Source organism: Bacillus cereus group sp. BfR-BA-01349, assembly GCF_022663795.1.
Lineage (GTDB): Bacteria > Bacillota > Bacilli > Bacillales > Bacillaceae_G > Bacillus_A > Bacillus_A cereus.
In genome coordinates this window covers 1-48,781 of record NZ_JAKUGE010000040.1, presented here as the reverse complement: position 1 = coordinate 48,781, position 48,781 = coordinate 1, and the positions used below count along the sequence as shown (strand labels likewise).

The window sequence follows — 48,781 nt, the reverse complement described above, 5'->3', positions numbered from 1 at the left end:
AAACTAAAAGGATTGTCCCCTGTGCAATACAGAGTTCAATCCTTAGTAGCTGCTTAATATATTTGTCTAATTTTTTGGGTTCAGTTCATAAAACGATGGTCCAAAGTGGATACAACCCTAGTTACTTAGTGATAGAAATCATATTATAGCACATTTTACGATATAGTTAAAATAAATGCCAGGAGTACTTTATAAGGTTCTAATGATTTGACGGAAAATTTATTTTTTTGATAAAATATAGATACCTTGAATGTAAGAAAACTGAGTTATAACTGGTAATTGAAAGTAGTAGAGGACTTGAGACACCCTTTACTACTTTTTTTATAGAAATTATACATTATACAAAAAATGAGATATTATTTTATTTGTATTTATAAATGAAAATATTACCCAAATGGAGGGGAGCTTATGAAAATGCAAGATTTCCAAGAAGAATTATATAAGAATTTATCTTCTACTAACAAAAAGGTCACTATATTTTTAAAAAGTGGTGTTAGAATCATGGGTGAAATTGCTGGTGTAGACAGATTTACTGTTCTTATATTAGTCAATGGAAAACAACAGCTAATTTATAAACAAGCAATTTCAACAATAGCGGCATAATAGATAATAAAAACTTTTATTTATTCCAATGGGGACTATAAATGAATATATTAGAAAACGGACTACATTCCTTAAAAAATGCTATTCATAATTTAAAACAATTAGAAACAGCTCCAGAAGGTGACAGAGAATACATTATAAAAGATGTAATAATAGGGATACATCATTCTACAGAAACCCTTTTTAAGTATTTAGTAAAGGAAAAACAAGAACTACTTATTTTTAAAGATTTAAATGATTATTTCACAAAAGAAATGAAATATAGATTGAACAATAATGGTGAGAACACTAAGAGTTACATAGGTAATACAATTACTTATAAAGAAGCGATTGATCGTGCAGCAGTTTTAAATGACTTAAAGATTTCAAATATTGATTATGGTACATTTGATAAACTAAATAAATTGAGAAACTCTATTACTCACCATGAATATGATTTAACTGAAGATCTAATTAAATATTTAATAGCACAAGTATTAACTATTGTTTTTCCAATTTACAATAGCAAATTACCTAACTTTAAAGAATATGTAAAAGAACATAAACTAGATTTAAAAGGCACAAGTCAAGTTAACGATTTACATATTTGGAAATTCATTAGACACTTCACTTTATTAAAAAAAGTATTTATATCTAATCAGTTTATAAAAGAACACAAAGAAGATGATAAAGAGTTTAATAAATTTTTAAACGGGAAAAAGAAAGAAAGAGACAGTGAATCTTTAATTAAATTTCATGAATGTCCATGTTGCAAAGAGGAATTCTTTAAAAAAGAATATGTATACTTTGAAGCTGCCGAAGAAGTAATGTATTATGGCCACTGTTTGTTATGTAATATATCACTAAATAAAGATGATGCTAATTATATTGAAATGACCTATGGTAGCTATGATTCATTTCTTAAATTATTCAAAAAAGATATAGCCATTTTAAAAGATTTATTATATATGGAAGATCTTGCATCGCGAATTTCTTCTGAAGATGCATCTGTAATAAATGCATTTTGGGATGATGAAGAAATAAATGCGTTTTTATTAGAATATTTAGAGGCTATTTTTGACAAGGCTTTATTCGACGTATTAGTAGATGACTGTTATTCGATAAATTATGATTCCTCAGAGTTAGATGATGCAGTAGCATGGAATAAAGAGCTTGAAGTTAGCGAAGTAATAGACCACATAGATGAATTTGATGTTTCTCAAATAAAACAAATGGTAACTAATTGTACGGTGCTACAAATTAAACCTGAAATCAGTAATACTGCCTTTAATAATGCAATTGAACAAGAATTTGTAATGAATACATGTGTAGGACATCATTACCCTCACACAAACGAAGATGTAACCGTTGATGTGAAAATTACTTTCGAACTAGATCCATCAATATTTATTGATATTATCTTGGATAATCAATTTTCTTAAGGGAATCATTACCTTTGATTTCTTAAGTTAGTTTATCTATAATATAAATGCGTATATTGATGACATTGGTAGTTTATTACTGCATAATTCATTAATTTAAAGCTACAAAGAGATTTTATCTCTTTGTAGCTTTTTAGTTGTTTGAATCCTCTAAAAACTTCATATAAAAAACATCCTAACTCCACACATTGCACAAGTTAAAATTATATAATTAATCCATAGTTAAACAAACAAGACATTCCTATATACTAATATTAGGAATATACATTATAAAATGTTATTAAATTTTAAATTGAATGTGAGGTTTTTTTATGAACAACTTTAATACTGATAACGTGCAAGGATTGGTTTCAGAAGAAAACGTAGAGTTATTAAAAGTAATGGCACATCCTGTACGTCTACAAATTGTAAGTGAATTAGCTAAAAGTAAAACACTAAATGTAACTCAATTAACAGACATTTTGGATATTCCACAATCAACAGTATCGCAACACCTATCTAAAACGAGAGGGAAAGCTCTTAAAGCTGAAAGAAAAGGGTTAGAGATGTACTATCATATTGAAAACTCCAAAGCTGATAAAATCATACAAATTCTTGGCCATGCTAATTAAATCCAAAAAATAGATGAATGTATATCCGAACATGGAATACAATTCATCTATTTTCCCTTTATAAAAACGTAAAAATAATATAATATAATATTTATTATTTTTACGTTTATTCAAAGTATTAAAGGTTATAGAGCGTACTTTATAGAATTTATATCTGTAAATAGAAAAGGTTGTTTAGTATCCGTAGAAAAAATTTGTGAATTAATTAATAGAATAGATCTCCTGGGCAAATATTTTATTAATTAAAGTCATGCTACAAGAATAATTGTACAATGTACTACGAAAGAAGGAACAAATAATGATTAGCTGGTTGAATAACATTATCAAGCCTACATTGGAAGAACAGCTTTTTACACTTGAAAGTAAAAATGAAATGTTAATTTCCGATATCAGTAAAGGTAGAATGCAATTTAGTAATAATGAAAGAGTAATTGAATTTAGCAACTTATTAACAGAAAAACTTGTAAATACTTATAAGCATAAAGGATATTTAAATACTTATGAAACAGAAGTCTTGAAAAAAGTATTAAAAGACGGTGTTTATAGTATGAGCTTTTTATTGTTGTCACAATTAAATGATGAACAAGACTTGAATTTAATATCTAAACAATTAGAGTCACAAGGTTTTCAATTTATAGATACAGTTGGTTATATTAATATCAAAAGAATAATCCCTTGTATTCAATTTATTCAAAAATAGATTTATATAAAACGAAGATAAAATATACTTCTTAATGTAAGTACTGTTTAAGTTAATTTAATGATATTTTGAAATATTATAACAGAAGAGGAGGGGACAAAATAAACTTAAACTATCAACTTCATCTTCGCGTTAAATACTTATTTAACGAACAGTTGGTATTATTATATTGTTATGTTATGATTTTAGTATAGAATATAAATAGTAAGGAGTAATGTCGTGATGAGAGTCTTTTTTGAATTTTTCTTGCTTATGTGCTGTTTTGCATCTGTTTTTCTTCTAGCACTAGAGATCCGACGATATATACACATAAAAAAGGATACTTTTCTATGCAATATACAAGAAATGTCTCGTGGTAAAATTAATATTATGATTCGGTCATGTGTGACTGGCTGTTTTATCGTAGCATTCTTAATATTGAAGCTAAATATAGCATGATTTATCGTACTAATGTGTAGATAGAAATAATATTAACTAATTTAAATGGAGGTATAGAAATGAAGCGTATGCATACAAAAATAACACGTTTTATAAGTTTAAGCACTAGTATATTAATGTTTTCTTTTTTACTATGGATTCCCCTTGCTATTATTAGCCTTGTATTTAGTCTAGAAACCTTACAAGTTATAGTGAGTATAGGTCATATTTTACATATGCTACTCCTGTGGATTTTTCTTGCTCTAAATAGTCGCTTTGTTTATAATATTCCATTTAGAAGAACTAGTTATGTTTTCGCAATGCCTAGAGTAAATGAATTAATACGTTCCAAACAGGGTTTCTATGCCCATCCCCCGAAAAAAGGGAATAAGACAGAAAATACCAATTCGCAAGCGATAGATGTAACAAAAAGGTAGAAATTTTATATTGTTACAAATTATTTTTGATACAGTATTTTGTTACAGCTAAATAGACTAAATAAAGGAAAATACTTCTTAAAACCAACGTTATAACAAAAACGAACATTTATGTTACAAATCGAATAACTAAGGTTGAACCATAAAGTTGTCTACAAATGATATGGAATATTTTGTCTTAATACCCCTTTTCGGGGACGGGCAAAGTTATCCCAACATAAAAATAGAACAACTGTTCGTTAAAAGTGTATTTAACGTGAAGATTGTCGATTATAATAGAATTATGTATAGTAAAGGTATCAATATAAAATTGATACCTTTCTTGTTGTCCAATACATATTTATGAAGCATTTTAATAGTATATATTATCACTTAATTAAAAGATTTGAGGTGTACACCATGAGTAATAGAGAAAAAGAACGTTTTAAAGCTCTTGTAGAAAAGCATAAAAATAATATGCCCTGGTATGTCATTGAGTACCTAGAAATGAAGACTGCTCTCTCCCCTGCTACTCTATATGCATATATAACTGAATTTGAAAAATTCTTTAAATGGATTATTCTTAAGCGATTAGCTGTCGTAAATGGTAACGTGGTTACTAATATAACTGATATACCTATTGAGACATTACAGACATTACCCTTAAATGATGTAAATCGCTTTCACATGTACTTACAAGGTGAAGGAATTGAAACTAGAGCTATTAATAGAACCTTTTCTGCCTTAAAATCGCTCTTTAAATATTTAGCGCAGAATTCAGAAGATGAGCATGGAAAAAGCTATCTCTCACGTAACGTTATGGAGAAAATCGAACTACATAAAGAAAAAGTTGATGCTGCAGCAAGAGCTGATGAAGTGGCAAATATTATCTTTAACGATAATGAGGATGTAGCATTCTTACGATTTTTGATAAATGATTATGCAACAATCTTAAAAGAGACATCTACACGTAAATACAATTATTTTTTACGTGACAAAGAACGTGATATAGCATTAATAAGCCTTATTTTAGGCACTGGGCTTCGAGTATCTGAATTAGCTAGTCTTACCCTCTCAAGTATAAACTTTCGACAGGGAACCATTAAGGTGACTCGTAAAGGTAATAAAAAATCTTCAATTCTCGCAACGAAATCGTGTTTAGACGACGTACAGGAATACATGAAAGTACGTTTAGAGAAATATATGTGTCCGCCTGAAGAGGATATTCTATTTGTAACTAGGTACCAAGGAAAATACACACAGCTTTCAGTACGCGCTATACAGAACTTAGTAGAGAAGTATTCAAGTGCCTTCGATGAAAAACGTAGCCCACATAAGCTACGTCATACGTATGCTACAAATCATTATAAGGAAAACAAGGACTTAGTATTGCTACGAGATCAACTCGGTCACACTTCTGTTGAGGTTACTAGTATCTATACAAATATAAATAATGAAAAGAAACGAGAAGCGATTGATCGTTTAGAAAAAAGACAATTCGAATAGAATTCATTGGAATTATTCTTCATTTATTGGTGAAATATAAAATTTGATAATATTATTAATATAAATAGTAGAACCCCATCCATTATGAATCATATTTCTTCAAAATGAATGGGGTTTTATGAATGTTCTAATGTAATCACTTCAAAGTGTATTAATAAAAAAATCATCCACAATCTTATTAATAAATTGTTCTTTTTTTGATATATGCATTTTATCACAAAAGTCATCTAAAATTATTCGTGCAACACTTTCATCAAACTTCTTATATTTAGTGCAAAAATTAGAAATCATGTTTCTATCTGGATATCCTGCTTTATAAGAAGCTGGGATAAGAGGATCATTATTCTTATTTTGAGCTAAAACTTGTTCATCAATAATTTCACTATTACTTAATTCCGCGATTACAGCGCCTTTTATATTTGCTCTCATCTCTTGTAATAGTACCTTTGCATTATCTTTGTGCAAAGGGCCTTTAATCTTAACAGAATTGCAGAACGTTGCAATGGTAGAATTCAATGCCTGTTTTAGTCCATATTCTTTGTGGTTAAAATGGATTAACTCATGCCCAGCAAAAAACTTAAATACATGAGGGTATAACTGTGCATCCCTAATTAAAACTGTTGGAAATACTAAACCTTTGCTTGTTGCTTGTCCAGTATATTGTTTAGAAAATGGTTTGGAATCTCTTTCATATACGACTATATCCTTAATTCCTAATTTTGCAGAAAACTTGTCTACTACATTATATATTCTTGGATTATCTTCTCTTCTTAATAATATTTTACTCATATTCTTGCTCCTAAACTTATAATATATACTTTCACTATTGCTCCACTAACCATATGACCAGCTGCAATTTCTGTATAACCCAGAATAATCTCTTAGCGCTCATAATTTTTCAATCACTATCATTTTCCCTGGAGTATGAGGTACTTCATGCTTAATAATCCCCTCTTTTAAATACTCCTTTTTCTTGTCATGTTGTTCTTTTACATGCTTCTTAACAGGGTGCAATCCCCAGGGGTGTTCCCAATATTGGAATTTACCGATTTTAAAATTTTCCCATTGAAACTGAGCATCTTGCAGCCGGTTATTCCCTTGACATAATCGCTCCAAAGAGTATTTCTTGATCTTCCCTTTTAGACTATCTACTACAATATATTTACTAGTTTTATTATCATAACCAACTATAGAAACCCAATGAGAAATTATATGATTCTTTGTAAGACGTTTATATGTACATAAACTAAAAAGTACAAAACACTTATTCTGTTGTAACTTCATAATTAACTCTTTAGAATTTAGATGTTTTATGTTCTTTATACTTACATCATATTTTATATCTTCACATCCAGTTGCTTGATTGAATATCTCCCAATTATTATCTAGAAACAATCTATACAAATTTAAATCGAAAAATTCTCCTAAAAATGTATTACCATTAATAGCAATACCTCTTTTTGTTATTACATTTTCCCTTAATAAATTACAAACTACATCATCAGTCTGTTTCTTAGTAACACTCTTAATCTTATTTAAGTTGTATAAACCATTTAACATGGCATAAATTCCACAAGTAGGTCCCGTTTACTTAATACTAATTGTCATTCTTTTTCTCCTTCATAACGTTTTAATTATATATTGATAATACAATTTTAAGGTTAATTTAGAACCTATTCTATCTCATATTAAGTGTGAATCATAATAAACTCTTGAATCTAATTTACGACACATACTACTTAATCAAACGAACATAAAAATGTACAATATTAAATTAAGGCTGTTGTCATATATATTTTTGTGTTTTAGAAAAAATGTACAAAAACAGCCTTAATTTAATAATAATAGTTAACTCATTATACGTTATTTGAAAAATAACTGCTTAAAAATTTAAGTACAATCAAATCATGCAATTAACCAAAAACTTGTTCTTTGATTACCACTCTTTTTTAGTACCTGGTGTATTTCTTTCGCTTCAACAAGCTAAATAACAATCAATAATTTCATCTATACCAAATATACAACGATTTCGAAAAGCATCGGTTGTAATTACTTCTCTTTTATATTGATCTATTTTTATTACTGTCACCATTTCGTTATGTATATAACCATTTCGGTAATATAGTATATGTACTTCTTCTTCCATAAATAAAGACTTTTCTAATACTTGGCCAATCTGCTCTAATTGCTGCTGATCCAAGATTGGTTTCTTTATTTTGCTTTGTTCCTTGAAAATTTCATTAATGCCCTGAAACTGCTCCGGCAAACTAGCAAAGGCTTGCCACTTGACCATTTTTCTTCCTTTTGGTATTTGGGAATTCATCACGCTTTATGCCCCCCTAATAACATATTTCTGTCCCTAGCTGTACTTACATCACAATAAGAAATTCCCCTTAATATGCTGTTCTTACCAAATTTCGATCTAATTTCATCCATAACATATGCAAGTTTCATTTCTTTTTCCCTTGTTTCAACATTATCAAATAGAGAAAGTTGCTCCTCCCCACCATTCATTAAATTAGTAAAAGATATAGAGATACTTCGAATGGGTTCCCCCGTATATAATCTATGTAAAAATCGCATGCAAACCGCGTAAATATCCATTGTCAAGCAAGTTGGGCGTGGTAGTGTACAGGTCTTTTTAATTCCTCCACTATAATCTCGGCTATAGCCAACTGAGAAATGTATTGTTTGCGTTAATTTTCTTTCTCTTCTTAATCGATAACATACCTCTTCTATATGCTCTAACAATACTACCTGTACTTCTTCAATCGAGTAATCCCGCATGAGTATTTGGCTTTTACCAATAGAAGTTGTAGCAGGAACATATTTCTCAGAAATACGACTAAAATCAATCCCGTTGCTATGCAAATGAAGTTCTTCTCCAATAATGCCAAAGCTTTGTTTTAAGTACTTAAGTGGGTATTGCGCTAAATCACCTATTGAATGGATTCCTTTACGGTTTAGTTTCGCTTCTGTTTTGTCAGAGATCCCCCAAAATTTACTTAGTGGTCGTATTGGCCATAATTTTATGGGTACATCTTCGTACTTCCAGTATGCTATGCAATCTTTCGTTTTCTTTGCTTCCACATCTAAAGCCACCTTACTCATTAAAGGGTTAGGCCCAATTCCTACCGTGCATTCAATTCGTGTCTTTTCATATATCTCACGTTTGAATTTCAAGGCGAACTCATACGGATCGTTAGCAAATAAATGAATACTGTCCGTAATATCCATAAAAAACTCATCGATGGAATATTGGTGAAAATCCTCAATAGGAACGTACTGTAAAGCTAATCTCGTGATGAAATTGGAGCATTTTATGTAAGTACTCATAATTGGATTTACCACAAGTATGTCTTTTCTACGAGGGATCTCGTAGGCTCTTGCCATCTTCTTTACACCTAATGCTTTTAATGGTGGCGTTGCAGCAAGAACAATTGAACCATTTCTATTAACATCACCAACTACAGCTAACTTTGTGTGAAGTGGATCCAATCCCATTTTGATGCAACTCACTGATGCATAAAAGCTACGAAGATCTACACATAAAATAATACGATTCGGCAAAATAGAATAGTCATACATCTTGAATCCTCCTATAAAGAACATTTGTTCTGCTCTTATTATACACGAACCTACGTTCTTTATGTTTGTATTTTTATAAAAAATAGGACTTTTTTATGCTAAGATTTATTTCAATAACACATCATTTATTTGGATATAACAAAGAATTGAATTTTATTCTATACTTGCACCATTTAATCCCTTTGGATATGCTTATTCAGAGAGAATATTTACTAAGTTCAATCGTAGTACATATAAAATGCTTGAATCCCCCCTCTAAGGTCAACTTTATATACATAAAAGTGGTAATGTCGATTTAAATAATCTAAAGAACGAAAAGAAGGGTGATAGTATGTTTTGTTGTATAAATTGTTTTGATAATAAACATATACGTGAGTACATAGAAAGCTATGGAGATCATGGAAACTGTAATTACTGCAAGAGTCGCAATTTATCTGTTATGGACATAGAAGAAATGGGCGAATTTATTCGTGCTTCTCTTTCAAAAGCCTATGTTAATGCTACAACAGATTTCATTCCATTCCATTTACACGAAGAAAATGCTGAATCAATCACTGAGTTACTACGCTATTCAATGTGTATTTTTTCTTCAAAAATAGACAGCAACGATATGTGTGAAAAACTCATTAAGGATGTATTTAAAGCTAGCGCCCCTTCATATCGAGCTATTACACAAGGAGAAGTTGATATATTTGAAAGTGGTGATGCCCAAGTTGTTCTTAGAGATAGTTTTTATGCCCCAGATAACAATGGGTTTTATATCACATGGGCTGAATTTAAAGAAACAGTTAAACATGGAAATCGCTTTTTTGATATGAATAGAAATGATTCTAGAGAAAGTATGTTGTCAGTATTCGATGATTTTTTCGAAAAAATGGAGATAGAGCTTAAATCAGGGACTTTAATTTGGAGGGCGCGTCCTAATTCAGATGGACCATTTGAAGATATTTATGAACAAACCTTAGAGTGTGGTCCTCCACCAGCTGACTATGCAAAATCTTTTCGTATGAATCCCGATGGAATCTCATATTTTTATGGGGCTGAAGATAAAGACACTTGTATTAAAGAAATAAGGGCCTTAGAAACAGACAATGTAGTATTTGGGCAATTTCAAACTAAACGTAATCTAAAACTCATTGATTTGAGTACTGTTCCAAACGTGACATCTCACTCAATATTCTCTGAGGATTATAATCACGATATGAATTGGGCAAGAGATTTCTTAGAATTATTTTGTGAGGAAATTTCTAATCCAGTTGATAAAGAAACTGCTCCAATTGAATATATACCAACGCAAATTTTATCAGAATACATCAGATTAAAGGGTTATGATGGTGTTTGCTATAATAGTAGTCTTACAAAAAAACAGAACTACACATTATTCTGCGGAAGAGCAAGTGAGCGTACCTCATATTCTTTCTATTATGGCACGGAACCTTTAGTACCTAATTTTAAGGATTGGTTAGAGTTAGTTAACTACGAGTACGTGAGGGCTAAATCTGGAGAACAATCTTAAACATAACATTTTTAACTAGAAAAGAGATAATAAGGGATTCCCCCTTTATTATCTCTTTTTCAATCTATTGGTTGTAGACCAATTTAATTTCCATATTTTTGTAATTTATTACTAAAACTCCCCCTCTGACTTTTCATCACCTAATCGATTGTAAAATAGTGTAAGTATTATATCCCCAAAAAAGAAAAATGAAAAGAAAGCCAAAACCCCATAAAATAACTTTTGTTCTGGGTAAAGATAAATGTCATATATAACTACACCAATAAACAATAACATAAGCAATCTAGGAAATATTTCCTTCATTAGCATTTCAAATCGTCCTTTCATATTAAAATACATAATAGTGTACTTCCAAGATAGTTCGTTAATCTAAAAACTGATTTTGTACGTCATTAATATCCACCACAATCTGGTCCTACATCAACAGTCTGGCCACAGTCTGGACTGGTAATTATAGATAAGTTACTTACCTGATCTGTAGCAGAAATAACAGCAACACCTAACGCTATATCTAAAGCAACGTCTGTACCGCTTTTAGTATTAGTAGAATTAGTGGAATCATTATTAAATTGTATAGAATTCTCCTTCTTAGTCTTAACTGAATCAGTGAAATGTTTTGAACTAGAATTAATAGAAACGGTCCTATTTTGGTTGAAAATTCGATTCATTATTTCTCTATCTTCTTTACTATAATTAACCTTGCATCGATTAATAACATATACAAGATTTTCATTTTTATTTACTTTTACATTTTTAGCATTAGATGAACTATGTTTAAATGGTTTCTTTTTACTATTAAGCCTCTTAATATGTTTGATTTTTATAAGTATCGAAGGAAAAATCATCAGTATAACAGACACTAAAAGTATTAAAAAAATTATCTTGTATATATTCACTTTTTAGATCCTCCTTTTTCTTAATCCCACCCACTTTTTCTCTTATCCTGTTCTAATGATAGATGATCTTTGTATTCATAAGCCTTAATTTCATCACCTACGTCTATCTTTTTAAAGAAATTGTTTTTTACGTCTACTACTTGCGTTTGATCAGTTGCATATAACGTTAGCAGATATTTAGCTGGAGAACCTGGAACACCCATAGCAGGAATTCCTGCATCACCTTCTATAAATTTTTTATCAATAACCTTTGCGTTTACTAGCTTACCCTTTTCTAATGTCTCTTCTTCCATTTGAAATTCAGCTATTGATGATTTTATTCCTGGGAATATAGATAATCCTATTACAATTGATATTAAAATAATTGCAAAAGACATTACGAAATGTATATTGGTTTTTTCATTAGATTTACTCATTATACATATCCCTTCTTATTTTATATAAATGAAAATAGATATTTAATCTTTGAAATACAGATTACATAAAAGCAATTACATCTGTATTATTTGATAGATCACGAAGTTGTTCTAAATTATCTATTTCTCTATAAGTTAATCCTCCATTTGCAATTAATTCATCTTCCGTTGAACTATAGTAATCTGCTAAACGACACGTTACTTCCCACTCATGTTCAACAAAAACAACCCCAGTTATCCTATTTTTTATAGTGTATACATAAATCTTCATATTGTTTAATCTCCTTTGTTACGTATTATGCGTCTTATATTTAATAGCTACATAATAAAGTTTCTATAATTTATACTAAAACAACATCATTATTCCTACATACCGTATTCAATATCATCTAGAGAAAAATACATTGTAATTTTGTATTAAAAATTTAACATGTAATACTCAAATAGAAGCCAAGCTAATACACCCGAACCAATTAATACTAAAAATTTTATAAAGCTTTCATTAAATTTCATTCTCACACCTAAATTTCTATAAAATTCAAATTCCATTAAAATATCTGTTGAAATATCAATGCTTCTTTATTTAAAGTTCCATTAATAATCTCTTTCATTTTATACATTGTTTCTTCGGGCGCATTACGTTCTGAAAATGAAAAATAACCGCTTTGGAAATTAAAGTAGTTTAAGTTATATAAATAAGAGTTATCACCTGTCATAACAGCCTTATATTCCTTATTTCTATAACTAACAAGATTTATATTAACCTTATTCTTTTGTAAATGTTTTACAATGAAGTTTTTAGATCTAATTTCAAAAGCTGGTCTATATTTTTCAACTAAATTTTGGATTCTCATTTGAAATTCTTTATTAAAATAATGAATTTCAATATGAATCTCATATGGTTTTTCCATTGTTCTATTGGCTTTCATATCAATATTTAACTTATAAAAATCATGCATCTTCTCACCTGCTTATGTAATAAAATTCAAATAATAATACTATATTCAAGAAATCTAATAAATTCTTTTATTACGAATTCCCCTTTTATTGAGTTGTAAGTAATCCTCCTTCTGTATTTAATAAAGGTTTTATTACAACTCCACCATCAAATCCTCCATTTCGAACTACCTTTAAATATTGAACTTTTGTTTCTTCATCAGTGATAATAAAAGTATGTTTATCTATTTTTTGTATGGAAAAACGATTATCTTTTACTTCATCACCTACATATGGTTTACCATTCGCTTGGTATAAAGGTACAATGTCTAGTCCTCCATCAAATCCTGCATTTCGAACTACTTTTAAATATTGTACTTTTGTTTGTTTATCAATTAAGACAAGTGTATATTTATCAAGCTTTATTGCCTGAAATCTTGAATTTAAATTATCGTTTTCTTTTTGTAATTCTGATTTAGTATCAACAGAATTTTGTACTGTTAATTCTTTATTAGATGTGTTAAAACTAGAGCATCCTCCTACCATAAAAAATGTTATAACACATGACAATTTCATAAAAAATTTTCTATTTCTCATTAAACAATCTCCTCTAGGACAATATTTATAGTAACGCTTATGTACAAGTAACAAATGAAACAACAGCAGATATAAAAATATGTCAAACCATTTTCACATCTACTTCTGCTTAAATTTCAAATTGCATTAAACTGGTTTCGTTTCACTTTTCAATCGTTATTCTACTGTATCAAGAAATTCTTAATCTAAACTGCTTACAAACTGGATGAAATTTTTATATCTTTCTTTTGTAAGACGATGCTCTGCTATTTCGACCTTAAAATATAGCAATTCTTGTTGGATCTTATATATATTCTCCATTTCCTTACTTGTAGCAGCAATGAACTCTTTACACTTAAATAACCACTTACTTTTTTCGCTTCTTAAATCCCCAATCAAGACCAAGTATTTCCTATCCAAAGCATCATATAAATTATCAATACCTTTTAACATTAAATTTCTTCTGTCCTTTGAAAACTTTTCATATTCAAGGGGCTTATTCATGCCTTCACCTTCTTTTTTTATAATTGTCATTTCTCTTTTTTCCACTCATCTCACCTCTTGAAAAGTATTAAAAAGTATTATTTTATTAAATTATGTTTCTTTAACCAAAACCAAGTTTCCATACCTTTTATATCTTTTTCATATACTGGCATTACATATATTTCTTCATTTATTAACAATTGCAACTCTACATATTGTTTTTCTGCATTCCATCCATAAGATGCTATCGGAACCATTTTCTTTTCCATTAATCATCACCTACATTCGTACTAAAACTAAGGAAGCATGAACCTACAACAATTAATAACATGGTTACTATTTCTTTTGTCACAGGAATAATATCTGTATAAATCAACACGGCGAATAAATACGCTATTAGAGCATTTACTATGAAGAATGCACTCCCGAATTTCTTCATTTCCTCTTTTCCCCCTTTTAAAAACGCTATTTTCCTTCATTTCTATAGCCAACCCATTATCCACATTTAATGATTGGAGGAGAAGTTAGCTTTTGCTGGCTGCTCTTTGTTTTTCTTTCTGTCTCTTTAGGAAATCCTTTGCTTTTTTAATTGCTTCAGCTCTTGTATGCCCTTCAGCAATTCCTTTCAATGCTGTATCATCCTTAATGCAGGTCATCTTCTTTGCGTCATCTTCCATAATGACTTCTACCTTTGAATAATAGGCACTATGCAATTTATCCCCTTCAATTAAAAAGCTCATAAACTCTGTTCCAACCTTGCCTGTAAAATCTTTAACTTTTCTCATATCCATACCCATCCCTCCTTGAATATAACCGATAACTTGTCATATACTATCTATGCATCTAGATTTTCATTTTTGATCTGAGCAGTTAGTTTTTACTAGCTGCTCTTTTGAATATCTGCTTTTTCCTTACAATTCTCGCAATACACCATATCTCTAATAACAATCGCGCTTTCTTCATATTGTGGTGTTCCACAACTGCATTCCCACCACCAGCCATTCTCTAAATAAACTTGTTTTGGAATTGAGTTTTCATGTTTATATTGATCAGCCCATTTAGCTCTTCTGACTTCTACATCAATAAAATCAATACCGAACTCACACTTCCCAAAATTTCTAGCTTGTCCTGCTGTTTCAGCAAAGAATATTCGTGAATACTCACCATCACTTACCTGATATGCTCTCATATCCATCCTCTTTTCGATTAAACTGTTGCTATTTCTTTACGATAATCAGCCACTACGTTTCCTTTTTTATCGTAATAAACTGTTTCGTAATATGGATGACAATTATATGAAGTCCAAGGATCACTATAATAAGCTACCTGTAAATTTAATCCTGATGTACTTCCAACAATGATTCCAACTTGACCACATACTTCAATTTTCATGCCTTGATAAGCGAATTTGATTTTTCTCAACTCGCACATACGTTCAAACTGCTTTTTATCACCTAACATACATGTAATATCGGCTCTTCTTACCTTTCTACATCTCACATATTTCAAAAATGTTTTAAAATCCGTTTCCCAAATCCCATCTTGTAAGTACTTATAAAATTGGTACTTCGCTTTACCTGGAGTTTCTGCTAATTCTGTATGCTTAAATTCTTCATCACAGTATAACCACAATTTGTAACTATTCACTTCTTAACCACCTTATATTTAAATATCTTTTTATAATAAGTAGTTTATTACATACATAAACTACTTATTATAAAAAATTTAAAACACCTAACATAATTAGACTCGTAATCATTCCAGGTAATGCAAATTTCAAGGGGTCAGATAATTCTATTTCAAGAGCCAGAAAAAGCACATTTACAAGCACTATCATCAATATAAATAAAAGTCCAGCACCCAAAAAAATAAATGGAAATACCTCAAAAGGTTTCATGAAACCACCTCCTTTATCTTTTCAACGAAATAATGCATTTTATAAAATCACTTTAACTTTTTTTGATATACTCCAACATTTAATAATATGTTGGAGTATATCGTTAACTTACAAAATAATCTTAACACTTATTAAAATTTGGAGCTTTTTGATTTCACATCACTTGTAATTTAGACATCTATTCAACTAATACAGATTATTTTGTAATGACGTTTCTACCATAAATGAAAAATCTTTATTGTATTAAGTATGCTAGTTATATCGGTATCAATGTATTCTTTAAACTATTTTATTGATTGAAATTAGCTGGTCCTTCTAATGATTTGAATTCATTAGCATCTATAGGTAATTCTTTACCCGTTTTTAGGTCTATACAGAAAGGTACATTAAATAGATTAAATTTAACAACACTATCATCCTCAGTTAATTTTACTTTGCTTCGTAATACAAATGCAGAATTAATGTGTTGATATAAGTTCTTTTCGTAAACACTGTCATCATCAAACTTAATCATCTCAAATTGATATGGAGAATATACTTTCAACTGATCCACTTTTTGTTTTTCTTGCGTAGATTCATCAAAGTTTAATACTAAGTCACTCTTGTTAATTGCGTACCCTTTTACAACCATTCCTTTTATATTGTCATAAACAATAGAATCCAAGTGAATAGTTGTAGCAGCTGTCTCTTTATTAAAATCTGGTTTTATGTCGATGTTTAAATGATTCTGTTCTGGGATTGTTATAAGATTTTTTTCATCTTTACCAATTAAATTTACTGGGGCATAATCATTTAATTGTTTAACTTGATCTTTATCTAATTGTATATCTCCACTTATTACCTTATTTAATGAATCTGAACTAATATAATCTATACGGGATAGACTTTTTTCCTCTTTTGCATCTCCACTAAATATAACAACGACATCATCTTTATATTTTCTAACTTCAGTTTGGTCAGCAAACAATTTGACCCCATTATCACTTATTCCATAAAGTAAATTTAAATTGTTACCTGTTTGAGAATCTCCAATTGAAGCGAATGTGTGTATAAATTGTTCCGGTTGGGACCCTTTATACTTTATTGCCACATTAAACCTTTTTTGTTGGGGATCGATAATTTCTCCTATTAATTCTACTTTCCCATGTGAAGGAGTATATAGCAGGGCATGTTGCTTAATTAATTTGATTTCCGGTTCCAGCATTTCTTTTTCAAATTCATATTTAAATTTGGTAATATAGTACTTCGAATTTAATTCCTCTATTACGTATGTACTCTTACGTTTACCAATTGTCTCGTTATCGTTTTTAATTTTTTCGGAACCTACCACTTTAAACTTAGTCTCTCCTATTTTACTAATAGAATACGAATTAGGAGCCGTAATAGTTTCATCTGGATATTCCTTTTTAGCTGGGTGAATTTCATTAATTTCAACCTTAGAAACAGCCTGAGCCTTTGGAATTTCATTATTATTTAAAAACGTAAAGAAATCAGTCATAAATTTTGTCATTAGTTCCTTTTCGCTTTTTGTAATCTGTGGAGGTCCTCCTTTAGATCTCAAATCTTCTTTTTCAGAAGATAAATTTTCCAGATAAAGTACCAACGCTATTGCTAATACAATTAAGATACCAAACAATCCATACTTAAATTTCTTATTCTTAAATATACCCTTCTTTAATAGTTTCATAATTCACCACCAAAACTCATAAAATAATTTCTTAAATTTGTCCATAATATCTATTAGAAATTTGTAAGTAAGAATATATTATGATTTTTTTGTAAATCCCTTATATAATCTTTCAATTGCAGTTTTGCAATAAATAAATCATCAGAAGCATGAGCAAATTCAATTTCAACATTTGTACCCTCTTGACTGGGAAGGTACCATTTAATAGGTATTATTCTCTCATTAAGTAACTCAACCCATATATATACTTTCAATACTAAATAACGATCTAGATTAAATTTATATAAACCTAAATTTAGTTGTTTTAGTTGTATAGAAGTTGGATCTTCTAATTTAACATTCAATACCCCTCCTCCTTTTTACTTGGAAACTTGTTTGTAAGGAGAGGCAATATGCTTGTAATAACCTTTGTATTCCAATAGGTATTCACCTTTACTCTCCTTTGATTGAATACATGAATTCAAATAAGATTATCTAAATCTAAATTAATAATTCTCCTTTCATGTAAACCTCCTATATCTGTTTTTTTAATTCTTCGATTTACAATAGGGTTAATGATAATTACTTACCTATCCCATTGAAATCCTACCATGCATTATAATCATTTTAACCTTAGATTCTAATAGGAATTTTTGAAGTAATTGGCGTACCGCCAACATTTTAACGAAAATATACGCTAAGCAATTTAATGCATTACAAGAGAAAGATGGTAAATGGATGTTATATAATACATAAGTATTTGATAGATCGTTAGTGTATATTTTATAAAACGGGGAGGCTTGAAATACATGGACAGCGTATTGCCTATTGGAACGAAACGTGGATGTCTTACCATAATCGGTGGTTTTGAAGTATATCTAGAAGAAGTTGCTAAAAAGAAAATTGCAGACCTAGAACAAAAAAAGCAAAGGTTTATAAATGGGGAAAAAATTAGTGGGAATAATTTTGATTCTGTAGATGTTTATGATAAAACGATACAAAATTGGAAGTCTTACAAGAAATACCAATATCAGTGTAGATGCGGAAAAATAAGATATTTAGATGCAGCTACTTTATTAAGAATAAAAAGATGGCTGGATTGTGGAGAAAAGTGTGGATTAAAACAAGACCGTGAGAGAAAAAGGATAGCTAAAAGGATAGCCTCATATCCTAGAAAAAAAGATGAAAGTTATGATATTGATTATTCTAATACTACGCATGAATCATTAGAAGTATTAGAATGTATTGATGAAAATTATGAGGGGAAAATTCTTGTGCAAGATAAACGGAAAAATGGAGCTGGTACAGTTAAAGTATTTAAGTTATATAAATGTCGTTGTTATCTGTGCGGTAAAGAACATAAATTTAAGTCATCAGATTTTGAGATAAAGATAAGGAAATATGGACCTAGAGCGAAAGATGGATATTATTGTGATGCTTATTGTGACTGTCATAACATTTCATCATTTCAATGGCGAACTATAAAAATACTGAAAGAAAATAATGTTGCATATAGAGTTGAAGTTGAGTTTCAAGACTTATATGGTGTAGGGCAAAAGAACTTGTTGCGTTATGATTTTGCTGTTCTCGATTTAGATAATAGCATTAAATGTCTTATTGAGTGTCAAGGTGAACAGCATTATAAGCCTGTAGATGAGTTCGGTGGAGTTTCACAATATGAGTATCAAGTAGAGAATGACAAATTAAAACGTGTTTATGCTGAGTCACAAAATATACCTTTATTTGAAATTAAATATACTTGTAATACATACGAAAAGGAAATGAAATTCCTTAAAAATGCTGGAATTATCTAATTACATACATGCGCCTGTTTCAATAGCATAAGCAAAAAGCATCTGATTAGGATGCTTTTTTATTTTATAAAGAAAAAACCCTGGATAGGGCTATATAATTTTCTTCATACCACATTGACGACATTCTCTCAAAAAGATGAAATCTTTAACGGAACTTTTGAATGATGTATTGCCACAATTATCACAACGACCACTAATCTTATCGGGAAACTCTTTGTATGTGTATATTTTACTTAGATCGTATTCTTGTTTAGGTTCTTTACTTTCCATTTGTTTCACCTACATTTCAATCTGAATTAATACAACTTAATCATAATAACATGAAGTATTCAGATAGTGGATGCTTTTCATTTTGGAGGAGATGAAGTGAAAAACTTCGCAAGATTGTAAATAAGTGAGTAAGATACCTATACAACGTTTAAAATGCCGTTGTGAGGGATTCTTTTATACTTACGGTATACAATAATTAGCAAATATAAAAAGGGAGTATTATACGGATATAACACTCCCTTTAACATTAATTACAATTTAAAATTAAAATAGTATTTAGAGAATATATTTAATACAAATACTCTATGCTAGTTCATTCTTTCTTCTTTTTTAAATAAAAATATTTCACTGGGGTATTTAGGTATATGTACAACATGATCTTGTTCTTTTCTAAATTTCATTAATTCATTAAATTTCCCTTGTTCAGAATCACGATGTAACCCAATTAATAAAACAGGTTCTTTTGATTGATTTTTTCTCATAAAACTCCTCCTTCCACTAATATTTTTAAACTAAAATTCTATGTAACGTTCCTATTAAGCTATTTTATCACTCTTTATTTTTTATTGCTCTTCTATATCGGTTTACTGCATGAACACTGGTTAATCTAAATTCTTTCTTTATTTCTTCTGGAGTTTTTCCTTGTTTTAAGCTTTCGATAATAGCAGTATTTCTTAAACGTTGGGCAGATATTGCAGGTATTCCTGCATATCGTGCTTCTTTCTTTACTAGCTTTTGTATTGCCTTATCAGTTAATCTTTTAGGTTCATCATTTTCATAACTCCAACTGTAAGTCATTCGAATATTGTCAAAAGAAACAAATACAGGTTTAGAGGCATCCCGAAATGGCCTTAATACACTTGGAATAGACATATAGTATCGATATAAACGATCCATATCTTCCCGTGAAATATGAATCGTTTGATTTGCTAATGAAATATAACACTTATGGAAGTTAATTTGATTCATATTTAACTCTGTAATTTCACTTAAAGAAAAACCATATTTACCCATTAATACTATTATGGTTATATTCCTGTCCAATAATATTTTTTTTATTTTATACTCTTTCTCGCCACTATAATTAGAAGAGGTTTCAATAGAATTAATTAATTTCAAAAAATCGTCTTTTGAAATAAACTCTATCGTTTGATGCTGCATTTGATCATAAATTATTATTTCAAGCTTGGTACCATAGAGAAAATTATAAAAATTATTTAAAACCGACTGAATGCGTTTAACAGAAGAGATTTTCATTTTTGAAGTAAGTTCATTTAAGTAACGAGTATACGTTTCTTGAGAGAGTGGCTGTTTTACGGACTCAAAATACAGTATTAATTCCTTTATATATCTATCTACTGTTCCTTTCTTATATCCTTTGTTTAATAAGTATTCATTATAATCCTTTAATCTAACTTTTTGATAGTTCATACAATCTCACCTACTTTCACATTACAATAATCATTTATGAAATATTTTAACCTGAATTCTTTAATAAAAAAAGAGACTCCATATAATATGAAGTCCATAGCTATTTAATTTAGTTTACTAGTAATCTAAATTAAATTTATTACAAATGATAATCGTTTTTTAGCTTCTGCCATTACAATTGCCCTTTTATTATTTTCACTTTCCTCCCAACCAATACTAGTATAAAAGAATGCATCCTCATTAAAGATTTCCTTAAATTCAGTACTTATTGCTAATTTGAATTTTTGATTTAACATATCCCATGATTTGCATTCATTTAATAGGGAATATGAACTATACAATAACTCATGAAAAGAAATTTCGTTTTTCTTATTTGAACAAGTTTTTTCATTTATTATATACAAACTCAAGATGGATAAGAAACTTTCACAATACTCAGTCCAAAAGGGTTGTACTGATGTAGTTGCTGTTGATAATTTAATTATTTTCTTAGCGAATTCATTTCGATAAGACTTTAAAATTACTGCTTCTTCCATAGAACGTCCTCCTCTTATTATCTATTGTCTAAAATAAAAAGCGTATTCCCCTACAATACTTCCCTTATATCTTTGGTCATTAAATATTCTATTAATTCCCTTTTAGTAAACATTAAACTATTTTGTGTTTCTTGATTAATTAATGAGTATGGTGTAAGAAGTTGGTCATTATTCTTAAATTTCACTTCAAATTCTTCTTTTCCATTTCCATTTGCTACAGCTAAATACACTGTATTTTTACGCGTATGTACTTTCTCTAACAACTGGATTATTTTATCAGCTAACTCATTATTAAAGTCCTTAATTAAAAATCTTTGTGCAGCTCCTTCAAAAACCCTCAAGCAAATTTCAGCACTCGCATTACGAAATGCTCCTTTTTTTAGGACCTTTTTTACTTCCGTATTTAATCCTTCTTTTTGGATCCTATCTAAAGTAGTTTTTAGATCAATTGATAATGTAGTATTATCTGGAATTTTAAGACTAAATTCCTCATTTGGTAAACCTTTATTTGCAACAAATTTCTCCACAAATGTTTGTTTCATAATACCCAAACTCCATTTCTTAATATTTTTATTCTGTGCTGTATAAAATGCATTCTTATTGATAATAATTTACGAGCGAACAACTTACGTGAAACGATTACAACATCTCTACAACATCACTATTTTCCATTGCAATATTAAATTCTTCTTCACACTGTTTTTCAGTCCAATAATTAATTTTTTCTTTAGGGAATCCCATAACATGCAAACCTTTTCTACATTCACTCATTTTCGGAATCCATTTCATTACTTCCGCCTCATTACCATTTAGTTCTTTAGTAATTTCATTCGTGAATAAGTGATTTGTCTTTTCCCATTTCAAACCTTCTACAGTATGTTCTACAGCTATTCCTTCTTCATTTACCCATCTATCCCCAATTACGCTTTTACTTACCATTTCTTTGGTGCTGATTAGGGCAGGATTGACACCATACGCGATTGATTCAAAAGTGAGGATGTCATGTAGTTCCAAATACTCTTTGTATTCCTCTTTTAATATTTTTATAAACTGTTCTTTTGAAACCTTTGTTTCACATTTTGGATTTTGAACCGGATGTAATCCACCAAAATTCAAATATCCTCCTTTACTTTCATCATAATACTGAAATTCAGTTATCCAAGCTTCATCAAAATAATCATTCTTGATAATAGCAATAAGAATTTCTTCGGTTTCCTTATGATAATAGAGGGATAAGCATCTAGAGATTTCCCCTTCATAAAAAGTTTCCCACTCTTTCTTTTTATCGTTATTCTCCACCATAAATATATGATTTGTGTTTACAACAAAACTCAAGTTACCATTACAGAATTCAAAATCAACTGTATATTTTTCCATTATTCTCAATCCTCTTCTTATTCTATAAGAGCCAAATCTAACATTGTATTTTCATAAAAGGTTCTTCACCATAAAAAGTCTTTATTAAGACATCTTGAATAAGAAAAGAACCTTTCGGAATTGCAATGAACTATTTTTTAAACATAACTTTACCATCGATAACGCATAGTGCTTTTCTAAAAGTTTTGTCCTTAAACACGAACCCATCAATCATACTAGTTTCACCATTATTAACTAGTTCTTCAATATGAGTAGATGTCAAATTTACACCGCATATGTTTTTAGAGATTTTAAATTCACATCCGTTTTTATAACCACTACAACCTATAAATTTTTGATGCTCTACTAAGTTATTCTTACACAATGGACATTTGAATCCAGTATCTTTACTTGGTGGCTTATTATCATTTCCGACTTGATTAAACCCCCAATCTATACATTTTTTCTCAGAATCATAATATAAAAATGTATCGAACGTTTTTTCACCTTTACTTGATTTAAAGCCTTTAATTATATCTGTCTTTTTATCTTTTAATAATTTTTTAACTTGAGCAGAAGATATTTTTTTCTTAGCAATAACTTTTTGGACAGAAAAGCTACATTGTTTTTCTGAATAACCCCTACAGCCATAAAATTTTTCGTGTTCTACAATATCTGAACCACAATTAGGACACTCACCAATTTTCTTCATTTCTTCTATTTGAGCAATCTCAGCGTCAAAATTCCATGTTTTTGACCTTAACCCTATAGACTCACATAGTTTTTTTGCCAATTCTTTAGACTGTTTTATAAAATGATTATAATCATAATCACCCTCTGCAATAGCCTTTAAAGCTTGTTCCCATCTTGCTGTCATAATAGGAGAAGCAATTATAGACTCTCTTCCTAATGCTTCAATAAGCATCGTAGCCTTTGGTGTAGGATAAACCACATTATTTTTACAAATAATGTATCCCTTAGCGAATATGTTTTCTATGATTGACGAGCGAGCGGCCTCTGTTCCTTATCTAATAAAAAATGTACAATAATGCATTGTACATTTTTTATCCACGTCTTTTCCCTAATTTTACTTGCTCACTCCCATTTTCTATTTCTCAACTCTCTTCCTATTGTACATTAATAATTCTTTTGTTATGCTTTTCTTATATTTTTATACATTCTTTTTTACACAATAAAATTAGACAGGAGGGATAGATTTTGACTTCTCAAAAGCATAAATCAAGACAAGAAAATATTATTCCGATTCATTCAAACAATATATCTTCTATATCCTTTGTCATGCATCCTATTTGGATTTCTTTTGAACATCCTACTACACAACATGTTTTCCGTAAACAACATGCCACGATTGCTTTAAAGAACACTCGTACGAGTCATCCGATTATTCATCCAATCACCGCTTTTATTTTTGATAATTGGAAACACAAATCCTATAATACAATGAAAGTACACGCACAAAATCTTGTTGTATTTCTCAATTTTTTACTTGGTAACAGAAAAAAATATCGCTTGCATTCCTTTAAAGATTTACACGTAAATTGTGGTTCTGATTTTTTAAATCAACTTGCTCTACAAAAAAAATCAAGAGCTACGCTCTTAAGTTATCAACGAACAGTCACCCATTTTTTTATCTATCTGTCTAAGCAAGGGATGGCAGTCATTCCTAATGCCAGTATCGTAAATCATCCCTTTGAAAATAAAAAGCATACTTTTTCCTCTCCTTTATTTTCAAATGTAATTCTACCTACTAAGAAAAAAACAATGGAACATAACATACCACACACATATATTTTGCGTTTTTTAGAACTCGCTTTTCATGTCGCGAACCCCATTGCACTAGGGGTGTATATGCAAATATTTGGTGGACTTCGCATTGGAGAGGTAGTGAATCTTACCTATGCGGATATCAAAACGATTGGACCATTCGGTCAAGATGGAATACTTCTTCATGTACAACATCGTTTAAACCGCACTGATATCAAAGATCGTGCGGGAACGAACTATGTAAAAAAAGAACGTGAACAATTGGTATTAGGATTCCGAAATTGGCTACAAGAATTATACAAATCCCATCAAACAACCTATAAATCACATTCGACAAATGGTGCGGTATTCCTAAATAAACACGGCAAACCGATGACTGGCAATAGTTATCGATATTATTTTCAAAAAACAAAAGATGCTTTTTTATCCTATCTACAACAATCAGAACATGCACATGACCAGCTCGCTGCAATCTCTTTACAACATACATCTTGGTCTTCTCATATTGGCAGAGGTATTTTCACAAATTTAATTGCTGAAAACGCCAAACACCCACAAGATATTATGTTATTAAGAGGCGATGATCATCTTACATCTTCTCTTACCTATATGGCACAAACAAATCGAATGAAACAGAATTTAGAAACATACTTGAATAAATTATTCGTAGATTCTGATTTAACATTTTAAATGCGGCGTCTACCATCACAAAAGGAGTAACTAAACATGAAAATCTATTCAGATATTCTCTTGAAGAATTATATAACCGTAACAGAGGCTGCAAATCGATTATCTAAACATCCCACATTTATTCGAAAAGAAATCCACAAAGGAACATTTTTTTCGAATTCTATTTTACATCAAGGAATTTATTATATTCCCCTGTCAGACATTATCATATATGAACAGACCATTGCGATTCCAAATGAAGTCTTTACTGTACAAGAAGCAGCAGATTATTTATCAAAATCCACTACCACAATTCGAAAGTTCATTCACGGAACGAAGTTTCCGAATGCTTATTTTCATCATTACCATAAAAAATTCTTGATCCCAAAACAAGACATTCTCCTATATCAAGCTTCCGAACAAGCATATGCTGAACTAATTTCTATTCAGGAATGCGCTTCACTTTTAGCCAGTAAGGAGACTGAGGTTCTTTCTATCATTCAAAAGAACCGGATTCCATACATCAAAACGGCTAAAAAAGATGAGGGGCACATCCCAAAAGAACATTTAGAATGGTTAAAAGAATGCTATTACCTCTCAGTACATTGCATATGCAAGCAAGAAGCAGCAGAATCATTAGATATTGACATACAAGAATTAGATACCTTGATCAAGGATGGAACGATAAGCATCGTTGATGCTGTGGAATTCACTACGATGAAAGAAGACATATACGTATATCGAAAGCAAGTAGAAGAAGTAAAGAACGGATTACAGTCAGATAAATCTGTTCGTGCTATCTCTCATTATCATACAGAAGTGAAAGAGTTACCGTTAAACGGAAACATCCCTACAACACTTCAGCTATTTCACACGTTTGCATATCAAAAAATCAACATGATAAATGGCAGTGATAAAAGATTTCGCAAATACACTTTTCAGCTAGTACATACCTTACGTTTTCTTATTACACATTTGCAAACAGAGTTACCTAAGCTAGACGATATAGAAATTGAAAAACTACTAGAATCCCCTCATCTTCTAGGGACCTACCAATCACTTTTGGTTCAATTTATAAATTATTGTCAAACACACACAAACTGCACCTTTCAAAATGTATATAAAATTGAATACAAATCCAAAAGAACAACAAATGAAATATATGATTATCCAACATTTCTACAGTTTTATCGCTACACCAAACAATGCGAGTTACACATTTCATATGCACTGCACAATCAAACTTATGCACAAACTTGGCTTTTTGTCATGATGCATATGATAAATGGTTGGAGAAAACACACAATCCTAACACAATTACCCAATCCATGTTTCAAACATTTTACTGATGTACCCATTCAATCTTTCACAGATTTCCAAACCTTACGTTTCACACAAACGCAAGCGCAACACTTTATTAATGATTATCATACCTTATGCGGTAGCATCCCTATTTCTAAAAATAGTTCACTTGGACAATTTTTATGCAATCAAGATGTAGTCATCCCAGTAGCAACCGCTCTTACCATATGTGAATTGCATAGACAGAAGAAAAAAGAACAAACTTTATTTGGATCACTGTATTCCTACGAAAATAAAAGCGCACGTTTCCCGCAATTTTTTCAGTTTCAAAACGAATTACCGCCCTTTAAAAGTTTAAAAATGAATCGAAGTTTATTAACGCATTTCTTTTATTGTGTAACAGACGCCGATATACACCCAGAAATCCCTATCTCTTTAACCGCTACCCTACGAAGTCATACGAACCCGAATTCAATCGAGGCATATGTTCAGGCAACCAATACAGATGGCTCATTAGATGGAGTATCTCTCAACCTATTTAATCGCGGACATTTTGGATGGTTATATAATTTTATGATTCAACTCTCCTTTCCACAAACATCTAACCATCACAATATTGACGAACGCACCATGTTGATTCAAATATACCAAGAACACTTCACTCCGATTCAACTAGAAGATGTGGCGTGTTTTTTGCAACGACAACAACAAGAAAAACAATCTATTGTACAACGCGTACTACAGATGCCACAAGAGGATATACAAAAAATCATATATAAAATTTTGAAGGGAGAAATGCCTGGGAAAAGTACACGCACACAGTGTCTTGTGTTCCCGAACTGTAAACATCCTAATTTCCAATCTTGTGCAGCTTGTCAATATGTCATTCCAAAATCTTATTTTTTAATTTCATTGGTGGAAGAAGTTATCCAACTCTCTCGTTCGATTATACAAACACAATTTGATGCCATACGGCATCGTGACACCTTACATATATTAAAAATCTTATCCTTATTGGATCAGGCTATGGAAGAGTTAGGAGAAGAATATACTTCTAGTTTTTTTTCGAATAAACAACTTTCAACATGGTTATCGAAACTACAACCATATTTACAACTCACGAAACCAAACATATAGATTCGTTTCCTTATATTTTGTATGTTTCAAGTACCACGAATCCATCCATACATCTGTAATGCCTTTTATCCAAACATCTTTTCTTACATTTATAAAAAGGAGAAAACACATTGAATTTTCATAGTAAAAAAGCATTTTCATCAACAAGTCAATCCGTTCATGCAGTTTCATTTCAAGTAGGGACATTTCAAGATTCAGAAGAATCACGAAATATTTATCAAACTTTATTTCAAAAACACAAATCTTTAAGCTCAGTAATCCACTCATCTTTTGACGATATGATTTGGACATTACAAAACATATTCGGGTATTGTCGATCATTGTCTTTTGATATAGGGATGTATCCTAAACTAAATCTTGCATTGAAATGCTTTGCCATCTCTTTGCTCGAGCAACATTTTTCGATTCATCATATCCAAACGGTTATTAACTCTATTAAAGAGGTTATTCATGTTAGCAGAGGCTTTCAGCTCCCTACTCTTCCAGAGTTAGAAGAATATATCGCAAAACATCAGTATAAAAAAAGGAATTGTTTAGCTACTTATACGATTCAATTTTTTTCATTTATCCAAATTGATGATGCAGATAGATTTATCGATGTTTGTACACCCTTTCTCAATCATATCCAACACAGTCGAGCACTTCCAAACTATCAACATGTGTTGTACTTTAATGAAAAGATAGATGAATTTCTAGCGATTGGGAGTCCGTTTGAAATCCAAAAGTATTACCCACTTGTTTTGTGGTGGAAAATTACTACGATTATCCCGCTACGCCCACAAGAATTTTTACAATTAAAGAGAGATTGTATCGTGCGATACCAAAACCAAGACATATATATTCGGGTGCCACGCACCAAAATAAAAGCAAACAGTAATCGAGAATTAGATATTACAGATACCTTGCAAACAAACGAAAGCATTGCTAATTATATACAAAAATTTCTTTCTTTCATTTCAAAACAGGATACATCGCCATATTTAATTAGTTATTCCTATTATTGTGCGTATCAAAAGCAAAATGGCAACAAATCCAAAACAGCTCTTGAGCATATGAGAACACGACAATTTCATTCTTTATTAGATCAATTTTATAGAGAAATATTGCGAAAAAAATTTCTCTATACAGGTGAGGATAAATTGAATCCAGGTGATACGCGGCATTTTGCGTTTTGTAACATGATGTTACAAGGATTTAACATGCTATCTATCGCTCGAATCGGTGGACATACAAGGTTAGATAAACAAAAAGGTTACTGGGGACACTTACAATATTTCACGGAATCATGGGTATATAATTTAACTGAAAAAAACAGACGCTTACAACCATTAGAAGACTCCATATCAGATGCAAATTTCACAAAAGAAAACAGAAAGATTCTGTCATCTTATAAGCTACATCAAGAAAAAGAGTTTCTGGACGCTCGTCCAGTAGAATTTGGATATTGCCTAGATCCATAATTTCCTGAACGTTGTGGAAGTGACTGTCGTTTTTGTTCTTTTTATCAGTTTCATCCACAAAAAGAGGAATTACAAGCCGCTCTAACATGGCTTCATGATATATCACATCTGTTCCAAAGAAAAATACGAGAACAAGTGTCTTTGTTAACATATCTGTCTAACCAAATGAAATATGATATTCCTAATCACAATTACTCACTCCTAGATCAAGAAGAACTGTCTTCTTGTGCCAGTGAATTGAATTGTTTATTATGGCAACAATCCATGATAAATTCTAAAATCCCCAAAAAAGTGGAGTGTGATACACATGACGAAAAAAAGAGGTAGACCTCAAACCGTTACGGATGAAGAACTAAAGAAAGTGCTTGTTACTTACGCAGCGGAGCATCCTGGTATAATAAACTACTCTCAACTCGAAGCGCATACCGGGATAAAAAGACATGTATGGTCTAGAAGAATGAAAAAAAACATACAAAAATTAAATAGTCCTTTACACGCTGAGCACCTCCATACCTCTGCTTTGCCCTTACCAAATATTGAATCGATTATTGAGCGCTATGAAAACCATCCACAAAAACTGATACAGGCTCTTGATCAATTCAACCAAACGTTGCACAAACTATATGAAAAGAATGTAAAATTAAATGAAAGGAACAACAAATTAAAAAAAGAAATAACGCAGAAAAATGAAGACATAAAAGCACTTTCGAACACGATTAGCGAATATGAAGATATTATTGCTGGTAGTAGTTATCATGAAAACAGAAAAAAACATAATCTGAAAGAAAATTTGATTTCTATATCTCATCAAGATGAATCACGTAGCTTAGATTTTAAAAAATTATTTCCTAACCTTTTCAAATAGCTTTCTTTTCACATTTTTTCTTGTTTTATTCCATAAGCAATAAAGCAATAGCGCTTCCTTATGAAATGAAACACATTTCATTTATGTACGTACTGTATTATTAAAAATATCTTATTTGTAATAATATAAAGCCCTACATCAAAAAAAACTAACACCCTTTGCAGGAATATTATAATTTTTGGTGAATATATATATCTATAGTCAGCGTATTTTATCTATACCTGATTTTCAATTTCTCGTGATGAGTAGCATTCTCATTCCTAAAGGAGTGATTGTAATGAATAATAATCTTATTACAAGCGAAGCATTTAGAACGGTTTTACAAGAAGAGTTAGCAAAATTCCTTCAAGAACTACTAAGTAGATTATCTCAACCACCTACTACACCACACGTGCAAGGTGAATTAGCAAACTTCACTTTCGAACAAGCAAGAATGGAATCGACTGGAAACATAATAGAAAACGGAAAAATACTACTTCGAGCTACAGGTAAAGACATGATTGTAAATCATGATAGTCACTCTGGTAATCATGCTTTAGAAATTCCTGTTAGAGATAGTTCCGGTGGCCACAATGATGCAGCTCGATTCACCCAATTTAATGCTCAAAAAGACCAACAACTTATTATTAGCCTGTGGGCAAAAGGTTCTGGAAAACTTCTTTTGGCCTTTAAAGATATTAATGGCAGTTCCATTGGTGGACCTACAGAATGGCGCGATCTCACATCATCATACAAAAATTATCGACATCATCTGAAGGTTCCGGGAGATTATTCAGGAGCAAACGTGATTAAAGCTTTCTTCCAAGTAAATAATCGCGATGCTTCGACAGCAGCATATGTTGACGATGTTCAAGTGAAAATGGTAGAAAATGGATTACGCGGACAATATTATAACGGAACAAATTTCAATACATTAGTCCATACACAAGTAGACCCAGTTATTGATATCAGACGTGAAACAGGACAACGTCCAGCGCCAAGTGTTAATACCAGTAACTATAGCGTCAGATGGAAGGGATATTATCTAGCAGAAGAAAATACGGTTTCATTCAAAGTGACAACGGATGATGGTGTACGCCTTTGGGTGTATCCTGCTGATTCAGCAAATAAACCTGCCCCAATCATAAATGAATGGAGAAACCAAAGTAAGGTATCCTATACAAGCAATCCTCAATATTTAGAAAAAGGAAAGCTGTATAAAATAGAATATGAATCTTATAATGGACCAGGTGTCTGGGTAGCTAAGTTAGAATCCTCGCTTGATGGAGGAATTACATACAAAGTCATTCCATCAGAAAGCCTGTTCCATGATTCCAATGCATGCAATGTCACAGCTAACTCTTAATTGTGACTCCTTCCATCATTTTAAAAAATACACGGAACAAATATAAATATATCAAACAAGGAACCGATGTCATCTGTACATGGTTCCTTGTTTTTTTACTACTATTATTTTGTTGTTACATGTATAATCTCTTTTTGATCTTCGATACTTTTCAATCAAAAATCAACTAGAGTAGTTGTTCTTTCATAAAAAACGAAGTTTCTATTACAGTTATTTCCCCTGCATACAATATATACATACTGCTTGAAGGATTTATATTTAATACGCTACTAAAAAAAATAATAAGTGTCAATCACCTTTTTAAACATCAAATCTACAGAATATCTATTACGCTAGTATTTCTAATACTATTCTAGTTTTTCATTCCCATTAAATATATTTAATGTATAGTTCGATACAACAGTACTTACTATCTCACTTGTCACTATTTATTCCACAGGTTTAAATTCAAACTTCGTAATTCCTGAGCTCTCATCTTTATGTTGCAATGACACCCAAAATGCCCCTCTATCCACAGAGTATGGAACCCTCCATATATAATCTTCATTCCTGGAAAGTGTATGAATACGTATTTCAGATGAATTATTCCCTGCTACTTGCAAAATAAATTTTGAGTATGGAGATTTTCTTTTATCTACTGTCGATACACCATTTGCTGTTGGGTATGGTGATGCAAATGAATTATATTCACTTGTCGTAGAACGAATATAATCACCATCATACTTTAAAATGTTTTTTGTTTTCCGATAACTCCCATCGGAATCTTTCTTCCATTCTTCAAATTGGATCGTTTCTCCAACTGCTATTACTTGATTTGATGTGGGATTTTCCGTTGACAATTTATACACATATTCACATGGTTGGTTTCGGATTACACGATCCGTTAATTTTATATAACCATCCGAATTTACAGTAATATTTGCTTTTGGTTCAATGCCTAACGGTCTGATGCAATACGCCTTGCCAGCTTTTAAGACCTTTCCATCCGTATCATTTAACTGTTGAACACTACTCGCATAGCTTGGGGTACCAACAGTTATAATAGATATACCCGCCACACACATCATCATTGCTTTTTTGCTAAATTTCATTACTCTCCTCCTATGTAAATTCTTTTTCTATTGTGGGATTTATCCACCACGCATATTTATAATAGACTTCATTTTAATATAAAAACAGTCTGTTTTTATAGATATTCTTTTGATACAATAAAAAAGCATTCACCAAGATAATCTACTTGATAAATTATTTAACTACTAAAACAGAACCGTTTTTATATACGGGAGAAATACCGAACGTATATTCCTTATTTTTTCTTACGTTTAATACTCCTTTTTATCGAATAAGCTTGTGTTTTAATAGGATAGGATTCGCTTTCATACCGTTTCATATCTGTTTGACAGTCTGTATCCTTTTCTTGCACATGTATCCACTGCGATTTTTTTATAAATATATTCATTCATCAAAAACTATTATAATATGAAAATTTTCACATGTTAAATGTACCACCATGCAAACTTGAAAAAATAGAGGCTGTTTCTCTATTTTTCTTCTATTCTCTTTATTTCTTCTAAAATATCATTGATTATAAGAACGTTTGCTATACTATTCGCTATTCTCTCCCTTCAGGTTATGAATACAGTTAAATTAACACTTGATGAAGTGTGTAATATATAATTCATTATAAACGCATCCGGTATTTGATGTTACATAACTGTCGAATATTATCACCAAAAAGTTTTTGTTAATCTGATACATACGTCTACTTTAGAATCATGCGATGATGATGTAAGAGATGGTTTCAACCCAACAGTAAACCAAAATCAAAATTGAACCGTATAAAAGGCTGAATGCGACAATACAAAAGGTTTTGCGACGCCCATAGTATTCAACACAGTGAGTGAGGCCCTAACATATCATTTTATTTATCTCATTTGAAGAATACCAATTTTATGTACGAAAAAGACACCACAACTATCTCTACACTACTACTATAAAAAATAGTAGTACGAACCAAAGCCTTGGCCTGTACTACTAATCTTAGTATATTGTAAACTATCCTATCGAATGACCTCCATCGTTGTGTACGGTTATTGAATCATGTCCCCATTTGGTTTTCGAAATAATTCCCACTCAATTCGGAGATCCATATACGTAACAAAATCATCGTATACATCTAATAAATCTACCGCTTGCACAAATTGTTGGATCAATTCCATATGTGCCTCTTTCATTAAGCGTAATTCTTCTTCAACATCAGATTTATTTTCAGTTTTCCTATGCATGCCTATCCCTCCTTTTTTAATAAATGAACATGTTTTCCAATCCATTCGTAAATCCTCTCAAACTAAAGTAAACCCGTTCAATCATGTTTCACTTTTTCTACCTTCGAAATCCCCTTTTATATAACATGATGGATAATAACGCTACTAAACTGATGATATGCAAAGAATCGAACCTTGTAGGGTGGGTTGTTTTTCACAAATACAATAGATTCCTATACACACGATTCTTGTTTAAAACGTATATATAAATCTGTTTCTCTACTAAAAAAACATAAATAAAGTTATGTTCTCTATGGATTTTCTACCTTAAAGTAGATGATGATATTGCTTTGCATTTCACATCAAATATTTCTAGATAAATGTGTATCTAGGGATTTTTTGATGTTTTGTTTGGTAATATGAGATGTGTGATAAAAGTAGATCACTCTTGTACATTTAGTAAATTTATGTACTACTTTTGTTTCTTTAGGTATAGATGTATTCATTTTATGAATTGAGCATATTTTCTGATATAAGTTCATTTTTCCCACTTGTATAAGTATACAAACACTCGGTTCTCTCCGCAATGATGCACTGTATACATACAATACAAAAATAAGATATGTACACCTATTTTAACTTTATGTACGAATCAGTCTGCTCAGACTAGCCATCTCATATATACAATTCTCTAATTGCTCACATGATACCTCCAAATATCTTATAAAAACTCATTCATCTGGTATAGCCTATGTAAAGAAAAAATCGTGCATAAAATAATATAACTATGAGAACAAATAAAAATGGGTGTTTTGTTTTAATACAAGTGGCTTTTTATAAAGTTACACCACACAACCCACAGGATTGCAAACCCTTCATCATACGTCATGTATTTGGAAAAGAATCGAAAATATTCATGCTATATAAACAAAAACGCAGTTCATAACTGAACTGCGTTTTTCAACATATAATAAATCACAACTAGTACTTAGAATTGTGTAGAATCTATCTGTAATCAACTCAAGGTCTTACCTATCTAGACATTGAATACCATAAGCACCTTAGTGTTCAATTGAATAAACTAATTTCTTCTTAATTTGTTTCCTATTTTTCACAAAATTTATATGATACAATAGAAAATCTTCAAATGTCAAATCAGACGAATGCAACATTTTCTTGAAAGCACTTCCGGACATTAAACCAGGAATTGAATTTCCCTCTAAAAAATAAATATTGCCTAAAGGGTCTACGATAAAATCAAATCTACACATAAATGATAATTCAAATCCTACAAATAATTTTTCTGTTATGTTTGTAAGCTTCGTAAATAAATCCTCTTTATCAGAAACAACTCTAATATCGATATGTCCTTTTTGGTGTTTCTCTGTATGGCCTAAAAAATTTCTTTTTGTTTTTGCTTCAATAATTGGTAATGTCACGAGGTCATCGTTCATGAGTATACACCCTACTGTATACTCGATACCTTTAATAAACTCCTGAATAATTACCTGTGTATCGTATTTTAATATTTCTTCTATTACTTCTTTTAATTTTTCCAAGCTAATTTCTTTATAACTATCAGTAAAATGGGAAGCCCCCATTTTATTTGGTTTGATTACACATTCTTTTCCGTCTAATTCCAAAATAATTTGTTCCAGTAACTTGTCATCATCGGATTCACTCACTTTCCATGTTTTAGGAATGAATAATTCAGGATGACAAATAGACTGTGCTAAAATAGACTGTGCCCATTTGTTCATAGTTAAAGAAGAGGCGAATACTGATTCATAGCTACCACGTAAATCTAATATATCCGCAAGACCTTGCCAACTCCCATCTTCACCTTCATTACCATGCAATAGATTTAACTGATAGGTAGGATCTTTATATAGCATCTCAATAAATGTTGAAACATTCAATTTTTCTCCTTGTAATAACTCCTCCTCTGTCATAGGAAACGGGAATGTATCATGCAAGAAAAACTCTCCGTCTCTAGAAATATAGAATACTTTCGTTAGTACTATTTTCGTGTATGGGGTGTTTTGTTGCTCTTTCAGTATGCCTTGATAAGATAATAGGGACGCATCATGTTCGGTTGAACGGCCGCCCATTAAAATACAATAGTTTTCCATGGTCATCATCCTTTTTTACACATAATATAATTCATAGCATCATCTTGCTTCCATAAAGTCACATCAAAGTACCCTTTGAACAAATTCAAAGCATCTTCTTCCGTTAGTCCAAATGTATCCGCTTTAAATGGTTGCTTATCTAACCAAGATTGTGGCTTTGGTTTAAATATTCTAGAAAATAATACACCGTCATCCTTAAGGACTCTATGTATTTGGATAATAGCATCTCCTAATAATTCTGTAGGCATACAATGTAAACAACCAATATCAAGTACAAATTCAAAAAAACAATCTTCAAATGGAATATCTGTTGCGCTACCTACTATAAAATTTTCAGGTTTATTGACTAGTTCTTTACATTTTGTTATCGCTGTAGTAGATATATCAATACCATAAACATCTGTATAGGACTTTTCTAAAAGAATCGCATTTTTCCCTACACCACATCCCAAATCTAATATTTTCGTTTCTTTATTCAATGTAAATTTCTTAAATTCATCTAATACATCAAATTCACGTGGCACAAAATTCCAAGGGACAGTATATAAATCTTGATATACCTCCTTACTGGAAACTTTTTCACTACCTTTTTTAAAAACAAATTGTTCTGGATAACATATTAAATACGCGGGTAAGGTTATAAACCCATCAAGTAGCAGTAACTTCTCCAGTTCACTATTTAAGTAATCTCTACTAATTACCACCGGTACCTGATGATTTCCTAATCGATAACAAATTCTAGATATCAGCTTTATTATTTCATTTTGTTCTTCATTTTTTAAAGACATTATGTCTTTATCCACTGTAAAGTTGAATCTATGATATTTTATTTCAATCATGACTTTACCGATTGTATTGTTTGTCTGCGTAACCCTAAACTCACACGGATAAAGAACCTCATTATTTATTTCCCTATTAATATTTGCATGTATTTCGAAGTTAGGGCCAACAGTAAAATAGTTAAGCGTTTTCATTTTTGGATCTCCATTCCTTGAATAGTGTATAGAGTTCTGGTTGCGATTTTAAAAACAATTCATCATGAGGCGTTATATACCTTATAGCTATTAAAGGAATCGGTGATTTTGCCACATAAAAATCTTCATTTCGAATACTTCTATCCACATTTTCTTCAAAAAACTCTCCACAAGTCACTCCATTTTGAATAAAATAGGGTTTGACTTCACTTCTGACTTTTTTTAAAAGCTCTGCGTTATTCTTATTTAAATATGGAAAAGCAACGATGAATGATTTATATATTGCTGATTCATCAGGGAAAGTAGGTGTTATTTCCAAAAATTCATTCATGCAATGAATCATATACTCTACAAGTTGACTGATATCCTCCATATTTTCTTTTGGAAATGTAAGGTAGATAGATTCTATATCAAGCGCTTTAGGAACAAATGGGCAGATAGCTCCCTTTCTCTTTATATGAGGCGTTGGTTTTGCAATTGTATTTTCAATCCAATCTAATAATTCCTTCATCCAGGAATGCGTTTCTTCTATGCCTAAGCCTAGATTGAGTTCTGCCTTAAAATGATTCAAAGGTAAAATTTCATGGGTCATGAGCAAGTCATCTCCTGTTCTTCATGTAAATAGAAAGCCATACAACTTTCTATTAAACATTCGAGCGAGTCAATAATAGGAATTTCAATGTGCTCTATAGTTGGTATTTGCCATAAGTCTGTGCACCCTAACACAATACAATCTACTTTCTTTTCTAATTTTTTACATATGTTGATTAGCATTTCTTCTTTGTATTGACCATTTAATATTTGAGTTATTACATTATTTATTTCTAATTGGTCTTCAACTGAAGGGTAAATTAACTCTAGATTACATTGTTCCGCATATTTTTCATAGACTTTTAAATATCTAGTACTATTAGAGCAAATTATGCCTATACGTTGAAATCCTCTTTTTAATACCTCTTTGATGGTTTCCTCTACAATGTGTATAAACTCACTTTATGCTCTGTTGTGATGGGCTCAATCACTGAATGGAGTGTATTACATGGTAATACGATTGTATTCGAGCCACTTCTTATTAACCTTTGTACACATTCTTTTAAAAGCTCTTCCATTTGTTCTTTTATTACTGGGGTTACAATGCTTTTAATAAAAGATTCCTCTATTTCCTTATTTATGGGTAGATTATCTATCACTAAACTTGGATAGTGCCCCTTCGTCCGTTAAAAGAAACGTTTTACTAATTCCTTATAAAGCTGAGCAGTTGTTTCAGGACCAACTCCTCCAATAACACCAAGCGGCATATCTTTTTGTTTTATAAATGGTTTGGTTCGCATGATTTACTCCTTTCTACTAGAAGTCATTTATTATGGCGGAGAACAAATCATCATTTATATTTCCTCCGGATATGATACAAATACAGTTTCCCGCACGTTTCTTACTTTCTTCCATAGCTGCGGCAAAACTCGCTGCACCAGCACCTTCACTTTTCATACCATTCTCTTCCCACAGTATCTTTATAGCTCTTTTAATGGAATGTTCACTAACGGTCATGATTTCCGGCTTATATTTATTGCATATCTCAAAGGGGATTCTTCCGACTTCCCTGACCAACAAACCTTCGGCAAATCCTGAACATTCATTAATCCGGATCCTTTCCCCGCTATCTAAGGAAAGCTTCATAGCAGGTGCTGAATCAAGTTCTACACCAATAATGTTCTTTTCGCTTTTCCAATGTTCAAGACAGGCACTAATGAGTCCGCCTCCCCCAATCGGCACATAAACTGTATCAAACTGGATGTTGGAACAATCGATTTCACGGCATAAAGTTTTATGCCCTTCTATTATGTCTATATCATCAAAACTAGATATAAAAATTAAATTGTTGTTCAGGGCATATTTTTTTGCTTCTATTTCACACCGTGTATAGTCCCCATCAATAAATATGATTTCTACATGTATATTTTCTATTATTCCTTCAATTTTTTTAAGAGGGGTCAATTTAGGTAAAAAGATTATTGCTTTTAAACCTAATACAGATGCAGCTAATGTCAAGCCTTTTGCATGGTTACCTGTAGAAGCTGTTACAACTTTTGTACCTGTGGGATATTTGGATAATTTATTTACATTCCCACGAAATTTAAATGCGCCAGATGTTTGTTGCGTTTCATTCTTCACATAAATTTTCCCACAATAACTTGTATGTTTGCAATATTTCATTTCTTCTAAAGGCGTCTCTATTACATAATCAGTCGTACTATTCATGTCATTCACCTACTTACCTTCATTAAAGATGCTAATCAGCTTCATTTTCAGTAAAGATGCGATACCGAAAATCCAAACGATATTGTAGATTACAAGATGTTACAATATAGGAATATGCATTTGGAAACGATTTCATTTTATGCGTTTATCAATCTTTTCACACTATACACCTACTTATTTAAACAGATTGCGACTCACTATACAGAAAGGAAAATTAGCCTAAAAACATGACAATCCCCTCTGTTCTAACCAGCTTTATTTAAAATTGGATTATAAAAAAAGCTACAATTCACCTCCTTCCTTTTCTATATATGAGATAAGAGATGCATCCCATGATATCCAATACTACATGTAACCTCCAAAAAAATAGACGGTTGTAGTACAGTAAAATTAGATGTTTTATCTCTTGATAACCTAACACTATCACATTTTGTACACAAAATGAATACTTTTATATTGTGATTGTATTATTTTTTTAGATACACAATTTCAAATAATAATTTTTTCCATTTATAATAGTGTGTAATGAATCCACTGAACATTCAAAACTGTTCATATCTGTATCAACTATTGATTTTGCCCATTGAATAAGTTCTTGTATTCTATCAATACTCATATCTTCACCTTGCACATAACTTCTTGGTAGCGAAAGAAACTTGCTATTCACATAACTCAACTTTTGAACATGGGGTGTGATTTCTATAATACTCGAATTCAGTACCACATTATCTTGATATAATCAAGTTCTTGCAAAGCAAATGCCATCATTTATAATTGTTTATCTACTTTTTTGTTAATCAGTGACGTTTGACTATATACTTTATTTACCACAGAGCAAATTGCAGGTAAATATGTATTTAGAATACCTTCAATTTGTACAAGCCCTGTATTAATGGACTTTGAGAGTTCCGATTGATCATTTGCTAAACTTCGAAGCTGTAGTAGTATGTCTTCAAAGAACCCTTGATTTTGCAAACATGCTATCCATAAACCCATATACACCGTTAAAGTCATCAATAAAGTCTGGAAGAGCTTTTAGTCTAGGTATCAGTTTTGTAGTAACCATACCAAATCATCCTCTCAATATAGGTTAAGAATTATACGTAAAAATGGAGATTTTTGTAAAACCCTAATGTTTTACTTACAAAAGTATATTCTTTTTTGTAACTACCATATTGTTTTATCAACAATTAACCACAAACCTAGAATATTTAAAATTAAAACAAATGACACAACATTTAGGGGAAGTCGTTGATTTTAGTATTAATAATCAATTGTCATTCGTGGAAGCACTGGTCAAGCTGACAAACTATGAAATTGATGTAAGAGAACAAAATATGATTCACTCTATGGTAAAAATGGGTGCATTCCCTCATAGAAAGGAGATTGATGCATTTGATTTTGAATTCCAGCCAAGTATTAATAAACAACAAATCTTAGATTTTATTTCTCTACGTTTCCTAGAACAACAAGAAAACATAGTATTTTTAGGACCTAGTGGTGTTGGGAAAACCCATTTAGCGACATCGGTAGGTATAGCAGCAGCTAAAAAACGAACAAGCACTTATTTTATTAAGTGTCATGATTTACTTCAAAATTTGAAGCGTGCAAAGCTTGAGAATCGTCTAGAATCAAGATTAAAACACTACACAAAGTATAAATTGCTTATCATCGATGAAATTGGGTATTTACCAATTGATCCGGAGGATGCAAAATTATTTTTCCAACTCATTGATATGCGTTATGAAAAACGTAGTACGATTTTAACTACGAATGTAAATTTCAAATCATGGGATGAAATCTTTTAGGACCCTAAAATAGCTAATGCCATACTAGATCGTGTATTACATCACGCTACCGTTGTTAGCATTGTAGGACAATCATATCGAATTAAAGATCATTTCAATAAAGAAAACGATTAAATTTGTACATGCTTAAACAAGTGAAAATGTACATAATCATCTTGACATTTACACTTTTTCCGCTCATTTTTTCTTCTCTCCTTACTTTGATGTATGATTTTTATCATAAAAGAGATAGCGGAACTTTGGGAAGTAAAAAAAGAACAACATTCTTTTTTACAATCTGACATTTCACAATGAAGTTGATATAAAAATAAACACGATGTGCTTTCTTCACCTTATTTCCTCCAGCTATTGTAAGTCTAATCCTACACTAGAAAGAATTATAATTCCAAAATGCTAACAACAAATATATTCCTGTCTGAAAATATACATTTTGTATACAAAATTCACACAAACTCCACATACAGATTATATACTTGTAAAAATAGAATAATATTCTACTATTACAAGTATATAATGAAAAGGGGTATAACGACATGTTACAAGACAAGAACAAACTATTTTTCACAGGTATCTCCGCACTTACAATTATGGCTAGTGGACTCACTATATTTAGTCCAACCGCATCAGCCCATACGCAAAAAGGGAGCCCCGCTCTTCACGCATTACAAGGAACAGAATTTTCAGACGGAAATGGACAAGTCATTTCTCCAGGTACTTTTGCAACAATTAGTCCTTATTGGCTCATCAATGATTCGAATGACCAATTACTCAATTTTTACAATCAAGTAAAACAAAGACTACTAGACAAAACGAACACCGAACAAAATATGTTGAAATTAGATGAATATCTAAATGATTTATGGTTTGTCGGAGCTATCAGTGAATTGTACGCCACTCCTAATGACTACAATAAACGTGTAGAAGCCTCTCAACTTGTTAGATGGTATAAAAATAATAACGTCGCACGTCCCACTTTCGAAATTTTAGAAAGTAAACTTGAAAACGTAGAACCGATTTTAGATATCACCGAGCCGATTGGTTATTTCGCCACCGAATCAGATTATACAAATAACTCCCCTCATAAAGGAGAATATTTGATACCTGGTTGGTCAAATACGACCTCGACCACCTATAATACAACTACGACAAAAGGTTTTAGTATAGGGGCGAACAGTGGAATTGAAATTCCATTACCATTTATAGATAAACTAGGTTTGACCGGAAGCTATAACTTTTCAAAAGTAGAAAATGTATCAAAAACGGAGAGTACAACCTTAACCATACCAGTTCAAACCATACAGGTTTCGCCATTTTCACATTCAAAAACTAGTTTCTATTTTCAAAAGCACCAGTATCGAGCTAAGTTTGATGTAACTGCTACATTTAAAGCAGAAGTTGGGAGAGATGCTGAATACACGAACAAACGAAGTGCTTTCTATTTGCTAGCAAAATATAATGCGTATCTTCCAAAAGGGATTGTAGTTGAGCATGGTGGGAAATTAACCCTTGAAGGTAAAGGGGAAATCAGTGTTCCAAACCATATAAATGGATTTAAGTTGGTAAAAGAGACAAAAGAAACCCCTCTTTCAGGTGGAGAAGGAAAAATAACAAAAGAGTTATATACAAAAGAGCCACATACACACAAGTTAATGCCTGATGTCTCTCAACCTTAAATAGTCCACTCCTATCTTACAAAACATAAGTAGTGATTTGATTACAAAAAGAGAAAAAAATCCAATGATAGAGTTGTATTTTTTTCTCTTTGTCTTTACCTCCGTGTTCTTTCTTACCTGTTTACATAGGATCCATTTGTAGTTATAAATCTTAAGTTTCTTTTTATGATATGTGTACCTTAAAACAATGTATTTCATTTTATCATGTTCCTCTCTTTTGTCTCTCTTCCTCAGATTTCAATCATAAATATCAAATCTCTTGATTACCACAATTACATGTAAACATCGCTACTGGTGGTAATATCCATATTATCTGATTCAATTTTTCACACAGCATATCTTTAATTTTATAAAAAATAATAGTAAAGATATGCTATCTCATTATCCATTACTGTTTCCTTATTTGAATCTCCTTGCATACTATTTTAAATTTTGATTCATACTATAACATAAGCTCAATAATTGTTTGTTTTCTTTAAACGAATTCTGTATTTACTTTATCCCCTTTTTCCGAACAAAGCAGTTAGCACTTGCTAACTGCTTTGTTATAATACTCTTTAGGATGAATATAACCCCCGTTTACTCATTTGATTCCGTAAACTGGCTGCTGGTACTTCAAGGTATGTAGCTATTTTCGGCCAACTCCATCCTTTTTTTCTTAACCCCTCAGCTCGCTGACAACAGTCATCCCATTTTTTTCGGCTACGCTCTTGTATTTCAGATTGCGTTATGCCAGCCCATACACCTCTTTTTTTCATTTGATCACGCAAAGTGGTAGTATGGCACCCCATTTTTTTTGCGATACTTGTGATTCCTATACCTTGATTATATAAAGTTGCTGCTTCCTGGCATATAGTATCCCATTTTTCCGGTGTATTGGCTGGGTACTTCTTTTCACATATTTCTTTTGCCAAACTAGACAATTCTCGTCCTGCTTCACAATGTTGAGCGCACTCTATAAGCGCTTTTTTTTGATAATCACATTCTTGACAATATTGGTCTTGTAAATCTAAAATGCGTATTCTTTTTTCCTTTACTTTCATAATATATACTCCTTGCTTTTCTTTTTCTCCATTATAACAATTCAAAACTTGGGTTTATACCTCTAGGTGCACGTGAATTTGTTTTTTCTGTATATTATAAATAATCACTACATGTTTGTATTTACTCATGCGAAAACATAATATATTCCACAATTTAAAGAACTATTGGATTAACTCTCTATGAATAACCACCATTTTCTTTGCACATACTGTCTACAGGTCTACCCATATCAAATTTACTACCAATTTATAAACAGTGGTATACTCCTGAAAGGCCTAATTGCTAGTTGCTTAATTTTTTGTATGTATCTTGAATATTTGATCATACTAATAATGTGCCAACTCGATTTATATTTGCTATCGTTTTATCCTCTCTCTTGAATCCCTTGAATTAGGGATTCTTTTTTTATCTTTTCACCCGTTTGTCACCTTTTAGTTCCTCACCAAAGCATTTTGCTGGTTTAATTTCTAAAAATTCATTTCAAAATACAAGTAAATCACACTTGGATGAAATAAGAGTGTTTTACTTGTATTTTATTCGCGTTATATACGGTTAATACTGCGGAATGTCACACTATAACACATATTCTCTACTTAAATTAAATAAGTAAATTACATAGCAAAAGAAGAGATTCTTCTTTTGAGTAATCTCTTCTTTTACTATAAGTTATAATTATCACACAGAAAATTCTTAAACCTTTGTTAGGGGGCAAAGATTTAAAAAGAAGTTTAACATAATCTTACTTTACACTACTAGGAGATAAATGAAATTGATAATATTTTTTTCTTAACAATCCCTCTATTCTGAATATTAAGTTTAATGTTTTTCATCTATTATTATATAAATTCCGTTTCACATTTTAACACTTGTTCAGTTCCTAGTCTTTGAAGTACTTTTTCAGTAAATTTAGAAGGGTCTTCTAAAAAAGAAAGAACGGAAGTTTTTATTTCTTTTTGTGATGCGTTGAAACGATTCACAATGACACTTTCTTTTAACTATTCCTAAATACGTTCCAACAAATTGAAATTTGAAGAATACGATGGTTAAAATAGGAGTGTTAGCCGTTGGCTATTTTACTTTCAATAGCTTTGTATGATGAATACGGGCATTGTCTATGCGCCTCATTATGATTTGATATTAAGCAGTATAACCATTTTTACCATAGTTAAAACATCTAACGTAACTTATATAGAAGGTGTAGCGCGGCAAGTAAGATTCCAAATAAAAAATATAGCTATACATCAAGAACAGCATTTCTCCTCCCCTCTCTTCAGAAACTCTAAATAACCCCTGCCAAACACATCAAAGTAATAAAACTAAATATCTTTATATAATAATATACACTTACACCTATGATATGTCTAGGTGTAAGAAATCACTTTCGATTACCCTGAATTTTCTGAACTAAAACATCATATAAAATCCACTTACCTCTAAAGAATCTACATATATACTCCAGATTAATACTTTAATATGGCAGCAAGGAGGTTAGAGAACATGAATTTTATCAAACGATCATTTTTAAGTTTACAATCAAGAAAGGGAAAATCACTTATACTACTTGCTGTTTTTCTAGTTGTCATTAATTGGGTATTAGCTGGATTTACGATTCAAAGTGCGTCCAGTAAAGCAACAGATTTAGCTAGACAACAATTAGGAGCTAATATCAACTTACAAATTGATATTAATAAGTATTTGGAAGAGCAAAGTAGAAATCAAAATGCTAATGGAGTAAGAATGGTACCTAGTATCGAAAAAAACGAGGCTGATAAATTAAAAAAATCTAAGTACTTAGACCGCTATAATTATCTGAAAAGCGCTAGTGCTGAGCTAAAAGATCTTTATCATGTTGAAGCACCTGGAGGCGCTCAATCATTTGGACCCAATCATAATTTGAATTTTACTTTACAAGGTGTTAGAGACTTTTCTGCATTAGAATCTGCCCAAAATAAAAAATTAAAGCTTGTTGAAGGAGCTGAAATAACGCCAAAAACAGTAGGAAAAAAAGTGGCTATGATTGAAAAAAGACTAGCTGAAAAAAACAATTTAAAAGTGGGCGATAAACTACAAATAGGTGAAGTAATGGATGAGGAACTTAACACGACCGAGCTAGAAATTATAGGTATATACGAGTCTAAAGAAGTGGCTCCCTCTTTTGGAGGACAATCTTTTGCTTTATTAGAGCCTGCTAATCAAATATATGTACCGTATTCTGTTATGAATTCAATGGAAAAGGCAATCTATTCATTAAAGGACCCTAAGGATATTGATGCATTTAAAGAGGAAGCAAAAAAATTAGGGTTACCAGCGTACTATGAATTAGATGCGCAAGATAATGTTTATAAACAAATGATTGGTCCAATCGAAAATATTGCATCTTTTTCGAAAACGATTGTAATTATGGTGTCTATTGCAGGTGCAACGATTTTAGGATTAATCATTATGCTCTCTATTAAGGAACGTAGAAAAGAAATGGGAATTTTGTTATCTATAGGCGAGAAAAAGTGGAAGTTAATGGGTCAATTACTAGTTGAGGTAGTATGTATTGCTGTATTAGCATTTGGTTTATCTTTCGCAACAGGTGAGAAAATGTCCCAAAAAATTGGTGATAATCTATTATCTAGCGAAATAGCAAAGAATGCTGATAAACCGGAAGATCCGATAGCAAAATTCAGTGGTAATCCTACTGCAGAAGTTGATCCAATTGATCATATCGATGTAAGTATTTCAACTAAAGATTTAGGTAAGGTAGGAGGGATTGGATTAGGAATCACTATACTGGCAACGATTCTTCCCGTACTATCCATTCTTCGTTTACATCCAAAACAGATTTTATTAAAAGACGAATAAGGAGACTTAATATGGAGACAATTTTAAAATTTAAAAACTTACATTATTATTATGAAAGTAATGGAAAAAAAGTAACGATATTAGATAATGTTAACTTTTCTTTTCAAAAAGGGCATTTCTACACAATTTTAGGTCCATCCGGTTCAGGTAAAACAACAACGCTTAGTTTAGCCAGTGGATTAGATGTTCCCAAAAGTGGACATGTCTTATATAAAGGCACGGATACACGTAAAATTGGCCTCGATTCTTACCGAAATCAATTTGTATCCATTATCTTTCAATCTTATAATCTCATTACTTATATGACCGCCCTTCAAAATGTTATAACAGCAATGGAAATAACAGGAGTCGTTGTACAAGATAAAAAGTCACGAGCATTGGATCTACTTCAAAAAGTTGGATTGACGGAACTAGAAGCAACAAGAAATGTATTACAGCTTAGCGGTGGTCAACAACAACGTGTCGCAATCGCTCGTGCATTATCTTGTAATGTAGATTTGTTAATTGCAGATGAACCGACTGGAAACTTAGATCAAGAAACGTCCATGGAAATTATTGAATTGTTTAAAGAGTTAGCACATAAAGAAAAGAAATGTATTATTGTTGTCACTCATTCACAAGACGTAGCCAAGCATTCAGACAAAGTTATTTATCTACAAAAACAGAATTTAGTTATGCTTGATGTTTCTTGAACAATTCATATGTTTACTTTAGAGAAAATATAACACGGGATAACTTAAAAGTAACTGTAAATTCAATTTATACACTTTTAATACAGAAGAGATGCTACAACTAAAATAGAATGACAGATACATGGATGAATGTCTGTGTTGGTAGTAGCCTATTTATAATTGGTATGATAATAGGCTACGTAACACATGTTATGATTCAAAAAGACATCAGTGAATTTAACCAAGATCAAGTAGATACTTTCCAAGATGAGATAACATCGAATCAAAGCCCCCCATTTATTGAAGGTGGCAATTCAGAACACGGTACTACTAAAGAATATAATGAAAACGAGGTGAGATTTACCCCCCAGTAAAGAGTTAATAACATATCACTTCTTTAAATAAGTCAACAACCGGTTCCTTACCATACAAGAAACCTGTTAATTTCTATACAAAATATGTATAAAAATAAAAACCTTTTATTCCTACCGTTTTAATTCTTAGCTATGAACCTCCCTAGTGCGTCTCTACCAGAATGCCCCTTCGATCTTTTAGTTTCTGCATTATATTTACTAAGACCTACTGACCAGCCGATTCCGAATTCTTCTTCCGCTTTCGAAAAATGATTATAGTTTAATGAATCAAGTTATTGAACAAAACGGAGAGAAAAAATGAGAGTTGGATATGTTCGCGTATCTACAATTGATCAAAATTTAGACTTACACATTGATACGATAAGATATTTCAAGATAAAATAAGTGAAGTTAAAGATAAAAGACCAAGTTTAGAGGAAGCGCTTCAATATGTAAGACCTGGTGATTCTTTAGTAGTTTGGCGCATGGATCGCCTAGGTCGTCCCATGCGTCATCTTATTCAGATTATTCATGAATTGAATGAAGGAGGGATTAGTTTTTATAGTATTCATGAAAATATTACAATTAAACGGATGGTAAATGGTAGAGCAAGTTTACATGTACTGGCCAAACGCGTTCTCTATAGATTGTGAATTTATTATGTCAAAAAAACAAAGCAAATAGATACTATTCTAAGTCGTAAGTACTCCCCAAAAGTTCGTAAGAACCACTTTTATTCTGCACTAAACAAATGGAACCGTTACAGCTTCTCTTATCCTTTACATCTAGAATGCAAAAAATACATCCGCAGGATTTCAAATGCTTCGTCATACTTCACATATGATAAACGGAATCGAGATTATTCATGCCCTATATAAACAAAGGCGGAATCTTCAAATGAAGAGATTACGCCTTTTCAACATACAATGAACTGCCCACCTAAACTTTGTTCCTTTACCACCCCACCTGTCTATGCTTTTTTCACTCCTTACACCAGAACTATTGTTTATTCGATAGATAATGGAATGATTACTAAAAATTTCACGCCTTGTTTGGTATTATTTATAGAATATGTGATAAAAAGCGATTCGAATATGTGTTTTACAATATATAGCCCTCACCGACTGGGGGGCGG

General features: G+C 31.3%; 51 protein-coding genes and 3 pseudogenes. 19 read left to right on the top strand and 35 right to left on the bottom strand.

Translation table 11 applies throughout. The annotated features are described in order from the left end of the window. The first annotated feature begins 414 nt into the window (after positions 1 to 414). The 6 genes from hfq (at position 415) to xerS (ending at position 5,674) form a co-directional block, all read left to right on the top strand. Positions 415 to 603 carry an RNA chaperone Hfq gene (gene hfq / locus MR169_RS20200; protein WP_033702388.1) on the top strand — a complete coding sequence of 63 codons (189 nt, stop codon included), beginning with the start codon at positions 415 to 417 and terminating at the stop codon, positions 601 to 603. Positions 604 to 644: 41 nt separating this feature from the next. Then, positions 645 to 2,024: a hypothetical protein gene (locus MR169_RS20195; RefSeq protein WP_242319929.1), complete on the top strand. Its 1,380-nt coding sequence runs from the start codon at positions 645 to 647 to the stop codon at positions 2,022 to 2,024. Positions 2,025 to 2,335: 311 nt separating this feature from the next. Beyond that, positions 2,336 to 2,635 (top strand): ArsR/SmtB family transcription factor, encoded by a 300-nt coding sequence (locus MR169_RS20190; RefSeq protein WP_242319928.1) that lies wholly within the window; start codon positions 2,336 to 2,338, stop codon positions 2,633 to 2,635. Positions 2,636 to 2,933: 298 nt separating this feature from the next. Further along, positions 2,934 to 3,335 (top strand): hypothetical protein, encoded by a 402-nt coding sequence (locus MR169_RS20185; RefSeq protein WP_242319927.1) that lies wholly within the window; start codon positions 2,934 to 2,936, stop codon positions 3,333 to 3,335. 497 nt (positions 3,336 to 3,832) lie between these two features. Then, a complete protein-coding gene (locus MR169_RS20180; RefSeq protein ID WP_242319926.1) occupies positions 3,833 to 4,189 on the top strand; it encodes a hypothetical protein in 357 nt (118 codons plus the stop codon). Between the two features lie 399 nt (positions 4,190 to 4,588). After that, positions 4,589 to 5,674, top strand: coding sequence for a tyrosine recombinase XerS (gene xerS, locus MR169_RS20175; RefSeq protein WP_000071016.1), 1,086 nt, complete (start codon positions 4,589 to 4,591; stop codon positions 5,672 to 5,674). A gap of 141 nt (positions 5,675 to 5,815) precedes the next feature. On the opposite strand, the gene MR169_RS20170 is transcribed toward xerS, so the two are convergent. From MR169_RS20170 to MR169_RS20155, 4 genes are all read right to left on the bottom strand, one after another. Then, the gene (locus tag MR169_RS20170) at positions 5,816 to 6,463 is read right to left on the bottom strand and encodes a hypothetical protein (RefSeq protein WP_242319925.1); all 648 of its coding nucleotides are present in this window, start codon (positions 6,461 to 6,463) and stop codon (positions 5,816 to 5,818) included. Between the two features lie 99 nt (positions 6,464 to 6,562). After that, on the bottom strand, positions 6,563 to 7,234 hold the full coding sequence (locus MR169_RS20165) for a hypothetical protein (RefSeq protein WP_242319924.1): 672 nt from the start codon (positions 7,232 to 7,234) through the stop codon (positions 6,563 to 6,565). 415 nt (positions 7,235 to 7,649) lie between these two features. Beyond that, positions 7,650 to 7,997, bottom strand: a complete 348-nt coding sequence (locus MR169_RS20160) for a YolD-like family protein (protein WP_255846513.1) — start codon at positions 7,995 to 7,997, stop codon at positions 7,650 to 7,652. Further along, positions 7,997 to 9,262, bottom strand: coding sequence for a Y-family DNA polymerase (locus MR169_RS20155; RefSeq protein ID WP_242319922.1), 1,266 nt, complete (start codon positions 9,260 to 9,262; stop codon positions 7,997 to 7,999). The genes MR169_RS20160 and MR169_RS20155 overlap by 1 nt, the downstream gene beginning before the upstream one ends. A 331-nt stretch (positions 9,263 to 9,593) precedes the next feature. Here MR169_RS20155 and MR169_RS20150 point away from each other — a divergent pair, with 331 nt between their 5' ends. After that, entirely contained in the window at positions 9,594 to 10,778 is a 1,185-nt protein-coding gene (locus MR169_RS20150) for an RES family NAD+ phosphorylase (protein WP_255846508.1), read from the top strand. A gap of 392 nt (positions 10,779 to 11,170) precedes the next feature. Here the strand turns inward: MR169_RS20150 and MR169_RS20145 are convergent, their stop codons facing one another. The 14 genes from MR169_RS20145 to MR169_RS20080 form a co-directional block, all read right to left on the bottom strand. After that, positions 11,171 to 11,674, bottom strand: coding sequence for a hypothetical protein (locus MR169_RS20145; RefSeq protein WP_098523962.1), 504 nt, complete (start codon positions 11,672 to 11,674; stop codon positions 11,171 to 11,173). 20 nt (positions 11,675 to 11,694) lie between these two features. Then, positions 11,695 to 12,090, bottom strand: coding sequence for a hypothetical protein (locus tag MR169_RS20140; RefSeq protein ID WP_242319920.1), 396 nt, complete (start codon positions 12,088 to 12,090; stop codon positions 11,695 to 11,697). A gap of 61 nt (positions 12,091 to 12,151) precedes the next feature. After that, positions 12,152 to 12,361: a hypothetical protein gene (locus MR169_RS20135; protein WP_242319919.1), complete on the bottom strand. Its 210-nt coding sequence runs from the start codon at positions 12,359 to 12,361 to the stop codon at positions 12,152 to 12,154. Positions 12,362 to 12,638: 277 nt separating this feature from the next. Further along, positions 12,639 to 13,049 (bottom strand): hypothetical protein, encoded by a 411-nt coding sequence (locus MR169_RS20130; RefSeq protein ID WP_242319918.1) that lies wholly within the window; start codon positions 13,047 to 13,049, stop codon positions 12,639 to 12,641. A gap of 85 nt (positions 13,050 to 13,134) precedes the next feature. Further along, positions 13,135 to 13,623, bottom strand: coding sequence for a hypothetical protein (locus tag MR169_RS20125; RefSeq protein ID WP_242319917.1), 489 nt, complete (start codon positions 13,621 to 13,623; stop codon positions 13,135 to 13,137). Positions 13,624 to 13,803: 180 nt separating this feature from the next. Beyond that, positions 13,804 to 14,151 carry a hypothetical protein gene (locus MR169_RS20120; RefSeq protein WP_242300780.1) on the bottom strand — a complete coding sequence of 116 codons (348 nt, stop codon included), beginning with the start codon at positions 14,149 to 14,151 and terminating at the stop codon, positions 13,804 to 13,806. 32 nt (positions 14,152 to 14,183) lie between these two features. Then, positions 14,184 to 14,354, bottom strand: coding sequence for a hypothetical protein (locus MR169_RS20115; protein WP_000412497.1), 171 nt, complete (start codon positions 14,352 to 14,354; stop codon positions 14,184 to 14,186). Then, positions 14,354 to 14,524: a hypothetical protein gene (locus MR169_RS20110; protein ID WP_000713400.1), complete on the bottom strand. Its 171-nt coding sequence runs from the start codon at positions 14,522 to 14,524 to the stop codon at positions 14,354 to 14,356. Before MR169_RS20110 ends, MR169_RS20115 begins: the two co-directional genes overlap by 1 nt. Before the next feature lie 85 nt (positions 14,525 to 14,609). Beyond that, the gene (locus MR169_RS20105; RefSeq protein WP_242319916.1) at positions 14,610 to 14,876 is read right to left on the bottom strand and encodes a hypothetical protein; all 267 of its coding nucleotides are present in this window, start codon (positions 14,874 to 14,876) and stop codon (positions 14,610 to 14,612) included. Between the two features lie 89 nt (positions 14,877 to 14,965). Beyond that, positions 14,966 to 15,274: a hypothetical protein gene (locus MR169_RS20100; RefSeq protein WP_242319915.1), complete on the bottom strand. Its 309-nt coding sequence runs from the start codon at positions 15,272 to 15,274 to the stop codon at positions 14,966 to 14,968. Positions 15,275 to 15,291: 17 nt separating this feature from the next. Continuing rightward, positions 15,292 to 15,732 carry a hypothetical protein gene (locus tag MR169_RS20095; RefSeq protein WP_242319914.1) on the bottom strand — a complete coding sequence of 147 codons (441 nt, stop codon included), beginning with the start codon at positions 15,730 to 15,732 and terminating at the stop codon, positions 15,292 to 15,294. A gap of 67 nt (positions 15,733 to 15,799) precedes the next feature. Then, positions 15,800 to 15,982 carry a hypothetical protein gene (locus MR169_RS20090; protein WP_000801983.1) on the bottom strand — a complete coding sequence of 61 codons (183 nt, stop codon included), beginning with the start codon at positions 15,980 to 15,982 and terminating at the stop codon, positions 15,800 to 15,802. A gap of 289 nt (positions 15,983 to 16,271) precedes the next feature. Further along, on the bottom strand, positions 16,272 to 17,669 hold the full coding sequence (locus tag MR169_RS20085) for a hypothetical protein (RefSeq protein WP_242300778.1): 1,398 nt from the start codon (positions 17,667 to 17,669) through the stop codon (positions 16,272 to 16,274). Between the two features lie 53 nt (positions 17,670 to 17,722). After that, positions 17,723 to 18,013, bottom strand: coding sequence for a hypothetical protein (locus MR169_RS20080; RefSeq protein ID WP_001101292.1), 291 nt, complete (start codon positions 18,011 to 18,013; stop codon positions 17,723 to 17,725). A gap of 444 nt (positions 18,014 to 18,457) precedes the next feature. On the opposite strand from MR169_RS20080, the gene MR169_RS20075 reads away from it, so the two are divergent. Beyond that, positions 18,458 to 19,462: a hypothetical protein gene (locus MR169_RS20075; RefSeq protein ID WP_242319913.1), complete on the top strand. Its 1,005-nt coding sequence runs from the start codon at positions 18,458 to 18,460 to the stop codon at positions 19,460 to 19,462. A gap of 90 nt (positions 19,463 to 19,552) precedes the next feature. On the opposite strand, the gene MR169_RS20070 is transcribed toward MR169_RS20075, so the two are convergent. The 8 genes and pseudogenes from MR169_RS20070 to MR169_RS28235 form a co-directional block, all read right to left on the bottom strand. Beyond that, entirely contained in the window at positions 19,553 to 19,732 is a 180-nt protein-coding gene (locus tag MR169_RS20070; protein ID WP_000444005.1) for a DUF8096 family protein, read from the bottom strand. A gap of 308 nt (positions 19,733 to 20,040) precedes the next feature. Beyond that, positions 20,041 to 20,214 carry a hypothetical protein gene (locus MR169_RS20065; protein WP_001230905.1) on the bottom strand — a complete coding sequence of 58 codons (174 nt, stop codon included), beginning with the start codon at positions 20,212 to 20,214 and terminating at the stop codon, positions 20,041 to 20,043. Positions 20,215 to 20,281: 67 nt separating this feature from the next. Next, a complete protein-coding gene (locus tag MR169_RS20060) occupies positions 20,282 to 21,163 on the bottom strand; it encodes a site-specific integrase (RefSeq protein WP_242319912.1) in 882 nt (293 codons plus the stop codon). Between the two features lie 125 nt (positions 21,164 to 21,288). After that, entirely contained in the window at positions 21,289 to 21,699 is a 411-nt protein-coding gene (locus MR169_RS20055) for a hypothetical protein (RefSeq protein ID WP_242319911.1), read from the bottom strand. A 50-nt stretch (positions 21,700 to 21,749) separates the two neighbouring features. After that, positions 21,750 to 22,241 (bottom strand): hypothetical protein, encoded by a 492-nt coding sequence (locus MR169_RS20050; protein ID WP_098282046.1) that lies wholly within the window; start codon positions 22,239 to 22,241, stop codon positions 21,750 to 21,752. A gap of 97 nt (positions 22,242 to 22,338) precedes the next feature. After that, a complete protein-coding gene (locus tag MR169_RS20045) occupies positions 22,339 to 23,076 on the bottom strand; it encodes a hypothetical protein (protein ID WP_242319910.1) in 738 nt (245 codons plus the stop codon). Positions 23,077 to 23,206: 130 nt separating this feature from the next. Further along, positions 23,207 to 23,767, bottom strand: a complete 561-nt coding sequence (locus tag MR169_RS20040) for a topoisomerase C-terminal repeat-containing protein (RefSeq protein WP_255846509.1) — start codon at positions 23,765 to 23,767, stop codon at positions 23,207 to 23,209. A 108-nt stretch (positions 23,768 to 23,875) separates the two neighbouring features. Next, positions 23,876 to 24,067 (bottom strand): annotated as a pseudogene (locus MR169_RS28235) (DNA topoisomerase); the annotation flags it as partial. A 206-nt stretch (positions 24,068 to 24,273) separates the two neighbouring features. On the opposite strand from MR169_RS28235, the gene MR169_RS20035 reads away from it, so the two are divergent. The 5 genes from MR169_RS20035 (at position 24,274) to MR169_RS20015 (ending at position 31,618) form a co-directional block, all read left to right on the top strand. Next, positions 24,274 to 25,530, top strand: a complete 1,257-nt coding sequence (locus MR169_RS20035; protein WP_242319909.1) for a site-specific integrase — start codon at positions 24,274 to 24,276, stop codon at positions 25,528 to 25,530. A gap of 36 nt (positions 25,531 to 25,566) precedes the next feature. After that, entirely contained in the window at positions 25,567 to 27,948 is a 2,382-nt protein-coding gene (locus MR169_RS20030; protein WP_242319908.1) for a helix-turn-helix domain-containing protein, read from the top strand. Between the two features lie 110 nt (positions 27,949 to 28,058). Then, positions 28,059 to 29,408 carry a site-specific integrase gene (locus MR169_RS20025; RefSeq protein ID WP_242319907.1) on the top strand — a complete coding sequence of 450 codons (1,350 nt, stop codon included), beginning with the start codon at positions 28,059 to 28,061 and terminating at the stop codon, positions 29,406 to 29,408. A 307-nt stretch (positions 29,409 to 29,715) separates the two neighbouring features. Then, on the top strand, positions 29,716 to 30,273 hold the full coding sequence (locus MR169_RS20020; protein ID WP_242319906.1) for a hypothetical protein: 558 nt from the start codon (positions 29,716 to 29,718) through the stop codon (positions 30,271 to 30,273). Positions 30,274 to 30,550: 277 nt separating this feature from the next. Beyond that, positions 30,551 to 31,618, top strand: a complete 1,068-nt coding sequence (locus MR169_RS20015) for a PA14 domain-containing protein (protein ID WP_242319905.1) — start codon at positions 30,551 to 30,553, stop codon at positions 31,616 to 31,618. Between the two features lie 428 nt (positions 31,619 to 32,046). On the opposite strand, the gene MR169_RS20010 is transcribed toward MR169_RS20015, so the two are convergent. From MR169_RS20010 to MR169_RS19980, 8 genes are all read right to left on the bottom strand, one after another. Then, complete coding sequence (locus MR169_RS20010) at positions 32,047 to 32,709, bottom strand: hypothetical protein (protein ID WP_242319904.1); 663 nt, start codon at positions 32,707 to 32,709, stop codon at positions 32,047 to 32,049. Positions 32,710 to 33,708: 999 nt separating this feature from the next. Then, on the bottom strand, positions 33,709 to 33,903 hold the full coding sequence (locus tag MR169_RS20005; RefSeq protein WP_242319903.1) for a hypothetical protein: 195 nt from the start codon (positions 33,901 to 33,903) through the stop codon (positions 33,709 to 33,711). Positions 33,904 to 34,943: 1,040 nt separating this feature from the next. Next, complete coding sequence (locus tag MR169_RS20000; RefSeq protein WP_242319902.1) at positions 34,944 to 36,014, bottom strand: D-alanine--D-alanine ligase family protein; 1,071 nt, start codon at positions 36,012 to 36,014, stop codon at positions 34,944 to 34,946. Between the two features lie 5 nt (positions 36,015 to 36,019). Next, positions 36,020 to 36,988, bottom strand: coding sequence for a class I SAM-dependent methyltransferase (locus tag MR169_RS19995; RefSeq protein WP_242319901.1), 969 nt, complete (start codon positions 36,986 to 36,988; stop codon positions 36,020 to 36,022). Next, positions 36,975 to 37,580, bottom strand: coding sequence for a DUF6875 domain-containing protein (locus MR169_RS19990; RefSeq protein WP_242319900.1), 606 nt, complete (start codon positions 37,578 to 37,580; stop codon positions 36,975 to 36,977). The genes MR169_RS19995 and MR169_RS19990 overlap by 14 nt, the downstream gene beginning before the upstream one ends. Then, positions 37,577 to 37,966: an aspartate/glutamate racemase family protein gene (locus tag MR169_RS28510; protein WP_481746819.1), complete on the bottom strand. Its 390-nt coding sequence runs from the start codon at positions 37,964 to 37,966 to the stop codon at positions 37,577 to 37,579. The genes MR169_RS19990 and MR169_RS28510 overlap by 4 nt, the downstream gene beginning before the upstream one ends. 369 nt (positions 37,967 to 38,335) lie before the next feature. Beyond that, positions 38,336 to 39,247, bottom strand: a complete 912-nt coding sequence (locus tag MR169_RS19985; RefSeq protein ID WP_242319899.1) for a threonine ammonia-lyase — start codon at positions 39,245 to 39,247, stop codon at positions 38,336 to 38,338. A gap of 768 nt (positions 39,248 to 40,015) precedes the next feature. Continuing rightward, the gene (locus MR169_RS19980) at positions 40,016 to 40,222 is read right to left on the bottom strand and encodes a hypothetical protein (protein WP_242319898.1); all 207 of its coding nucleotides are present in this window, start codon (positions 40,220 to 40,222) and stop codon (positions 40,016 to 40,018) included. Positions 40,223 to 40,419: 197 nt separating this feature from the next. On the opposite strand from MR169_RS19980, the pseudogene istB reads away from it, so the two are divergent. After that, a pseudogene (gene istB / locus MR169_RS19975) lies at positions 40,420 to 41,169 on the top strand (IS21-like element IS232 family helper ATPase IstB). Positions 41,170 to 41,588: 419 nt separating this feature from the next. Then, positions 41,589 to 42,728 carry an ETX/MTX2 family pore-forming toxin gene (locus MR169_RS19970; RefSeq protein ID WP_242319897.1) on the top strand — a complete coding sequence of 380 codons (1,140 nt, stop codon included), beginning with the start codon at positions 41,589 to 41,591 and terminating at the stop codon, positions 42,726 to 42,728. 557 nt (positions 42,729 to 43,285) lie between these two features. Here MR169_RS19970 and MR169_RS19965 read toward each other — a convergent pair. Beyond that, complete coding sequence (locus MR169_RS19965; protein WP_242319896.1) at positions 43,286 to 43,771, bottom strand: hypothetical protein; 486 nt, start codon at positions 43,769 to 43,771, stop codon at positions 43,286 to 43,288. A gap of 1,498 nt (positions 43,772 to 45,269) precedes the next feature. On the opposite strand from MR169_RS19965, the gene MR169_RS19960 reads away from it, so the two are divergent. From MR169_RS19960 to MR169_RS19945, 4 genes and pseudogenes are all read left to right on the top strand, one after another. Further along, positions 45,270 to 46,622, top strand: a complete 1,353-nt coding sequence (locus tag MR169_RS19960) for an ABC transporter permease (RefSeq protein ID WP_242319895.1) — start codon at positions 45,270 to 45,272, stop codon at positions 46,620 to 46,622. 11 nt (positions 46,623 to 46,633) lie between these two features. Further along, positions 46,634 to 47,314, top strand: a complete 681-nt coding sequence (locus tag MR169_RS19955; RefSeq protein ID WP_242319894.1) for an ABC transporter ATP-binding protein — start codon at positions 46,634 to 46,636, stop codon at positions 47,312 to 47,314. 718 nt (positions 47,315 to 48,032) lie between these two features. After that, positions 48,033 to 48,299, top strand: a complete 267-nt coding sequence (locus tag MR169_RS19950; protein ID WP_481746818.1) for a recombinase family protein — start codon at positions 48,033 to 48,035, stop codon at positions 48,297 to 48,299. Between the two features lie 151 nt (positions 48,300 to 48,450). After that, a pseudogene (locus MR169_RS19945) lies at positions 48,451 to 48,589 on the top strand (IS6 family transposase); the annotation flags it as partial. Positions 48,590 to 48,781: the final 192 nt, after the last annotated feature.

What these genes read in the sequence shown, in the direction of transcription:
- MR169_RS20160 (WP_255846513.1), bottom strand. Translation starts at nt 7,997, where the DNA reads ATGAATTCCCAAATACCAAAAGGAAGAAAAATGGTCAAGTGGCAAGCC.
- MR169_RS20000 (WP_242319902.1), bottom strand. Translation starts at nt 36,014, where the DNA reads ATGGAAAACTATTGTATTTTAATGGGCGGCCGTTCAACCGAACATGAT.
- xerS (WP_000071016.1), top strand. Translation starts at nt 4,589, where the DNA reads ATGAGTAATAGAGAAAAAGAACGTTTTAAAGCTCTTGTAGAAAAGCAT.
- MR169_RS20045 (WP_242319910.1), bottom strand. Translation starts at nt 23,076, where the DNA reads ATGGAAAAATATACAGTTGATTTTGAATTCTGTAATGGTAACTTGAGT.
- MR169_RS20085 (WP_242300778.1), bottom strand. Translation starts at nt 17,669, where the DNA reads ATGAAACTATTAAAGAAGGGTATATTTAAGAATAAGAAATTTAAGTAT.
- MR169_RS20165 (WP_242319924.1), bottom strand. Translation starts at nt 7,234, where the DNA reads ATGTTAAATGGTTTATACAACTTAAATAAGATTAAGAGTGTTACTAAG.
- MR169_RS20105 (WP_242319916.1), bottom strand. Translation starts at nt 14,876, where the DNA reads ATGGATATGAGAAAAGTTAAAGATTTTACAGGCAAGGTTGGAACAGAG.
- MR169_RS20055 (WP_242319911.1), bottom strand. Translation starts at nt 21,699, where the DNA reads ATGGAAGAAGCAGTAATTTTAAAGTCTTATCGAAATGAATTCGCTAAG.
- MR169_RS20070 (WP_000444005.1), bottom strand. Translation starts at nt 19,732, where the DNA reads ATGGAAAGTAAAGAACCTAAACAAGAATACGATCTAAGTAAAATATAC.
- MR169_RS19965 (WP_242319896.1), bottom strand. Translation starts at nt 43,771, where the DNA reads ATGAAAGTAAAGGAAAAAAGAATACGCATTTTAGATTTACAAGACCAA.
- MR169_RS20125 (WP_242319917.1), bottom strand. Translation starts at nt 13,623, where the DNA reads ATGAGAAATAGAAAATTTTTTATGAAATTGTCATGTGTTATAACATTT.
- MR169_RS20005 (WP_242319903.1), bottom strand. Translation starts at nt 33,903, where the DNA reads ATGCATAGGAAAACTGAAAATAAATCTGATGTTGAAGAAGAATTACGC.
- MR169_RS20115 (WP_000412497.1), bottom strand. Translation starts at nt 14,354, where the DNA reads ATGGAAAAGAAAATGGTTCCGATAGCATCTTATGGATGGAATGCAGAA.
- MR169_RS20050 (WP_098282046.1), bottom strand. Translation starts at nt 22,241, where the DNA reads ATGAAACAAACATTTGTGGAGAAATTTGTTGCAAATAAAGGTTTACCA.
- MR169_RS19990 (WP_242319900.1), bottom strand. Translation starts at nt 37,580, where the DNA reads ATGACCCATGAAATTTTACCTTTGAATCATTTTAAGGCAGAACTCAAT.
- MR169_RS20130 (WP_242319918.1), bottom strand. Translation starts at nt 13,049, where the DNA reads ATGCATGATTTTTATAAGTTAAATATTGATATGAAAGCCAATAGAACA.
- MR169_RS20090 (WP_000801983.1), bottom strand. Translation starts at nt 15,982, where the DNA reads ATGAAACCTTTTGAGGTATTTCCATTTATTTTTTTGGGTGCTGGACTT.
- MR169_RS20040 (WP_255846509.1), bottom strand. Translation starts at nt 23,767, where the DNA reads ATGAAGAAAATTGGTGAGTGTCCTAATTGTGGTTCAGATATTGTAGAA.
- MR169_RS19985 (WP_242319899.1), bottom strand. Translation starts at nt 39,247, where the DNA reads ATGAATAGTACGACTGATTATGTAATAGAGACGCCTTTAGAAGAAATG.
- MR169_RS20135 (WP_242319919.1), bottom strand. Translation starts at nt 12,361, where the DNA reads ATGAAGATTTATGTATACACTATAAAAAATAGGATAACTGGGGTTGTT.
- MR169_RS20030 (WP_242319908.1), top strand. Translation starts at nt 25,567, where the DNA reads ATGAAAATCTATTCAGATATTCTCTTGAAGAATTATATAACCGTAACA.
- MR169_RS20155 (WP_242319922.1), bottom strand. Translation starts at nt 9,262, where the DNA reads ATGTATGACTATTCTATTTTGCCGAATCGTATTATTTTATGTGTAGAT.
- MR169_RS20075 (WP_242319913.1), top strand. Translation starts at nt 18,458, where the DNA reads ATGGACAGCGTATTGCCTATTGGAACGAAACGTGGATGTCTTACCATA.
- MR169_RS20195 (WP_242319929.1), top strand. Translation starts at nt 645, where the DNA reads ATGAATATATTAGAAAACGGACTACATTCCTTAAAAAATGCTATTCAT.
- MR169_RS20150 (WP_255846508.1), top strand. Translation starts at nt 9,594, where the DNA reads ATGTTTTGTTGTATAAATTGTTTTGATAATAAACATATACGTGAGTAC.
- MR169_RS20140 (WP_242319920.1), bottom strand. Translation starts at nt 12,090, where the DNA reads ATGAGTAAATCTAATGAAAAAACCAATATACATTTCGTAATGTCTTTT.
- MR169_RS19960 (WP_242319895.1), top strand. Translation starts at nt 45,270, where the DNA reads ATGAATTTTATCAAACGATCATTTTTAAGTTTACAATCAAGAAAGGGA.
- MR169_RS20015 (WP_242319905.1), top strand. Translation starts at nt 30,551, where the DNA reads ATGAATAATAATCTTATTACAAGCGAAGCATTTAGAACGGTTTTACAA.
- MR169_RS20060 (WP_242319912.1), bottom strand. Translation starts at nt 21,163, where the DNA reads ATGAACTATCAAAAAGTTAGATTAAAGGATTATAATGAATACTTATTA.
- MR169_RS20190 (WP_242319928.1), top strand. Translation starts at nt 2,336, where the DNA reads ATGAACAACTTTAATACTGATAACGTGCAAGGATTGGTTTCAGAAGAA.
- MR169_RS20065 (WP_001230905.1), bottom strand. Translation starts at nt 20,214, where the DNA reads ATGAGAAAAAATCAATCAAAAGAACCTGTTTTATTAATTGGGTTACAT.
- MR169_RS20110 (WP_000713400.1), bottom strand. Translation starts at nt 14,524, where the DNA reads ATGAAGAAATTCGGGAGTGCATTCTTCATAGTAAATGCTCTAATAGCG.
- hfq (WP_033702388.1), top strand. Translation starts at nt 415, where the DNA reads ATGCAAGATTTCCAAGAAGAATTATATAAGAATTTATCTTCTACTAAC.
- MR169_RS20010 (WP_242319904.1), bottom strand. Translation starts at nt 32,709, where the DNA reads ATGAAATTTAGCAAAAAAGCAATGATGATGTGTGTGGCGGGTATATCT.
- MR169_RS20180 (WP_242319926.1), top strand. Translation starts at nt 3,833, where the DNA reads ATGAAGCGTATGCATACAAAAATAACACGTTTTATAAGTTTAAGCACT.
- MR169_RS19955 (WP_242319894.1), top strand. Translation starts at nt 46,634, where the DNA reads ATGGAGACAATTTTAAAATTTAAAAACTTACATTATTATTATGAAAGT.
- MR169_RS19995 (WP_242319901.1), bottom strand. Translation starts at nt 36,988, where the DNA reads ATGAAAACGCTTAACTATTTTACTGTTGGCCCTAACTTCGAAATACAT.
- MR169_RS20170 (WP_242319925.1), bottom strand. Translation starts at nt 6,463, where the DNA reads ATGAGTAAAATATTATTAAGAAGAGAAGATAATCCAAGAATATATAAT.
- MR169_RS20020 (WP_242319906.1), top strand. Translation starts at nt 29,716, where the DNA reads ATGACGAAAAAAAGAGGTAGACCTCAAACCGTTACGGATGAAGAACTA.
- MR169_RS20185 (WP_242319927.1), top strand. Translation starts at nt 2,934, where the DNA reads ATGATTAGCTGGTTGAATAACATTATCAAGCCTACATTGGAAGAACAG.
- MR169_RS19970 (WP_242319897.1), top strand. Translation starts at nt 41,589, where the DNA reads ATGTTACAAGACAAGAACAAACTATTTTTCACAGGTATCTCCGCACTT.
- MR169_RS20100 (WP_242319915.1), bottom strand. Translation starts at nt 15,274, where the DNA reads ATGAGAGCATATCAGGTAAGTGATGGTGAGTATTCACGAATATTCTTT.